The sequence below is a fragment of the Kribbella qitaiheensis genome, from assembly GCF_042657745.1.
Classification (GTDB): domain Bacteria; phylum Actinomycetota; class Actinomycetes; order Propionibacteriales; family Kribbellaceae; genus Kribbella; species Kribbella qitaiheensis.
This window is the reverse complement of record NZ_JBHSKE010000006.1, coordinates 556,508-610,051: the sequence shown is the minus strand read 5'-3', so window position 1 is coordinate 610,051 and position 53,544 is coordinate 556,508. Positions and strand designations below refer to the sequence as shown.

General features: G+C 68.5%; 59 protein-coding genes and 1 tRNA gene (2 of these 60 only partly in view). 32 read left to right on the top strand and 28 right to left on the bottom strand.

The features are described from left to right. The 4 genes from trpD to ACFPJ1_RS07420 all read left to right on the top strand — a co-directional run. Positions 1 to 536: the 3' portion of an anthranilate phosphoribosyltransferase gene (gene trpD / locus ACFPJ1_RS07435; RefSeq protein WP_380102313.1), read on the top strand. 508 nt of this gene lie to the left of the window's left edge; the window shows 536 of its 1,044 coding nt (coding positions 509–1,044); its start codon lies off the left edge, out of view; the stop codon is at positions 534 to 536. After that, on the top strand, positions 521 to 1,492 hold the full coding sequence (locus tag ACFPJ1_RS07430; RefSeq protein WP_380102312.1) for a sigma-70 family RNA polymerase sigma factor: 972 nt from the start codon (positions 521 to 523) through the stop codon (positions 1,490 to 1,492). The genes trpD and ACFPJ1_RS07430 overlap by 16 nt, the downstream gene beginning before the upstream one ends. An 82-nt stretch (positions 1,493 to 1,574) precedes the next feature. Next, the gene (locus ACFPJ1_RS07425) at positions 1,575 to 2,354 is read left to right on the top strand and encodes a YybH family protein (protein ID WP_380102310.1); all 780 of its coding nucleotides are present in this window, start codon (positions 1,575 to 1,577) and stop codon (positions 2,352 to 2,354) included. A 59-nt stretch (positions 2,355 to 2,413) separates the two neighbouring features. Beyond that, a complete protein-coding gene (locus ACFPJ1_RS07420; protein WP_380102309.1) occupies positions 2,414 to 3,547 on the top strand; it encodes a serine hydrolase domain-containing protein in 1,134 nt (377 codons plus the stop codon). On the opposite strand, the gene ACFPJ1_RS07415 is transcribed toward ACFPJ1_RS07420, so the two are convergent. The 3 genes from ACFPJ1_RS07415 to ACFPJ1_RS07405 all read right to left on the bottom strand — a co-directional run bounded on the left by ACFPJ1_RS07415 (position 3,533) and on the right by ACFPJ1_RS07405 (position 5,330). Beyond that, the gene (locus ACFPJ1_RS07415; protein WP_380102307.1) at positions 3,533 to 3,967 is read right to left on the bottom strand and encodes a (R)-mandelonitrile lyase; all 435 of its coding nucleotides are present in this window, start codon (positions 3,965 to 3,967) and stop codon (positions 3,533 to 3,535) included. The genes ACFPJ1_RS07420 and ACFPJ1_RS07415 overlap by 15 nt on opposite strands. Before the next feature lie 113 nt (positions 3,968 to 4,080). After that, positions 4,081 to 4,773 carry a DUF4386 domain-containing protein gene (locus tag ACFPJ1_RS07410; RefSeq protein ID WP_380102305.1) on the bottom strand — a complete coding sequence of 231 codons (693 nt, stop codon included), beginning with the start codon at positions 4,771 to 4,773 and terminating at the stop codon, positions 4,081 to 4,083. After that, positions 4,770 to 5,330, bottom strand: coding sequence for a hypothetical protein (locus ACFPJ1_RS07405; RefSeq protein ID WP_380102304.1), 561 nt, complete (start codon positions 5,328 to 5,330; stop codon positions 4,770 to 4,772). The genes ACFPJ1_RS07410 and ACFPJ1_RS07405 overlap by 4 nt, the downstream gene beginning before the upstream one ends. Before the next feature lie 58 nt (positions 5,331 to 5,388). Between ACFPJ1_RS07405 and ACFPJ1_RS07400 the strand changes: the two genes are divergently transcribed. Both ACFPJ1_RS07400 and ACFPJ1_RS07395 read left to right on the top strand, forming a co-directional pair. Further along, positions 5,389 to 6,069: a TetR/AcrR family transcriptional regulator gene (locus ACFPJ1_RS07400; protein WP_380102301.1), complete on the top strand. Its 681-nt coding sequence runs from the start codon at positions 5,389 to 5,391 to the stop codon at positions 6,067 to 6,069. 200 nt (positions 6,070 to 6,269) lie between these two features. Then, on the top strand, positions 6,270 to 6,656 hold the full coding sequence (locus tag ACFPJ1_RS07395; protein WP_380102299.1) for a hypothetical protein: 387 nt from the start codon (positions 6,270 to 6,272) through the stop codon (positions 6,654 to 6,656). A 24-nt stretch (positions 6,657 to 6,680) separates the two neighbouring features. On the opposite strand, the gene ACFPJ1_RS07390 is transcribed toward ACFPJ1_RS07395, so the two are convergent. Next, complete coding sequence (locus tag ACFPJ1_RS07390) at positions 6,681 to 7,388, bottom strand: neutral zinc metallopeptidase (RefSeq protein WP_380102298.1); 708 nt, start codon at positions 7,386 to 7,388, stop codon at positions 6,681 to 6,683. A 174-nt stretch (positions 7,389 to 7,562) separates the two neighbouring features. Between ACFPJ1_RS07390 and ACFPJ1_RS07385 the strand changes: the two genes are divergently transcribed. Beyond that, positions 7,563 to 8,819, top strand: a complete 1,257-nt coding sequence (locus tag ACFPJ1_RS07385) for a hypothetical protein (RefSeq protein ID WP_380102296.1) — start codon at positions 7,563 to 7,565, stop codon at positions 8,817 to 8,819. A gap of 98 nt (positions 8,820 to 8,917) precedes the next feature. Here ACFPJ1_RS07385 and ACFPJ1_RS07380 read toward each other — a convergent pair whose 3' ends face one another. Further along, the gene (locus ACFPJ1_RS07380) at positions 8,918 to 9,274 is read right to left on the bottom strand and encodes a YciI family protein (RefSeq protein ID WP_380102295.1); all 357 of its coding nucleotides are present in this window, start codon (positions 9,272 to 9,274) and stop codon (positions 8,918 to 8,920) included. 259 nt (positions 9,275 to 9,533) lie between these two features. Between ACFPJ1_RS07380 and ACFPJ1_RS07375 the strand changes: the two genes are divergently transcribed. Beyond that, positions 9,534 to 10,211, top strand: coding sequence for a cytidylate kinase family protein (locus ACFPJ1_RS07375; RefSeq protein ID WP_380102294.1), 678 nt, complete (start codon positions 9,534 to 9,536; stop codon positions 10,209 to 10,211). Positions 10,212 to 10,322: 111 nt separating this feature from the next. Here the strand turns inward: ACFPJ1_RS07375 and ACFPJ1_RS07370 are convergent. Continuing rightward, positions 10,323 to 10,411, bottom strand: a tRNA-Ser gene (locus ACFPJ1_RS07370). 335 nt (positions 10,412 to 10,746) lie between these two features. Here ACFPJ1_RS07370 and ACFPJ1_RS07365 point away from each other — a divergent pair. The 3 genes from ACFPJ1_RS07365 to ACFPJ1_RS07355 all read left to right on the top strand — a co-directional run bounded on the left by ACFPJ1_RS07365 (position 10,747) and on the right by ACFPJ1_RS07355 (position 14,193). Beyond that, positions 10,747 to 11,976 (top strand): MFS transporter, encoded by a 1,230-nt coding sequence (locus ACFPJ1_RS07365; RefSeq protein WP_380102292.1) that lies wholly within the window; start codon positions 10,747 to 10,749, stop codon positions 11,974 to 11,976. 79 nt (positions 11,977 to 12,055) lie between these two features. Then, the gene (locus ACFPJ1_RS07360; protein WP_380102290.1) at positions 12,056 to 13,282 is read left to right on the top strand and encodes an MFS transporter; all 1,227 of its coding nucleotides are present in this window, start codon (positions 12,056 to 12,058) and stop codon (positions 13,280 to 13,282) included. Positions 13,283 to 13,590: 308 nt separating this feature from the next. After that, complete coding sequence (locus tag ACFPJ1_RS07355; RefSeq protein ID WP_380102288.1) at positions 13,591 to 14,193, top strand: gamma carbonic anhydrase family protein; 603 nt, start codon at positions 13,591 to 13,593, stop codon at positions 14,191 to 14,193. 379 nt (positions 14,194 to 14,572) lie between these two features. Here the strand turns inward: ACFPJ1_RS07355 and ACFPJ1_RS07350 are convergent, their stop codons facing one another. The 5 genes from ACFPJ1_RS07350 to ACFPJ1_RS07330 all read right to left on the bottom strand — a co-directional run bounded on the left by ACFPJ1_RS07350 (position 14,573) and on the right by ACFPJ1_RS07330 (position 19,473). Beyond that, a complete protein-coding gene (locus ACFPJ1_RS07350; protein ID WP_380102286.1) occupies positions 14,573 to 15,463 on the bottom strand; it encodes a sucrase ferredoxin in 891 nt (296 codons plus the stop codon). 149 nt (positions 15,464 to 15,612) lie between these two features. After that, the gene (locus ACFPJ1_RS07345; RefSeq protein WP_380102285.1) at positions 15,613 to 16,905 is read right to left on the bottom strand and encodes a cupin domain-containing protein; all 1,293 of its coding nucleotides are present in this window, start codon (positions 16,903 to 16,905) and stop codon (positions 15,613 to 15,615) included. Next, positions 16,905 to 17,336 carry a BatC protein gene (locus ACFPJ1_RS07340; protein WP_380102284.1) on the bottom strand — a complete coding sequence of 144 codons (432 nt, stop codon included), beginning with the start codon at positions 17,334 to 17,336 and terminating at the stop codon, positions 16,905 to 16,907. The genes ACFPJ1_RS07345 and ACFPJ1_RS07340 overlap by 1 nt, the downstream gene beginning before the upstream one ends. Positions 17,337 to 17,457: 121 nt before the next feature. Beyond that, on the bottom strand, positions 17,458 to 18,561 hold the full coding sequence (gene cobC / locus ACFPJ1_RS07335; protein ID WP_380102376.1) for an Rv2231c family pyridoxal phosphate-dependent protein CobC: 1,104 nt from the start codon (positions 18,559 to 18,561) through the stop codon (positions 17,458 to 17,460). Positions 18,562 to 18,681: 120 nt separating this feature from the next. Beyond that, positions 18,682 to 19,473, bottom strand: coding sequence for a carbon-nitrogen hydrolase family protein (locus ACFPJ1_RS07330; protein ID WP_380102283.1), 792 nt, complete (start codon positions 19,471 to 19,473; stop codon positions 18,682 to 18,684). A gap of 65 nt (positions 19,474 to 19,538) precedes the next feature. On the opposite strand from ACFPJ1_RS07330, the gene ACFPJ1_RS07325 reads away from it, so the two are divergent. The 5 genes from ACFPJ1_RS07325 to ACFPJ1_RS07305 all read left to right on the top strand — a co-directional run bounded on the left by ACFPJ1_RS07325 (position 19,539) and on the right by ACFPJ1_RS07305 (position 22,727). Then, positions 19,539 to 20,141, top strand: coding sequence for a MerR family transcriptional regulator (locus ACFPJ1_RS07325; protein ID WP_380102282.1), 603 nt, complete (start codon positions 19,539 to 19,541; stop codon positions 20,139 to 20,141). Positions 20,142 to 20,208: 67 nt separating this feature from the next. Beyond that, complete coding sequence (mobA, locus tag ACFPJ1_RS07320; RefSeq protein WP_380102279.1) at positions 20,209 to 20,748, top strand: molybdenum cofactor guanylyltransferase; 540 nt, start codon at positions 20,209 to 20,211, stop codon at positions 20,746 to 20,748. Between the two features lie 51 nt (positions 20,749 to 20,799). Continuing rightward, positions 20,800 to 21,069: an aminoglycoside phosphotransferase family protein gene (locus ACFPJ1_RS07315; RefSeq protein ID WP_380102278.1), complete on the top strand. Its 270-nt coding sequence runs from the start codon at positions 20,800 to 20,802 to the stop codon at positions 21,067 to 21,069. A gap of 43 nt (positions 21,070 to 21,112) precedes the next feature. After that, positions 21,113 to 21,688: a phosphotransferase family protein gene (locus ACFPJ1_RS07310; protein ID WP_380102277.1), complete on the top strand. Its 576-nt coding sequence runs from the start codon at positions 21,113 to 21,115 to the stop codon at positions 21,686 to 21,688. Positions 21,689 to 21,749: 61 nt separating this feature from the next. Beyond that, positions 21,750 to 22,727 (top strand): NAD(P)H-quinone oxidoreductase, encoded by a 978-nt coding sequence (locus ACFPJ1_RS07305; RefSeq protein ID WP_380102276.1) that lies wholly within the window; start codon positions 21,750 to 21,752, stop codon positions 22,725 to 22,727. Positions 22,728 to 22,764: 37 nt separating this feature from the next. On the opposite strand, the gene ACFPJ1_RS07300 is transcribed toward ACFPJ1_RS07305, so the two are convergent. Beyond that, the gene (locus ACFPJ1_RS07300) at positions 22,765 to 23,184 is read right to left on the bottom strand and encodes a VOC family protein (RefSeq protein WP_380102274.1); all 420 of its coding nucleotides are present in this window, start codon (positions 23,182 to 23,184) and stop codon (positions 22,765 to 22,767) included. 73 nt (positions 23,185 to 23,257) lie between these two features. Between ACFPJ1_RS07300 and ACFPJ1_RS07295 the strand changes: the two genes are divergently transcribed. From ACFPJ1_RS07295 to ACFPJ1_RS07265, 7 genes are all read left to right on the top strand, one after another. Next, complete coding sequence (locus ACFPJ1_RS07295; RefSeq protein ID WP_380102273.1) at positions 23,258 to 23,830, top strand: TetR/AcrR family transcriptional regulator; 573 nt, start codon at positions 23,258 to 23,260, stop codon at positions 23,828 to 23,830. A gap of 97 nt (positions 23,831 to 23,927) precedes the next feature. Then, positions 23,928 to 24,113, top strand: coding sequence for a TetR family transcriptional regulator (locus tag ACFPJ1_RS07290; RefSeq protein ID WP_380102272.1), 186 nt, complete (start codon positions 23,928 to 23,930; stop codon positions 24,111 to 24,113). Between the two features lie 62 nt (positions 24,114 to 24,175). Next, positions 24,176 to 24,775 carry a PadR family transcriptional regulator gene (locus ACFPJ1_RS07285; RefSeq protein WP_380102271.1) on the top strand — a complete coding sequence of 200 codons (600 nt, stop codon included), beginning with the start codon at positions 24,176 to 24,178 and terminating at the stop codon, positions 24,773 to 24,775. Next, entirely contained in the window at positions 24,772 to 25,491 is a 720-nt protein-coding gene (locus tag ACFPJ1_RS07280; protein WP_380102270.1) for an ABC transporter ATP-binding protein, read from the top strand. Before ACFPJ1_RS07285 ends, ACFPJ1_RS07280 begins: the two co-directional genes overlap by 4 nt. Then, positions 25,491 to 28,136 carry an ABC transporter permease gene (locus ACFPJ1_RS07275; protein WP_380102269.1) on the top strand — a complete coding sequence of 882 codons (2,646 nt, stop codon included), beginning with the start codon at positions 25,491 to 25,493 and terminating at the stop codon, positions 28,134 to 28,136. Before ACFPJ1_RS07280 ends, ACFPJ1_RS07275 begins: the two co-directional genes overlap by 1 nt. 243 nt (positions 28,137 to 28,379) lie before the next feature. Further along, positions 28,380 to 28,910, top strand: coding sequence for a CGNR zinc finger domain-containing protein (locus ACFPJ1_RS07270; RefSeq protein WP_380102267.1), 531 nt, complete (start codon positions 28,380 to 28,382; stop codon positions 28,908 to 28,910). A gap of 19 nt (positions 28,911 to 28,929) precedes the next feature. Next, positions 28,930 to 29,544, top strand: coding sequence for a bacterial proteasome activator family protein (locus ACFPJ1_RS07265; RefSeq protein ID WP_380102266.1), 615 nt, complete (start codon positions 28,930 to 28,932; stop codon positions 29,542 to 29,544). Positions 29,545 to 29,611: 67 nt separating this feature from the next. Here ACFPJ1_RS07265 and ACFPJ1_RS07260 read toward each other — a convergent pair whose 3' ends face one another. Beyond that, on the bottom strand, positions 29,612 to 30,424 hold the full coding sequence (locus ACFPJ1_RS07260; protein WP_380102265.1) for an HAD family hydrolase: 813 nt from the start codon (positions 30,422 to 30,424) through the stop codon (positions 29,612 to 29,614). A 602-nt stretch (positions 30,425 to 31,026) separates the two neighbouring features. Between ACFPJ1_RS07260 and ACFPJ1_RS07255 the strand changes: the two genes are divergently transcribed. Then, positions 31,027 to 31,536 (top strand): WhiB family transcriptional regulator, encoded by a 510-nt coding sequence (locus ACFPJ1_RS07255; RefSeq protein WP_380102264.1) that lies wholly within the window; start codon positions 31,027 to 31,029, stop codon positions 31,534 to 31,536. A 182-nt stretch (positions 31,537 to 31,718) separates the two neighbouring features. Here the strand turns inward: ACFPJ1_RS07255 and ACFPJ1_RS07250 are convergent, their stop codons facing one another. Together ACFPJ1_RS07250 and serS are read right to left on the bottom strand one after the other, a co-directional pair. Beyond that, positions 31,719 to 32,513 carry an HAD family hydrolase gene (locus tag ACFPJ1_RS07250; protein WP_380102263.1) on the bottom strand — a complete coding sequence of 265 codons (795 nt, stop codon included), beginning with the start codon at positions 32,511 to 32,513 and terminating at the stop codon, positions 31,719 to 31,721. Next, a complete protein-coding gene (serS, locus tag ACFPJ1_RS07245; protein ID WP_380102262.1) occupies positions 32,510 to 33,787 on the bottom strand; it encodes a serine--tRNA ligase in 1,278 nt (425 codons plus the stop codon). The genes ACFPJ1_RS07250 and serS overlap by 4 nt, the downstream gene beginning before the upstream one ends. A gap of 106 nt (positions 33,788 to 33,893) precedes the next feature. Here serS and ACFPJ1_RS07240 point away from each other — a divergent pair, with 106 nt between their 5' ends. Further along, positions 33,894 to 35,486 (top strand): bifunctional phosphatase PAP2/diacylglycerol kinase family protein, encoded by a 1,593-nt coding sequence (locus ACFPJ1_RS07240; protein ID WP_380102261.1) that lies wholly within the window; start codon positions 33,894 to 33,896, stop codon positions 35,484 to 35,486. On the opposite strand, the gene ACFPJ1_RS07235 is transcribed toward ACFPJ1_RS07240, so the two are convergent. Further along, positions 35,454 to 35,966 (bottom strand): DUF4446 family protein, encoded by a 513-nt coding sequence (locus ACFPJ1_RS07235; protein ID WP_380102260.1) that lies wholly within the window; start codon positions 35,964 to 35,966, stop codon positions 35,454 to 35,456. The genes ACFPJ1_RS07240 and ACFPJ1_RS07235 overlap by 33 nt on opposite strands. A gap of 98 nt (positions 35,967 to 36,064) precedes the next feature. Here ACFPJ1_RS07235 and larB point away from each other — a divergent pair, with 98 nt between their 5' ends. Together larB and larC are read left to right on the top strand one after the other, a co-directional pair. Then, the gene (gene larB / locus ACFPJ1_RS07230) at positions 36,065 to 36,793 is read left to right on the top strand and encodes a nickel pincer cofactor biosynthesis protein LarB (RefSeq protein ID WP_380102259.1); all 729 of its coding nucleotides are present in this window, start codon (positions 36,065 to 36,067) and stop codon (positions 36,791 to 36,793) included. Next, the gene (gene larC, locus ACFPJ1_RS07225; RefSeq protein ID WP_380102258.1) at positions 36,790 to 38,142 is read left to right on the top strand and encodes a nickel pincer cofactor biosynthesis protein LarC; all 1,353 of its coding nucleotides are present in this window, start codon (positions 36,790 to 36,792) and stop codon (positions 38,140 to 38,142) included. The genes larB and larC overlap by 4 nt, the downstream gene beginning before the upstream one ends. 27 nt (positions 38,143 to 38,169) lie before the next feature. Here the strand turns inward: larC and ACFPJ1_RS07220 are convergent, their stop codons facing one another. The 4 genes from ACFPJ1_RS07220 to ACFPJ1_RS07205 all read right to left on the bottom strand — a co-directional run bounded on the left by ACFPJ1_RS07220 (position 38,170) and on the right by ACFPJ1_RS07205 (position 41,686). Next, on the bottom strand, positions 38,170 to 38,487 hold the full coding sequence (locus ACFPJ1_RS07220) for a cupin domain-containing protein (RefSeq protein ID WP_380102257.1): 318 nt from the start codon (positions 38,485 to 38,487) through the stop codon (positions 38,170 to 38,172). Positions 38,488 to 38,519: 32 nt separating this feature from the next. Beyond that, a complete protein-coding gene (locus tag ACFPJ1_RS07215; RefSeq protein ID WP_380102256.1) occupies positions 38,520 to 40,157 on the bottom strand; it encodes an MptA/MptB family glycosyltransferase in 1,638 nt (545 codons plus the stop codon). Continuing rightward, positions 40,154 to 40,912 (bottom strand): glycosyltransferase, encoded by a 759-nt coding sequence (locus ACFPJ1_RS07210; protein ID WP_380102255.1) that lies wholly within the window; start codon positions 40,910 to 40,912, stop codon positions 40,154 to 40,156. Before ACFPJ1_RS07210 ends, ACFPJ1_RS07215 begins: the two co-directional genes overlap by 4 nt. Before the next feature lie 171 nt (positions 40,913 to 41,083). Further along, entirely contained in the window at positions 41,084 to 41,686 is a 603-nt protein-coding gene (locus ACFPJ1_RS07205) for a dihydrofolate reductase family protein (protein ID WP_380102254.1), read from the bottom strand. 270 nt (positions 41,687 to 41,956) lie between these two features. On the opposite strand from ACFPJ1_RS07205, the gene ACFPJ1_RS07200 reads away from it, so the two are divergent. Continuing rightward, positions 41,957 to 43,156, top strand: coding sequence for an arginine deiminase (locus ACFPJ1_RS07200; protein ID WP_380102253.1), 1,200 nt, complete (start codon positions 41,957 to 41,959; stop codon positions 43,154 to 43,156). Positions 43,157 to 43,336: 180 nt separating this feature from the next. Here ACFPJ1_RS07200 and ACFPJ1_RS07195 read toward each other — a convergent pair whose 3' ends face one another. After that, the gene (locus ACFPJ1_RS07195) at positions 43,337 to 44,305 is read right to left on the bottom strand and encodes a DUF5926 family protein (RefSeq protein WP_380102252.1); all 969 of its coding nucleotides are present in this window, start codon (positions 44,303 to 44,305) and stop codon (positions 43,337 to 43,339) included. A gap of 98 nt (positions 44,306 to 44,403) precedes the next feature. Beyond that, positions 44,404 to 44,820, bottom strand: coding sequence for an ATP-binding protein (locus ACFPJ1_RS07190; RefSeq protein ID WP_380102251.1), 417 nt, complete (start codon positions 44,818 to 44,820; stop codon positions 44,404 to 44,406). Between the two features lie 756 nt (positions 44,821 to 45,576). Here ACFPJ1_RS07190 and ACFPJ1_RS07185 point away from each other — a divergent pair. Both ACFPJ1_RS07185 and ACFPJ1_RS07180 read left to right on the top strand, forming a co-directional pair. After that, complete coding sequence (locus ACFPJ1_RS07185; RefSeq protein ID WP_380102250.1) at positions 45,577 to 46,452, top strand: glycerophosphodiester phosphodiesterase; 876 nt, start codon at positions 45,577 to 45,579, stop codon at positions 46,450 to 46,452. 54 nt (positions 46,453 to 46,506) lie between these two features. After that, positions 46,507 to 47,490: a zinc-binding alcohol dehydrogenase family protein gene (locus ACFPJ1_RS07180; RefSeq protein ID WP_380102248.1), complete on the top strand. Its 984-nt coding sequence runs from the start codon at positions 46,507 to 46,509 to the stop codon at positions 47,488 to 47,490. A 152-nt stretch (positions 47,491 to 47,642) separates the two neighbouring features. Here the strand turns inward: ACFPJ1_RS07180 and ACFPJ1_RS07175 are convergent, their stop codons facing one another. From ACFPJ1_RS07175 to ACFPJ1_RS07150, 6 genes are all read right to left on the bottom strand, one after another. Next, positions 47,643 to 48,983, bottom strand: coding sequence for an LLM class flavin-dependent oxidoreductase (locus tag ACFPJ1_RS07175; RefSeq protein ID WP_380102246.1), 1,341 nt, complete (start codon positions 48,981 to 48,983; stop codon positions 47,643 to 47,645). Continuing rightward, complete coding sequence (locus tag ACFPJ1_RS07170; protein WP_380102244.1) at positions 48,980 to 49,705, bottom strand: ABC transporter ATP-binding protein; 726 nt, start codon at positions 49,703 to 49,705, stop codon at positions 48,980 to 48,982. The genes ACFPJ1_RS07175 and ACFPJ1_RS07170 overlap by 4 nt, the downstream gene beginning before the upstream one ends. Then, a complete protein-coding gene (locus ACFPJ1_RS07165; RefSeq protein WP_380102243.1) occupies positions 49,681 to 50,532 on the bottom strand; it encodes an ABC transporter permease in 852 nt (283 codons plus the stop codon). Before ACFPJ1_RS07165 ends, ACFPJ1_RS07170 begins: the two co-directional genes overlap by 25 nt. Further along, positions 50,529 to 51,584, bottom strand: a complete 1,056-nt coding sequence (locus tag ACFPJ1_RS07160) for an ABC transporter substrate-binding protein (RefSeq protein ID WP_380102242.1) — start codon at positions 51,582 to 51,584, stop codon at positions 50,529 to 50,531. The genes ACFPJ1_RS07165 and ACFPJ1_RS07160 overlap by 4 nt, the downstream gene beginning before the upstream one ends. A 21-nt stretch (positions 51,585 to 51,605) precedes the next feature. Next, the gene (locus ACFPJ1_RS07155; protein WP_380102241.1) at positions 51,606 to 52,166 is read right to left on the bottom strand and encodes a flavin reductase family protein; all 561 of its coding nucleotides are present in this window, start codon (positions 52,164 to 52,166) and stop codon (positions 51,606 to 51,608) included. A gap of 170 nt (positions 52,167 to 52,336) precedes the next feature. Next, the gene (locus ACFPJ1_RS07150) at positions 52,337 to 52,486 is read right to left on the bottom strand and encodes a hypothetical protein (RefSeq protein ID WP_380102240.1); all 150 of its coding nucleotides are present in this window, start codon (positions 52,484 to 52,486) and stop codon (positions 52,337 to 52,339) included. Between the two features lie 212 nt (positions 52,487 to 52,698). Here ACFPJ1_RS07150 and ACFPJ1_RS07145 point away from each other — a divergent pair, with 212 nt between their 5' ends. Next, positions 52,699 to 53,193, top strand: coding sequence for an RNA polymerase sigma factor (locus ACFPJ1_RS07145; protein ID WP_380102239.1), 495 nt, complete (start codon positions 52,699 to 52,701; stop codon positions 53,191 to 53,193). Then, positions 53,186 to 53,544, top strand: partial view of a methylated-DNA--[protein]-cysteine S-methyltransferase gene (locus ACFPJ1_RS07140; RefSeq protein WP_380102238.1) — the 5' portion only. It continues 208 nt past the right edge of the window; the window shows 359 of its 567 coding nt (coding positions 1–359); the start codon lies at positions 53,186 to 53,188; the stop codon falls past the right edge of the window. Before ACFPJ1_RS07145 ends, ACFPJ1_RS07140 begins: the two co-directional genes overlap by 8 nt.

The window sequence follows — 53,544 nt, the reverse complement described above, 5'->3', positions numbered from 1 at the left end:
GGCACGTGGCCGCAGTACGGCGTGAACTGGCCGTGCCGACGGCGTTCAACGTGCTCGGCCCGTTGATCAACCCGGCGGATCCGCGACACCAGTTGGTGGGAGTCGCCGACGCGCGGATGCAGCCGGTGATCGCGTCCGTCCTCGCCGCGCGAGGTGGTTCCGCCTTGGTTGTCCGGGGTGAGGACGGCCTCGACAAGCTGACCACTACTACATCTTCACGAGTGTGGGTGGTTCGCGGCGGCACTACCTCTGAGGTGCTGGTTGATCCGCGCGAGCTGGGGATCCCCCTGTGCTCGTCGTCCGACCTGCGGGGTGGTGATGCCGCGACCAATGCGAGGATCGCCCGGTCGGTGCTTGAAGGAGAGCCCGGGCCGGTGCGGGACGTAGTACTGCTTAATGCAGCTGCGGCTGTAGCAACCGTCGGACTGACTGGTGAGCCGCTGGTTGAGCAGTTGGCCGGTTGGCTGGAGCGATGTGTCCATGCGGTCGACAGTGGCCTGGCAGCCGCCACACTGGAGCGGTGGATCAAGGCGTAGAGCTGTTGGAGGCGGCGCGAGGTGGAGACGAGGCCGCCTTCGGGGAGCTGGTTGGACCGCTGCAGGGCGAGTTGCACGCGCACTGCTACCGGATGCTCGGGTCCGACCACGACGCCGAGGACTGTGTGCAGGAGACCTTGGTCCGCGCGTGGAGCAACCTCGCGAGATTCGAGGGGACTTCGCTGCGGCCGTGGCTCTACAAGATCGCCACGAACCGCTGCCTGACGCTGATCGAGCGCAAGGGTCACCGGGAGCTCCCGACCGACCTGAGTGCTCCCCAGACGGAGACAGTATGGCTGGAGCCGTACCCGGAGCAGCGGTTGGCCTGGACTGCGCAGTTGAGTCCGGAGGCTCGGGTGCTTGCGCTGGAGAGTGTCGAGCTCGCGTTCGTCGCCTCGCTGCAGCACTTGTCGGCGCTGCAGCGCGCAGTACTGCTACTACGCGACGTACTGGCGTTCGCGGCGGCTGAGGTAGCTGACCTGCTCGACACCACCGTGGCTGCGGTGAACAGTGCGCTGCAGCGTGCCCGCAAGGTCGTGTCCGGCGCACTGCCCGACTCCACTCAGCAGGTGACGTTGGAAAAGCTCGGTGAGGCGGAGCAGCGCGACCTGGCTCGGCGGTACATCACTGCCTGGGAGGCCGGGGACATCGAGGCGATCGTGGAACTGCTGACGGACGACGCGAAGTACTCGATGCCGCCGTTGCCGCTGTGGTTCGAGGGGCACGACGGGATCCGCGGGTTCCTGGTGGACGGGCCTCTGCAGGACCGCTGGCGGTTCTTGCCGGCGCGGGCGAACGGGCAGCTCGCGTTCGGCACCTACCTGTGGGCGGACGGGCGGTACGTGCCGGCCGGGCTCGACCTGATCAGGCTGCGCGGCTCGTCGATCGCCGAGGTGGTCTCGTTCCTGGAGGCGGACTTCCCTTCCTTCGGGCTGCCGTCGTCGCTGGCGGAATGAGTTTCGTGCGCGGCGATGAGTTTCGGCGCCGAGCCGGGTTCTAGTGGTGACAGAGCATTTCACCGCTGGAAGGAACTGGCTGATGAGCAACGACGAGCAGGAGATCCGGGCACTGATCGAGCGCTGGGCCGCTGCGGTCCACGAGGGCGATCTGGAGACCGTGCTGCAGGACCACTCCGGCGACATCGTGATGTTCGACGTACCACCGCCGTACGACGGGGTCCGGGGACTCGACGCGTACCGCGAGACCTGGCCCGGGTTCTTCGAGTGGCAGGCGTCAGGGGCGATCTTCGAGCTCGTCTCGCTGGACGTGACCGCCGGCGTGGACGTCGCCTTCGCCCACGCGTTGCTGAAGTGCGGTCTACGGGAGGAGTTCGAGGAGGGGTCGCCGAACCGGCTGCGGTTGACGCTCGGTCTGCGCAAGGAGGACGGCCGCTGGGTGGTGACCCACGAGCACCACTCGTTCCCCTCCGCCGAGACGCCGCCCGCGGTCGCGGAGTCCGAAGTACGGGACGTGCATGACCGGTGGTCGGAACAGACCGCTGCCAAGGATCTCGACGGACTGATGGACGCGATCGCGGACGACGTCGTGTCCTACGAATACGCCGGTCCGCTGCAGTACGAGGGGAAGGACGCGGTCCGGGAGATCTGCGCTGCCGGGCTCGAGACCGGCGGCAAGGTGGAGATGAGCGTTCCTGAGCTGACCGTCAAGGCCCGGGACGATCTCGCAGTGGCTTGGGGGCTGACGCGGATCGTGGTCGACGGCTCGGAGGAGAACTGGTCGCGGGCGACGCGGGTGTTCCAGCGAGAGCCCGACGGCTGGAAGATGATCCATCAGCACTTGTCCCTGCCTGCTTCCTGACCAACGCTGCCTCGTTCTGTCCGAGGCGTGGTGTTTGATGGGCCGCCAAGGAGGTCCTGATGGCATCCATATCCTCAGAGCGCTTGCTGGCCGCGGTCGGTGAGCAGCTCGGCCCCGGTACTGCGCCCGGCGCGGTGCTGGCCGTGAGCGACAACGGTGAGGTGCTGCTGGAGGCGGTCGGGGACGCGTCGCTCAAGGGCGAGCCGATGACCACCGACGCGGTGTTCCGGATCAGCTCGATGACCAAGCCGCTCGTGGCTGTGCTGACGCTGATGCTCGCGGACGAGGGCGTCCTTGCCTTGAACGATCCGGTCGACCGATGGCTGCCCGAGCTGGCCGACCGCCGGGTACTGCGCCGGCTCGATGGGCCGGTGGACGAGACGGTGCCGGCCGAGCGCGCGATCACCGTCGAGGACTTGCTGACGATACGGATGGGCTTCGGATTCGCGTTCGAGGTGGAGTCGTGCCCGGTCGCGGAAGCCGCCGATGCCCTTGGTCTCGGGATGGGGCCGCCCCTGCCGTCCGCTGTCGCCGTCGGACCCGACGAATGGATCGCGCGATTCGGTGAGCTCCCGTTGATGGAACACCCTGGGTCGGCTTGGCGCTACGACCTCGCGTACGCCGTACTCGGGGTGCTGCTGGCTCGGGTCGGGGAGCAGCCGCTGGGCGAACTCCTGGCGGACCGGGTGCTGTCGCCGCTGGGGATGGGCGAGACCGGGTTCGCAGTACCGGATCAGGCGCGGTTAGTGCCTTGTTATACGCAGGACGGGTCGGGCGGGCTGGCGGTGTTTGACCCTGCGAAGGGCAGCGACTGGTCCACGGCCCCTCTCTTCCCGCACGCCGGCGGCGGCCTGGTGTCGACGGCCTCGGATTACCTACGCTTCGCCGAGTTCATGCTGGCCGGCGGGGTGCACGAGGGGAACCGGCTGCTCTCCGCTCAGGCGTTCCAGGCGATGACCACGGATCAGCTCACACCTGCCCAGCACAGCGGAAGCTCAGCCGAAGTCTTCCTCGACGGCGCCGGCTGGGGCTACGGAGTACAGGTGTCCCCCACCCGCTACGGCTGGGGCGGCGGCCTCGGCACGACCTGGTTCAACTACCCCGACCGCCACACAGCCGCCATTCTCTTAACCCAGTGCCTCCCGCCACCTGAGCCCTTGCTCAACGCCTTCTGGACTTCACTCGACAGCTGAAACCCCGCGCTTGCCAGTGTCAGGCTCGGCCTGGTACTCCGTGTCGGTGACGTGGTCGCCCCAGTCGGACTCGGCGGCGCCGGCACCGGGTCCCTCCCACAACGCGATGTGCGTCATGAAGTGCTCAGGCGCTGCGCCGTGCCAGTGCCATTCACCCGGCGGGGTGTAGATGACGTCGCCCGGGCGGATCTCGATCAGCTTGCCCCCACGGGACTGCACGCGCCCGACTCCCTCGGTGACGTAGAGAGTCTGGCCCATCGTGTGACGGTGCCACGCAGTACGAGCTCCAGGGCTGAAGCGCACAGTGTTGGCCCGTAGCCGGGAAGGTTCTTCGCCCTTCGCGACGACGTCGAACCAGACATCTCCGGTGAACATCTCGGCCGGCCCTTTGGTGGTCGGTTGCTTGGCCAACAGCTCCACGTCTTGCCTTTCGGTAGGTCTTCAGCGGCACCTCGCCGCTCACACCCACCACGCTAGGCCGACTCTGGAACGTCAGGGAGTTCCTGCCGTTACCCCCTTACAGAGCACAGATTTCAGAGCAGCAGCGCGATGCCGGCGGCGATTAGCCACAAGGACCAGGCGATGTACACGATGGGCGTGAGGGTGCCTGCGAGCTTCCAGCCGGCCTGTTCGAACGGGCCGACGAACTCGAGCGAGCACAGAGCGAGAAGTACGCCGATGACGATGCCGGGGATCCCGAGCCAGCCGGGCGCGACCGTCGACTGGGTCAGCGCGACGCCGACAAGGACGGTCCAGGCGCCGGTCAACAGGTAGCCAAGGTGCTCCCCGACTGCGACGCCGAGGTAGCGGTTGAAGGACTGGAACACGATGTCGACCGCTTCGCGCCGAGCAGGATCGGCATCGGGCTCGGCAGAAACGCGTGCCAGGTAGGGGACGAGGAACGGCCAGCGAATCAGGCCGAGAAACTGCACGACCGCGGCCAGTACTCCGATGGTGGCGCCGACGGAGCGCAGGTTGTCGTTGGCGCCATCGAGTGTGCGGCCAAGAAGAACAGCAAGGGGTGCGAGGGCCACGGCGGTCATCGCGAAGGCCCACCACAGCAAGACCAGGGACGATCCGCCACTGCGGAAGCGGTCGAGGACCTCACGGGTCGGGCGGCGCAGTATGTCGGGGTACTCGAACTTCGCGGCCAGTGCAGCGAAGGCGGCGTTGAAGGCCAGCGGCAGGGCTACCAGCGTCACGCCGGTCACCGTGGCGCTGCTCATCGGTGGGCTTCAGCGACCGGCGACGTGGCGGGGACGACCTTCGCGGGAGTTTCGACAGCCAGGAACCACCGCATTCCCAGACCGGTCAGTACGGTCACCACGAGCGCGCCGCTCGAGCCGAAGATGATGAAGCCGCTCTCGGCGTCGACGATGACGTTGGCCGTAGTCAGCCAGCCCAGCCCCCAGGCGATGCTCACCAATGCACTCCACGCGATCCCGGCCCGAAGACTGCGTGCGAGCAGGGTGGCTTGGGCCACGCCCACTGCGGCTCCGGCGACGAGGCCGGTGAGTACGAGCGACTTCACGTCAGTGTCTGCGCCGGTCAGAACGGCGGCGGCCGCACCGCCGACCGTCATGCCGAGCGCCGTGTAGATCACCCAGCGGAGATCAGCCCCGCGCGAGCGCAGTACGAGCCACTGCGCGACACCGATGGCCAGGCCGGCGATCAAGCCGGCGAGCGCCGCGGTACCGGGGCCGCGGACGGATCCGACGGCCTGGGCAGCGAGCCAGCCGCCGACGGGGAAACCGAGGAAGGTGGGAAGCCAGCGAACGATCATCAGATGCTCCAAAAGTTTGTGTACTTTGTACGCTTGAGAGATAACGTACGCTGTACACATGGAGCCGTCAACCCCCCAGACCACGTCACTTGCGCCGCAGCAACGCCAGCGCAGGCCGCGCGGGTCCCTGACCCCCGACCGCATCGTCGAGGCTGCCGAGCGCGTAGCGACCACTGAAGGCTTCGAGGCGCTCACCGTCCGCGCCGTGGCCGCCGAGCTGGAGTCGTCCGCGATGGCGCTCTACCGGCACTTCGCCACCAAGGAACTGCTGGTCGACGCACTCCTGGACACAGTCCTCGGCCGCTTCGAATGCGCGCCGCCCACCGACGACTGGCTCGAGGACCTGCGAACCTTCGCCCGCTCACACCGCCGGCTCCTGGCGATGCACCCATGGGCCGTCGCACCTCTGTTCAGCCACCCTAGCCCGGGCTTGAACGCAGTACGGATCGGCGAAGAAGCGCTGCGCATCCTCGCCCGCGGAGGCATCACCGACGACGCCGCCGTCGCCACTTTCAGCGGCATCATCGCCCTGAACTACGGCTGGTCCGCCTTCACCGTCGCCCGCGACGACTCCGCCGAACCAACCCTCCCTGCCGCCTTGGCAGCCCTCCCCGCCGACCAGTTCCCCCTGACGATCAGCGTCGCCACCTCAATGGGCAACTACGGGAGCGACGCCCACTACAACCTCGTCCTCAAGCACCTGCTGACCGGCGTAAAGGCCACCGCCCCCCAGCTGTAGGGCTGTATCAGCGTGACGTGGTGACTACTCCGCCAGGTGAAGAGTCAGTGAGCTGGTGGGGAAGCAGGTAGATCGAGATGGTGGGGGATGGCTCGCGCCGGGTGGCCGAGCCCCAAACCCTGTTCTGGGGCATGGGAGCGGGGACGATCGCAGTTGGCCTGATCACGATCGTGCGGGGCGTTCGCCGCGTCCTCGACACCATGGAGCTGCCGAACCAGTTCGCCGGTAGCGCTCCGGAGGCCAGCGCCGACGCCACCAGCACTGTTGTCTGGGGAGCGGTCATCGTCACGGTAGGCGCGTATCTGTGGCGCGCGGGGAGGCGGCGTGGCTTCCACGATCGGGCTGGACGGGTTCTGATCATCGTCGGCTATGTGCTGATCGGCATCGCGCTGAACGAGTCGGCCCACCTCATGGCCGGGATCTGGACGGTCACGACCGAAGCAGAGAATCAGGCGCTGACTGCCAGTATCACCGCGACCTTCCTGGGCTGGGGCGTACCGGGCGCGGCGCTCGTCTTCGTCGGGTGTTCCCCCCGGCTGGCCGACGAGGAGATCCTGATGAAGGCCAACGTCAGCAGCAATTCATAGGGCGACAGAGGTCGCCGCAGGGGTTCAGATGCAGGCCGGGACTCCACCTCGTACGCCGGTGTTGAACGACGAGGTCCTCTCCTCGGCGCTGCCGTGGTCGCTCTCCTTGGTCCAGGGGTAGTCGTCCGCGACGGCGGCCAGCGTGTTGGCGAGTTCCTCGCTGTCGCCGGGCTCGAACGCGATCACCCCCTCATCAGCTGCCCCTTGCAGCGCGGCCCCTGCCAGGCAGTCTGCCTGGAGTTCTGCCGCGACCGAGACCAGGTCGTTGTCCAGCCTCGCCTGGATCGCATGGCCCCACTCGTGCGCGATGATCAGGTAGACCCACGCATCGCCGATCTGGCTGTAGCCGGCCGCCATCAGGTCCTCGTCCCACGCCAGGAAGTCGCCGGGCTGGCAGTAGAAGGCGTTGAACGGCACAGAGGGCTCGCCCCCACAGGACGGTCCGTTCGTGCCGATGTATGGCCCGGCGACGCGGGGACTTCGGTACGGCTCCCCGAACAGCTCGGCGAAGTGACGACGCCAGAACCCGTCCACCGCTTTGACGGCGGTCTGTTCGTCTTCCTCTATCGCCTCGCGATCGACCGCGGCCTCGGCCGTCTGTGTTGATTGCGCCGTTGGGGTGGTCTCGGCTGCCGACCCGTCAGGTGGAGCCGAGGACGTAGTACATCCGCCGGCGAAGACGGCCACGGCCATCGCGATCGCCGGCCACCCGAGCGCAGTTCGTTTGAGCACGATCTCAAGCTACGGACGAGTCCGTCGGTGCGCTTCACCCTGCGCGGACGAGAAGCTGCGCGAACCGAAACCCGGGCCGGCGCCAGTGGTCGCTCGGTGTATCAGCGGGCGCCCCGGACTTCTCCGCAAGATGAGCGGCCGCATGCGGCAAGCGCGGTGAGGGGGAGATCGAGGATGGGCAGCTACGGGCTCACCGAGGGCATCGAGCGCGTCGACGCCCTCACGGCACCTTCGATCGAGAACGTCAGGACGACTTTTGCTGCTCTGAACCGCACGGTCGACACGGTCAGTGCGGAGTGCCGGGCCGTCTCCGAGACCCTGGAGGCCGTCGGCGCAGCCCTCCAGGTGATCACGCAGGGCGGTGGAGGACTGGGGCAGCAGTGGGGCGGATTCGGCATGATCGGTTTGCCGATCATGGGCGCCATGCGCGCCGTTCAGGGCGTCACCAGCCAGTACGTCAAGCAGCAGACCGGGATCCCGCTCAGCACGTGGACGGATCTCGTCGCCAGTTCGTCGGCCCAGTTCGAGGCGTACCTATCCCAACTGGACACCGTTGCTGCGCTCGCCCAGCGGTACCACCCCCCGGCGGAGAGCGAGCTGGACCTGGAGGCGGCGCGGGAGGACCAGGAACTCCTCGTGGACATCCGCTGGCGAACTCAGGCCTGGAAGCAGATCTTGAGCCGTGTGGCGCAGTTGGGCCGGCTCGTGGACGCCATCCTGAAAGCGAACCTCGCTGGCGAGCCAGGACCGGCCGAGGCCGATGGTTCGGACCGGTCGTCTGGCCTCTCAGGTTCATTGCAGAAACGGTTCAAGGAGGTGCAGACCCGGACCGTTGAGAAGTCGGGTGACCTGCGCGCATGGGTGCTTCAGCCCTTTGTCGAGGTCCGGGACAGGGTCAAGCAGTTGCCTGGACTGACCGAGCAGTTGTCCCGGCAGGTCGCGTTGCTGGAGGTGCTGCTCGATCTCGAGGTCGCCGAGATCCGCGCCTGCCTGGGTGAGATCTCGCCCACCGAGGCCAGGATCGTCGGCATCAGGGTGGCGGCCGGCGTGGCCCTGCCCGAACTTGGGGAGCGGCTCGCAGCCGCTAGGCAGCACGCGCGGGACCACGAGGCCTACCTTGATCGACTCGACGGCGCTCGCAACGCCGGTGATGTGGATGCCCGGGTCTACTCGATCCTCTTCGAGGAGTACCGGAACGGCCTGGCGAGCAGCCGGTCCCGTCTTGCCGAGCTCGAGGCCGAAGCGGACGTGTGGCGGCGAGATGGCCAAGCAGTGCTCGACGCCTGCGCCGATTGGATGACGCTGGAGCTGGACGTCCTCGCTGCGCGGACACTGACTGAGCGGGCAGACGCAGCCACCGATCGTCGCGCTCTCCTGCAGCGCGAGCGGGACCGTTTGGACGAGGCCAGAAGCGTCCTGGCCTCCCTTTAGCGCCACCAGATCGGACCCGAACCAGCGGGTGACGGCGGCCACCACCCGGGCCCACTGGACCCGGGTGATCGGACAGCAGCTACCGCGTCAACGTGATCTCATTCGACCTCTGGGTCGTACATGAACTTGCGGACGTCTTGCGCACAGCGGCAGGCGGCCGCGTTCTTGGCGGCCCACTCCAGGGCGGCCTCCCGGGTGGGTACGTCGACGATCATCACGCCACCGATGAGCTCCTTGCTCTCCGGGTACGGGCCGTCGGTGACCACCCCGTCGACGGCCACCACGGCGGCCTCCACGTCGTCGTCCTCGTAGTCCAGCCCGCCAGCGAAGACGAACACGCCGGCGTCCTTGGCCTCCTGCTCCACCGCGTGGGAGGCCTTGCCCACCTCGGGCCAGTCCTCCTCGGCGAAGTGGTCCATCGCGCCCTTCTCGAACGAGATCAGGTACCGCGGCATCTCATCACTCCTTGTCCCGGCGGCCTTCCTCCGGCCGCCTCTCACCCCTGCTACGAACGCCTCGCTCCGGATCCGACAGGCTAGCGGCAGAAAGTGAGGATCGGTGCCCTTTGACGCCGAGCCTGGATCGATTGCCATGGATGTTGGACAACCACTACGTTCCTGCCACTGACGTTGGACCGAGAGGGCCGGAGACAAGGTTGGGGTACCGGCTCTTGCGCTCGACGCGACATTCACGACGCAGGGACGGCGGCAGAACATGGACAACGGCACCCGCGAAGAGCTGCTCAGTCGCCTGGCCGAGGCGGTCGGATCCGTCACGACGGCACACCCGACGCGGGTCGCCGTCGACGGACCGCCTGCCGCCGGCAAGACCACGCTGGCTGACGAGCTCGCCGTCGTACTGCGCGCGCAGGGCCGCCAAGTCATCCGCGCGACGATCGAAGACTTCCTCACCCCCCGGTCACAGCGCTATCGGCGCGGCGAGGACTCTGCCGAAGGCTGCTATCACGACAGCTTCGACTTCGACGCGCTGCACCGGGTCCTGCTCGATCCGCTGGGCCCGGGCGGAAACCGAAGGTTCCAGCAGGCGGTCTACGACAAAGTCACGGATACCGCACTGTCCCGGCCGGTCACGACGGCACCCACCGACGCCGTGCTGCTCTTCGACGGCGTGTTCCTCCTGCGCCCGGAACTGATCGACCGGTGGGACCTGCGCATCTTCGTGTCCACCGCGTTCGAGAGGACCCTGGATCGCGCCCGGACCCGAGACCAAAGCCCCGTCAGATCCGCCACCGAGGTCGAGCGACGCTACCGCAGCCGCTACATACCCTCCCAACAGTTCTACTTCGACACAGCCCGCCCGACCGACCACGCCGACATCATCGTGCACAACGACGACCCCCAACAGCCGACCTGGGAGGCCCGGACACCCTGATCGGATGACGAACGGTCCAGGTTCGTAGTCACGGGACCCCGCCGGACTAGCAGCAGGAAAGTAGCGTGGGCGCGCTCAGCAGGTCGGAGGCCATTTTCGGCACTGATTACGCGGAGGGTGTGGGATTCGAACCCACGATGACGGTCACCCGCCATACCGGTTTTCAAGACCAGCGCACTCGGCCACTATGCGAACCCTCCAGGCGGACCGTCGGGAAACCGAGCGGGCTGCCGATCGTCGAGGATAGCGCTCCTGGTCGGTGGGGGTGGACGCGACCTTGCTGCTGAGGGCAGAAATGGGTGCCGGCGGGGTGGTCGCGGCCGGTAAGGTCTGGGCCGAGATGGAGCGGAGCAACCGCCCGTCCCGCATCGAAGGCAGGAGGTGGGAGCGATGTCCAGGTCATCGGAGGACATGGCCCGCACCGTCCGGTCGGCGCACTGATCAGCATCCGCTGAGGCAGGGCTTCTGACCGGGCGACCCGGTGACGTCGAGTGGCGTCGCCTGTCCAGCCTGCCGTCAGTCCTCTGGAGCGTCGATGCGTCCTTCTCTTCTCCCACCCGAGCTCGGGCGGGACTTCCGCAAGATCTGGCCCGCCGCGGCCATCTCGAACCTCGGCGACGGCGCCATGCTCGCCGCCGGACCGCTGCTGGTCGCCTCCATCAGCGATGAACCCGCCGCCGTTGGTGCGGCCGCCTTCATCCAGCAACTCCCCTGGCTGCTGTTCGCGTTGTTCAGCGGCGCCCTCGCCGATCGGCTCGACCGCCGCCTGATGGTGGTTGCCGCCGACACCTTTCGCGCCTTGGTACTGGGCGCGCTCGGGTTCGCAGTACTGCTTGATGCTTCTCCGTTGTGGGCTGTGTATGCCGTCTTGTTCCTGATGGGCACCGCCGAGACGTTGGCCGACAATGCATCCGGCGCGTTGCTCGTCAGCGCTGTTCCCAAGGCGCACCTCGGGATGGCGAACGCCCGGCTCTACCTGACCGGCACCATCGGCAACCAGCTGGTCGGTCCGGCGATCGGAGCCCTGCTGTTCGCCGTGGCTGCCGGCGTCCCGTTCCTCCTCAACGCGGTCACCTTCGCGGCCGCCGCGGCGCTGATGTCCCGGGTCAGCGTCCGCCCGCCTGTCTCGGACGGAACAGCCCGTACTGCGCTGTGGCTCGACGTACGCGAGGGGGTTCACTGGCTGTGGAACCACGCGGGGGTGCGGACGTTGGCGCTGGCGATCCTCGTCATGAACATCACCTTCATGGCGGCCTTCGCGACGTGGGTGTTGTACGCCAAGCAACGGCTCGGGCTCAGCGACACGCAGTACGGGTTGCTGATCTCCGGGACCTCGATCGGCGCGCTCGCCGGGATGCCGGTGTACCACTTCCTCGAGCCGCGGGTGGGCAGCCTGACCCTGCTGCGCGCCGGGCTTGTCATCGAGACAACCGTTCACCTGATCCTCGCGCTGACCCGGAATCCGTGGGTGGCCGGCGTGACGATGACAGTATTCGGAGTACACGCCGTGGTGTGGGGGATCGTGTCGACGACTGCTCGGCAACTCGCGACTCCGGACGCGCTGATGGGCCGGGTGAACAGCGTGTACGCACTGGCGGCCGTGGGTGGTGCCGCGGTCGGGGCGCTGCTGGGCGGCGTGCTGGCTCAGAATTTCGGGTTGGTGGCGCCGTTCCTGGTCGCGTTCGTGGGGATGGTGGTGACGACCGCGGTCGCCTGGCGGCCGTTGCGGCACGTGTCGGTGCGGGAGGCGGCGCCGCAGGGGTGAAATAGAGTGGAGGCTTCCGGACGGCCCTTGTTACTCTCGTCGGCCGGAAGCCCCCAACTGTGAGCAGGTTGTCACTTCCATGCCTACAGCCACGTCTTTCGGACTGCCGAATGTCCGCGGTCGATCGCCACTGCTGTTCGGTCTGGCGATCGACTCCTTCGGCGGTGGTTGCGCCGGGCCGCTGCTGCTGCTCTTCTTCGTCCGGGTCGCGGAGATCCCGCTGGGTACGGCCGGGCTGATGCTGACGGTGGCGACCATGTTCTCGATCGCGGCACCGGCCGCTGTCGGGGTGGTGATCGACCGGGTCGGGCCGCGGAACCTGGTGATCGGTGCCCAGTTCGCGCAGGGTCTGGCCTTCGTCGGGTTCTTCTTCGGGCGGTCGTTGTGGCTGCTCTTCCTCTGCGCGCTGGTGACGACGACCGGGCAGCGGGTGTTCTGGTCGGCGATCTTCAGCCTGCTGTCGGACATCTCGGATCCCGGCGACCGGGATCGCTGGTTCGGCCTCGCCGGGATGATGCAGGCCGGTGGGTTCGGGCTCGGCGCGCTGACGGCCGGAATACTGCTCAGCATCGGCGGCGACGGGCCGTTCCTGGTCGCGATGGCGGTGAATGCCGTCACCTTCTTCGTTGCGGGCTTCCTACTGACGCGGCTGCACGCCTCGCACGAGGCCCGGGCGGCTGCGGCGGCCGACAGCGGGCCTGCGCCGTTGCTGCGGAAGGACAAAGCATTCCTGGTACTGATCGGCGCGAACACCGTGCTCGCGTTGTGCACGATGCTGATGGGCGTCGCGCTGCCGGTCTACGTGTCCGAGGCACTGCCTGCGCCTAAGTGGATCGTGGGCGTGCTGCTGGCGGCGGTGTCTGTGGTGCTAGCTACTGGGCAGACGTTGGTGGTGCGGCATACGGAGCGGCGGCGGCGTACGAAGGTGCTTGTACTGGCCGGGGTGCTGTGGGCGGTCTGGGGCTTGCTGATGGCCGGGTTGCTGCATGTTCCGACTGAGCTGGTGGTGCCTGGGTTGATTCTGGCGACGGTGGTCTTCGCTGCGGCGGATGTGTTGCATGCGGCGACGGGCAACGCGCTGGCTGCGGCGGTAGCTCCTAGCAACGGGCACGGGAAGTATCTGTCGTACTGGCAGTACTCGTTCACGTTCGCGAGCGTGCTGGTGCCGGCGTTCTTCGCGCAGTTGTTCGAGGTACAGCACGAGTTTCCGTGGCTGGCGATCTCGGTACTCGCCTTCCTGGCCGCTGCGACGATCGTCGGGTTGGAGCGGGTGCTTCCCAACGCTGCCGTGCGTCGTCCGGACTGACCTTGCTTGTCGCTGCAAGGCCTTATTTGTAAGGACTTTGGTGGGTTGACGTCGGCGGCTCGCTGACGTGTCAGCCATGCTTGCGCTGTTCGAACGGATGTTCTAATGTCCTCTTTGTAGCTCGCGGTTCTCCACCTGCCATGTCAGACCTTCGTTCGAACGGCCGAACCTCCCACCTTCGATGTGGACGGCCGGGATCGGGCGATGGCCGCCCGGGCAGTGAGGGCCCGGGCTGTGGAGAACCCGCCCGACGAAAAGCACAACTGAGACAGGATGGCTGAGGTGATGTCCGACGAGAGGATTTCCTGATGCTGCTCGAACACCGCGGCCGGCAACCGGTCGTCCCTGAGTCCGCGTACGTCGCGCCCTCGGCCGTGCTCTGCGGAGCCGTCGTGCTGGGCGAAGGCAGCCGGGTGCTGCACGGCGCAGTACTGACCGCGGAGAACGGCGAGGTCCGCCTCGGGGTCAACAGCGTCGTAATGGAGAACGCCCTGGTCCGCGGCCGGGCGGATCATCCCGCGCTGATCGGCGACTCGGTACTGGTCGGTCCGCACGCCCACGTGAATGGCGCCACGGTCGAAGATGAAGTCTTCATCGCCACGGGCGCCTCCCTCTTCCCGGGTTCAGTGGCCGGCGCAGGTGCCGAGCTCCGCATCAACAGCGTCCTCCACGTCAACTCCCACTTGGCTCCCGGCACGGTCCTGCCGATCGGCTGGATCGCCGCTGGCAACCCTGCCCAGCTCTTCTCGCCAGACCGCCACGACGACCTCTGGCAGGTTCAACGCGACCTGGACTTCCCCGGCACCGTCTACGGCGTCCCCCGAGGCACGCCCATGTCCGAAATCATGTCCCGCCAATCCGAGTACTACGGCGCCCACACGTCCGACCGCCAACTTCCCACCCCGGAGTAGGCGTACCTCGGCGCGGCGGACCGCCACCACTCAGCAGCCTCGCCGATAGTTCACCGGCCCGGCGTCGCCAGCGTCGCCAGGCGGCGCGCCGGGGAGTCGGACGTGGTTGGTGAGTGCTGGCGGTCCGGCCCGTCCACTCGCCAGCCCCGGTCCAGGTGTCTCCTCGACCGTGCGTCTGCGGCGGGTCCGAACCCTGCCGGGACCTCGGATAAGAAGTGGGGACCTTTAACTAGGAATAGCGTGTCCGCGGTCCCGCTTAGGTGTCCGCAGTCCCGGTTTGGAGTCCCGTGCGGGTCATCCCATCCCGGCGACAGCCTCATCCCTCGGTCAGGCGTGGGCCGGACTCTCCAGTCTTCGGCCGCCTGTCAGGGGTGGGTGGCTAGGGGAGTTTGATGGGGGTGGTGAGGGTGAAGATTCGGGCTTGGCCGGGGGCGGTGGCGGCGCAGGTCAAGGCGGCGTTGATGGTTGTTTGGTGGGAGGTGACTTCTACCTCGAGCGGGTGACCCTCGTTGTCCAGGTTGACCTGCCAGTGGGTTGGGGCCAGTTGGTGGACGGCTAGGGGGTGGAGGGCGTCTACGGAGAGGGAGAGGCCTGCTTCGCGGGCGAAGTGTTGGGCTGCTTGGACGGGTGGGGGTACTGCGGCCGAGCCTCGGTAGTAGGCGGGGACGATCAAGCCCTTGTTGTATTCGGCTGCCAAGGTGGCGGCATGGGTTGCAGGGACGTGGCCGTAGAACAGGCTGTGGGGGAGGAAGACCAGGTTGGCGGCGAAGCGGTCGCCGCCTACGTGACTGCACTCCCAGGTCTCGTCCGGGTAGGTGGCTGAGAGGGCTGCTGCCGCGGGGCGGCCGCGGATGGCGCAGCAGGCGTCGTGGCGGCCGTGGGTGCAGACGAGGTAAATGGGTTCGGTGCTGGGGGTTCCTGGGTCGGCGCCGGAGAGGACGTTCAGCAGGTGGTCGTCGTTGGGGAGGTCGCCCCAGCGGATCGACTCGTGGCCCGGACGGCTGTCGACCATCGCCCACCGGCGGGGAACTGTGCGGTCGGTGCGGCCGTAGCGCCGGATCAGAGCAGGTCGGCATCGCTGAGCAACACACAGGCGAGTGACCTCGGCGGCCAGGTCGAGGCCGGTGGTCGGGTCGGCGGGTCGGAGGGCGTTGAGGGCTTGGCGGGGCCAGGGGGTGCGGGACTCGATCAGGAGCCAGCGCTCCGCCGGCGGGGCTGAGGCGACCAGAGAGTCACCGCGGAGTTCGGCGGACGCGGCGCACCTCAGCACCTCGGACGGCGAAACCGATTCAGGCGAGCGCGGTCCAACTGGAGAAGGGTCGGATCGCGACTCCGAGGCCGGCGACTGCGGGTCGGGTGGAGAGGGCTCGGGCCGCGAGTCCGGGCTGGTGGGTCGCGGGTTGGGTGGGGAGGGGTGGGTCACGGAGTGCTCGCGACGAGCACTGCTTCGGTCATCAGGCGACGGACCACCACCAGCTGGTCGGCCTCGTCGAGCCCGGGCAACTCTCCGACCTTGAGCTCGTCCCCTGAGAGCAATCGCGTCAGCGCGTCATACGTTGCTGCAGGCAACGAGATCGTCCGGTCCGGGAGCTGCAGCCGGACCGGATCACCCGCGACCAGGCGATACCGAAGACCGGCGCGCAGGCGTACCGCAGTACCGGGAGCGAGGGCGGCGATCGCTGCGGCGTGGGCGAGCGGCGGCAGTGGTGCGGGTCGGTTGCCGGACCAGGTACGGCGGCGGAGCCGTGCGGCGAGTTCGTCCGCCGAAGCAGTCTGGATCTTCTCGGCGAAGAGCGACGACACCTTCCCCAGCACCTTGGCGACCTGCGCCGGATCGCCAGGGTCGAACCCGAGCGGCAAGGCAGTCCGCAGCTCGGCCTCCTCGGCGGCGAGGTTGGCCAGCTCCTGCACGAGGAGGTACCGCGTCATCGTGTGCAGGCCGACCGTCAGGTGTGCACTGACTCCACCCAGCGCCTTGGCCGAGTGCAGGAAGCCGCGCGGCACGTACAGCGCATCACCCGGGCGCAGTACGGCATCAATCACCGGCGCCTTGTCCCGAGCAGCTGCGGCAACAGCCGACGAGTGGTCCGCCCACGGCTGGTTGCGGAGCGGATCCACATGCACGGGTTCGTGCACCGTCCAGTGCTTCTCGCCCGCTACCTGCAGCACGAAGACGTCGTGTACGTCGTAGTGCGCGGAGAACCCCTGCGACTCCGCCGGCGTGATGTACGCGTTGACCTGCACCGGGTGCCCGGCCTCGGACGACAACTGCGTGGCGAAGTCGACCAGTGGCGGCCAGGTGCGGTGGAGCGCCTGCAGTACGACGGTGTGCCCGCCGGCGAACAGTGCAGCCACCTTGTCGTCTCGGACCTGGTCCGCGATCTCGGCGCCCACTCCGCCGGCCCCGGTGAACTGCCCGTCCCCGACGACCGCCCCGTTCTTGGCAATCCGCAGGAACGGCGTACGGAGTCCGCGCTGGGACAGCAACTCGTCAGCGGCCTGCAGACTGAATAGGTCGTCGAAGCGACCCGCTAGCTCCTCGGCAGGTGACAGCAGAGCCTGGGACCCCCAGTACGAGCTGCTGAACTCGCCGAGGTCAGCCGCGATGCAGCGCCGGAGCGCGGGGCGATCGGAAGCCGAGCGACCGGAGGTGGGGCGATCGGAAGCCGGGTGCCCGTCCGGCGGCGGCCCGGCTTCCGGCACGGGAATCATCAACTCCCGGAGGTTCCGCCGGCGCCACCGTCCGCCCCGCCGTCAGTGGCTCCCGGAGAAGCTCCACCGTCGGCAGGTCCTTCGGCACCGCTGTCGGCTCCTCCGTCGGCACCGCCATCGCTGACACCTGGCGAGGCGCCACCGTCCGCGGGTCCTTCGGCGCCACCGTCCGCGCCGCCGTCAGTCGCGCCGGGTGAGGCGCCACCATCCGCGGGACCCTCCGCACCACTGTCGGCGCCACCGTCCGCGCCGCCGTCGGCACCACCGTCGGTCGCACCGCTCACAGCGCCACCGTCCGCGGGTCCTTCACCGGCGCCGCCGTCCGCACCTCCATCGGCGCCCCCGTCGTGCGCACCGGGTGTCGCGCCACCGTCGGCAAGGCCTTCGCCTCCGCCGGACGAGGTTGTCATGTCGTCGTCGTTGATGCCCATGATGCTGCTCCCTTCGGGATTGCCTGGAGTACCTGAGTGGACTCCCTGTGCGCAAAGTAGATCTGGCTCAAACCTCTGCGCGGGTTACAGCGAGCCCTCGGTTCAGCAGCGATCGCCGACGTCAGCCGAGCAGGTCGCGCCAGACCTTGAGGAAGCCGTCCGTGACACTGTCCGGCCGCACAGCGATCCGCAGCCAGTCTGGCCCCAGCCCCGGGAATGTGTCACCCCTCCGAACGGCAAATCCCCGCTCTCGCAACACCTCCCGCAGCTCCGCTGCCCCCTCCACCCGCACCAGCACGAACGGCCCGCGCGCCACCCCGAACGTCTCCACCCGCCTGTACCCCGAGCCGCCGCCGATCCCGTACTGCGGACCCGCGTGCTCCGAGGCGCCGCCAGGGAGACCCGCAGAGCAGCCCAGGCCGTCGAGGAGATGGGCCCGGTGCCGGTCGATCTCCAGGGCCGCCTGAGCTGATTCGTCCAGCGCGCGTTTGTTGCTGCAAGCAATTGCCGCGGCAAGTGCAGGAGTGGACACCGGCCACTGCGGCTGGACCGCCGCCAGTTGCTCGATCAGCCCGGCGGCGGCGACGACGTACCCGACCCGCAGCCCGGCCAGACCCCAGGTCTTCGTCAGGCTGCGGATCACGATCAGTCCCGGGATCGAGGCGCCGACCAGTGACTCCGGCTCGCCCGGCACCGCGTCCATGAACGCTTCGTCGACGACCAGGATCCGGTCCGGCCGGGCCAGTTCCCGTAGGTCGTCCGCGCGGTGCAGTACCGAGGTCGGGTTGGTCGGATTGCCGATCACCACGAGATCAGCGTCGGCCGGTACCGCCCGCGGGTCGAGCACGAACCCGTCCTCGGGCCGCAGGATCACCCGGTCGACCAGATGCCCGGCCGACCGCAGGGCCGCCTCGGGTTCGGTGAACTGGGGATGAACGACGACCGGGTGCTTGGTCTTGAAGGCCCGCGCGATCAGCACGAACGCCTCGGCCGCGCCCGCGGTGAGGAGCACCTGCCCGGGCTCGCAGTGGTGCCGAGCGGCGACCGCGGCGAGGGCCGGCTCCTGCCTCGGGTACGACGCGAGGTCCGTCAGGCTTCCGGCGATCTCCTCGACCAGCCAGGCCGGCGGAGTACCGGTTCGGACGTTGACTGCGAGATCGACAAGTCCATGACCGACCTCCAGATCACCGTGGTGGTCGAGGTCGAACCCGTCCGGCCGCTGCATCACACCCAGGAGGCTAACCCGGACCCCACCTCGGCCGCCTCGAAATCTCACCAGCCAGCGCGGCGTCCCCTCGAACGGCCGATCACCGCGGGCGAAGAAGCTCGCGGACCCGGGGTGAACCTAGCGTGGCGCGACGGTGAAGCGACGGTTCTTGAGGGACGGGTTGCGGGTACGGGTGTCGGCCAGCCGCTCCGGAGAGATCTCGGCCTGGGCGAACCCGTCCGCCTCGCCGACCGCGGCGACCGCGACTCCCTGCGGGTCGATCACCTGGCTCAGCCCGCAGTACTTCTTCCCGTTCTGCGCAGCCGCTGCGACGTAGCAGGTGTTCTCGATGGCGCGCGCCGTCAGCAGTGTGGTCCAGTGGTGCTCCTTGAGCGGTCCCCGGACCCAGGCGGCCGGTACGACGAGCACCTCCGCCCCGGCATCCACCAGCGCCCGCGACAACTCGGGGAACCGCAGGTCGTAGCAGGTCATCAACCCGAGCTTCCGCCCGGCGATCCCCACCACCACAGGGGCAACATCGCCCGCAGTGAGCTGGTCGGACTCCCGGTACCCGAAGGCGTCATACAGGTGAATCTTCCGGTACGCCCCGAGCAGGTCGCCGTCGGCGCCGACCGCGAGCAGCGTGTTGTACGGCCGGGCCTCGTCGCAGCTCCGCTCGAACATGCCGGCCACGATCGCCGTGCCGTGCTCGAGCGCGACCTTGCGCAACGCGCTGACGAACTCCCCGTCGAGCGGCTCGGCGAGGTCGCCGACGGATCCGCCCTCGGTGGCGAAGTCGGCCATCATCGCCTCGGGCAGCACGACCAGGTCGGGCTTGCCCCGCACGGCCTCGGCGACGAGGGCCGCCACCTTCTCCCGGTTGGCGGCCTTGTCGTGCGAGCTGGCGGTCTGGACCACGGCGATCTTCACGCCTCCATGGTGCCGCAATCCTCCACACTTGAACCTCACCCCACGTGAGGTCCTAGCGTCGAAACATGAACACCGAGGACCTGAACACCGGGGAGAGGACCTGGCGGGTCGGCGAGCTCGCCACCGCGACCGGGGTGAGCGTCCGGGCTCTGCATCACTACGACGAGATCGGCCTGCTGCGCCCGTCCGAGCGAACCACCGCCGGCCACCGCCTGTACTCCGGGGCCGACGTCCGCAGGTTGCACCGGATAGTCGCGCTAAGGGGATTCGGCCTCTCGCTGGCCGAGGTCGGCCAGGTCCTCGACGGCGAGCTAGAAGATCCGCGGGAACTCGTCCGCAGGCAACTCGAGCAACTGGAGGAACAACTCCAAGTAGCGAACCGGCTGCGCACGCGACTGCTCGGTGTTCTGGACGGCCTCGACCAGGCGGTCGAGCCGTCCACAGACAAGTTGATCGATCTGATCGAAGGGATGACCGCGATGCGACGAGCACTGACGGTAGAAGAACTGGAAGAGATGTCCGAGCGGCGTCGCCAGGCGTGGGAGGCGATGACGCCGGAGGAGCGCGCGGCGGCCGACGAGGCCCGGCGACAGTGGCGCGACGGGATGTCCGCGGAGGAGCTGGCCGAGGTCGAGGAGCGACGACGGGCGATGCTTCCCCAGAAATGAGCCCCCATAGTCCGCAGCGCGGAGTGTGTCGAGTGCAGGGCGCTGTGGACTACGGGAGACTGCAGGGGTGGAGTTCGATGCGGTGGTACTGGCGGGCGGTGGGTCCACCCGATTCGGCGGGGTGGACAAGGCGCTGCTCGTACTGGAGGGGGTCTCGCTCCTCGATCGGGTGCTGACGGCAACGATCGGAGCGACGTCCACGGTGGTGGTCGGCCCGGTGCGGCAGACGAGCCGGGCCGTCGACTGGAACCTCGAGGATCCACCTTCGGGTGGCCCGGTGGCGGGCATCGCCGCGGGCGTCGCCAAAGGCAACTCCCCCATCGTCGTGGTGTTCTCATGTGACCTGCCGTGGATCACACAGGACGACGTGACCCGCCTGGTCGAGGGACTCGGCGAGCACGACGGGTTCGGGCTGCTCGACACCGATGGGCGGGAGCAACGCCTGGCCGCGGCGTACCGGCGTACGGCGTTGGTCGACGCGTTACGGCGGATCGGGGATCCGCGAGACCAGTCGGTACGACGGCTCTTCGTGGGGCTCGACCTGGCCTGGTCCGAGCCGACCCGAGCGGGCGACGACGTCGACACCTGGTCCGACTTCGACGACTGACCAGCGGTAATTCGGTCGCTGGCCAAGCACACCCGGCCTACGGTGGCGCGGGTGATCGAAAACGTCGCGGCCATGATCGTCAAGGCCAGTCCTGGCAGCGACATCGCGGAGATCGTGCCGCGATCCGGCGGCCAGCTGAGCACCGTCTTCGAAGTACGGCGAACCGCCGCCGATCCGCTGATCGTGAAGATCTACGGTCCGGAATGGGCGTGGAACCAGGCCAAGGAAGTCCACGTCCACGGCCTCCTCGCGGACCACCTCGGCACGAGCGTCCCCAAGTCGTGCACGCCGAGACAGGCGACCCCGCGTTCACCGTGCTGACGAAGATCGACGGCGTCCCGCTGTCCGAGGCCGAACCGCCCGAGTGGAAACCCGTCTACGAACAACTCGGCCAACTGCTGGCAAAGATCCACCGCATCCCGCAACCGGCGTACGGGTATCTCACCGACCAGGTGCTCGACCCGCTGCCGACGAACGACGCGTACATGCGGCACCAGTTCGCCAGGAACTCGAGGAATTCGACGAACTGCAAGGCGATCCCGTACTGCGCGAGGACATCACCCAGTACGTCGAACAGCACGCCGGGCTATTCGCAGCCGCGACAACGCCCACGCTCTGCCACAACGACTTCCACGAAGGCAACGTGCTCGTGGATCCCACGACCTGGCAGGTGAACGGCTTCATCGACGTGGAGAACGCGATCGCCGCCGATCCGCTGATGGACCTCGCGAAGACCGAGTGCTACTCGATCTGGTCGAACGCCGACAAGCTGGCCGGGCTCGTCGCCGGGTACGGCGAACTGCCGGCCGGCTGGCGCGAACGGTCCATGCTCTACCGGCTCTACCATTCGCTGGAACTATGGGACTGGTTCAAGTCGATAGGCACCGTCGATCCACTCGACAGCATCGCCGGCGACCTGGCCGCGATCGCCCGGAGCTGACCACCCGGACCGACACGGGCGAGCGATGGGGCAGCGCGGGCAACGCAGTACCGTGGCCATCATGCGAGCTGTCGTTTGTGAGGGTGCCGGTGGCGTCGAGGTCCTGAAGGTCGCCGAGGTCGAGGATCCCATCCCGGCACGGGACGAGGTCGTCATCGACGTGGTCGCCGCCGGCGTGAACCATGCGGACCTGTTGCAGCGGCAGGGCTACTATCCGCCGCCGCCCGGTGCGCCCGGCACGATCGGGCTCGAGGTCTCCGGCACGATCTCCGAGGTCGGCGCGGAGGTCGAGGACTGGTCCGTCGGCGACGAGGTGTGCGCGCTGCTCGCGGGCGGCGGGTACGCCGAGAAGGTGGTCGTCCCCGCGCCGCAGGTGATGCCGAAGCCGGACGGCCTGGACCTCGTCAGCGCGGCCGCGCTGCCCGAGGCGGTCGCGACGGTCTGGTCGAACGTGTTCATGGCCGCGCACCTCAAGGACGGCGAGACGCTGCTGGTGCACGGCGGCTCCTCCGGGATCGGTACGACGGCGATCCAGCTCGCCGTCGCGCACGGCGCGCGAGTGCTCTGCACGGTCGGCAGCGCGGAGAAGATGGAGTTCTGCACGCGGCTCGGCGCCGACGTGGCGATCAACTACAAGGAAGCCGAATGGGCCTCGGTGGTCAGCGAGGCGACCGGTAAGGCCGGCGCCGACGTGATCCTCGACATCATGGGCGCGAAGTACCTGCAGGACAACGTGAAGTCACTGGCGTTCGACGGCCGGCTGGTCGTGATCGGCATGCAGGGTGGCACCAAAGGCGAACTGGATCTCGGCCGGCTGATGAGCCGCCGCGGCGTGGTCACCGGGACGGGACTGCGGACCCGGTCGGTGGTGGACAAGGGCGGCATTCTCGCCGAGGTGGTCGCGCACGTCTGGCCGCTGGTCGAGGCGAAGAAGGTGCGGCCGATCGTCTACCGCACCTTCCCGCTCGAAGCCGTCGCCCAGGCCCACGAGACCCTCGAACAGTCGAGTCACATCGGCAAGGTCCTGCTCACCCTCTGACCTCCTCACCGCGGACGTCCTCACCGCGCCGCACCTGTTACTGCGCCGTGGGGACGTTGGCGGCGAGCCACTCCGGGTCCGGCGTGACCAGTTGGATCACGTCGAGCCAGGTGCCCTCGGGGTCGCGGACGTAGAAGTGCCGCTGGCCCCACGGCTCGGTGATCACCTCGCCCTCCAGTTCCAAGCCGGCCTCGGTGAGCGTCTGCGCGAGCTTGTCGGCATCCTCGACGACGAAGCCGAAGACGTTGGTGCTGTCCTTCGTGGCCGAGACCGCGGCCGGCACCGAGGGGTGGCCGCGCTCGGAGATCGCCAATTCCCAGTCCGCCTCGCCGCGGCGAAGGCAGATGAACCAGCCGAGATCGATGGTGATCTGCAGGTCGAAGTGCTGCTGGTAGAAGGCGGCGACCTCCGCCGGACGCGAGGTGACGACCGTCGCGCCGAATGCTGCGGGTAACATCCTGACTCCCGACTACTACATCTGTTGTGGTTGAGTACGACAGTTGTAGTGGATAGCTGCTAGCCTTGTCAACATGCCGAGAAACCCCGAACGCCGCACCCAACTGGCCGACGCGGGCCTGGCCGTCCTGGCCGAGTCGGGCGCCCGCGGGCTGACCCACCGCGCGGTCGACGCTGCCGCCGGACTCCCGGCCGGCACCGCCTCGAACTACTTCCGCACTCGCGACGCCCTGCTCGGCGCGCTCGGCGAGCGCATCTTCGAGCGGCTCGCACCGGACGACGCAGTACTGGCCCCGCTCGCCGAGCGCGAGCCGTCCGTGGAGCTCGTCGTCGATTACGTCCACTACATCGTCGAGCGGCTGTTGAAGCGACCCGAGTTGTCCCTCGCGCTGTTCGAGCTGCGCCTGGAGGCGGCCCGTCGCCCGGGGCTGAACGAGATCCTGTCCCGCACGCTGCAGCAGGGGTTCGACACCGACGTCTCGTTCCACGTCCAGGCCGGCCTGCCGGGCGACGCCGAGGAGGTCCGCCTGCTGCACTTCGCCATCGAAGGCCTCGTCCTCGACCAACTCACCCCCGGCACCGGCCGCCGCTACGACGTCGACGCCGTCACCGCCCGCCTCGTCCGCCGCCTGGTCCGCGAGGACTAGCTCAGTACTAGTTGCGCAAGGCATCAGTCGGTACTGCGCCTCGCCGCCCGCGCCGCGTTCGAAGTACCGGAGCGTGCGGGGCGCTACGGTCAGCAACATGACTGGGGCACAGCGGGGTCGGCGTGGCGTGCACGTGCTCGAAGCAGTGATCGACGTGATCGCCGAACGCGGACTCGAGGCCGCCACCATGCGCAGCGTCGCTGCGGCGGCAGGGATCTCCCTCGCCCAGGTCCAGTACTACTTCCACAGCAAGGACGACCTCACCCGCCTCTTCACTCCTTGACCTCTCAGCCCGGGAGCAAACCCCATTGACCGGTGAATACTGAGTATGCATACTCAGTATTCATGTCGATCAAGCACGGACTACTGGCGTTGCTCCGAGCGGAGCCGAAGTACGGCTATCAGCTGCGCGGCGAGTTCGAGGCAGCGACCGGGTCGACCTGGCCGCTGAACATCGGGCAGGTCTACACGACCCTTACCCGGCTGGAACGGGACGGCTTCGTCCAGCCCGCCAGTGGCGAGGGCGACGGCGACGGGCGGTCGCGGTACGAGATCACCGACGCCGGGCGGGCCGAGCTGGCGAGCTGGTTCCAGACGCCGGTGACGCGCGAGTCGCGGCCGCGGGACGAGCTGGCGATCAAGCTGGCCCTCGCGCTCGCAGTACCGGGGGTGGACGTGACCGCGGTGGTGCAGCGGCAGCGGGCTTCGACGATGGAGTCGCTGCAGGAGCTGACCCGGCTCAAGCGCGGCAGCCGGGACGGCGACATCTCCTGGCTGCTCGTGCTCGAGTCGATGATCTTCGTGGCCGAGGCCGAGATCCGCTGGCTGGACCACTGCGAGGCGATGCTCGCCCGCCGTCGGCGTACCACCGGCACCGAAGACCAACCAACCGGTACGCCGGAGGCGACCGGGCAGAACCATCACGAACTGGGGGCGCAACGATGAGCACGATCCTGGACATCCGCAATCTCACCCGGGTGCACGGCAGCGGCGAACAGGCCGTCCACGCACTCCGCGGCGTCGACCTGGCGGTGGCCTCCGGCGAACTCGTCGCCGTGATGGGCCCGTCCGGTTCCGGCAAATCCACGCTGCTCACCTGTGCGGGCGGACTCGACCAGCCGACCGCAGGCGAGATCCTGGTCGACGGCAACGACCTGACCACGCTGAGCCCGAACGCGGTGGCGGCCCTGCGCCGGCGGCGGATCGGGTACGTCTTCCAGGACTTCAACCTGATCCCCGCCCTCACCGCGGCCGAGAACGTCGCCCTGCCGCTCGAACTCGACGGCGCCCGCGCCCGCACAGCCCACAAGTACGCCGAGGCGGCCCTGCTGGAGGTGGCCATCCCGGAGTTGGCGGACCGATTTCCGGATGACATGTCAGGTGGTCAGCGTCAGCGGGTGGCGATCGCCCGGGCCATCGTCGGCGAGCGGCGGCTCCTTCTCGCGGACGAGCCCACCGGCGCGCTGGACTCGGACACCGGCGAGGCGGTTCTCCAGCTTCTCCGCGACCGGTGCGACCAGCACGGCATCGGCGGGGTTCTCGTCACCCACGACGCCCGGCACGCCGCTTGGGCCGACCGCGTCGTCTACCTGCGCGATGGCGTCCTGGTAGGCCAGTCCGGCCCGCTGCCCGAGGCCGAAATCCTGCTGGAGACCCACTGATGGCCAGTTGGGGCCCACCGCTGCGGATCGCCCGTCGAACGATCCGCCGCTCGCTGGGGAGAACTCTGCTCGTCGCGGCCCTGATCGGCGTACCGGTGCTCGCGGCGTCCTGGATCGGCCTGATCGACAAGGCCGCCAACCCGACTGGCGAACTGCTCGCGAAGACCACCATCGGCCAGGCGGACGCCCGGCTGACCGTGACGCCGTTCAGCAAGTCCAGCCCGCTATCGGAGCGGCCCTCACTCGACTGGGGGGAGCCAGGGCCGGCTCCGGGGATCGACGAGCCGGATCGCGACCCCACCAAGGTCGATCCGCTGACCTTGCTGCCGCCCGGCAGCAAGGTGGCCCGGCCGTTGATCCTGGGCAACACCGTCGACGTGCACGGGCCGGAGACGAACACCAGCGTCGCCCTCACTGCCGGCGACGGCCAGAATCCGCTGACCGACGAGACCTTCAAGCTCGACCAGGGACGGATGCCCGCCAAGGCAGACGAGGTCGCCATCTCGCCGAGCCTGGCGAAGTACCTCCACCTGCTCGACGGCGGCGAACTGCGGGCGGATGCGACCCTCACTACCGCGAAAGACCAGAAGTTCGCGGTCGTCGGGGTGACCAGGAGCCTGCAGGACCCCAACGCCGGAACGATGTTCGCCACTCCGGACACCCCGCTGATCCAGCCGGACCAGGCCACGAGCGTTCAGTACTTGGTCGACCTGCCGGACTCGACCGACGCCGATGCGTTGACCGACAAGCTGATCGGCCAAGGCGCCTTGCTGTTGCCAAGAGCAAACATCGTCGACCCGCCGCCCTCGATGTACAGCAACGGCCAGGACGCGGGCGCGACAGCGGTGATGGCGCTGGTGATCGGCTTCGGCATCCTCGAGATCGTCCTGCTCGCCGGTACTGCGTTCGCGGTCGGCGCCAGGCGGCAGACTCGCGAGCTCGGCCTGGTCACCGCGACTGGCGGCACCCCTCGCGACGTCCGGCGAATCGTCCTGGTGCAAGGGCTTTTCGCGGGCATCATCGGCGCGGGAAGTGGCGTCGTGCTGGCCCTGGTGGCCGTGTTCGCCGCCCGGCCGCTGTGGGAGCGGATGTTGTCGATGGTGTTCGTCGGCTGGCAGATCCCTTGGCCGAACCTCGTTGCGGTCGCGGTGCTCGGAGCGCTCGCGGGACTCGCGGCGGCGGTCGTTCCGGCAATCAGCGCCGGCCGGCAGACGCCGATGGCCGCCCTGGCCGGGCGGTTCGCCGTGGTCGCCGGTGCGGGCCGGCTCCGCAAGCCTGCCGTGATCCTGCTCGTGGCGGGCGTCGCGTCCACCCTTCTCGGCAACGTTTGGATGGCGGCAGCACTCGAGACCGCACGGAAGAACGCCGGCAACGTCGACGACCAGGTGACGATCACGCCGACCGGCCCGATCGCGATGGTTCTGGTGGGTATCACCGCCTCGATCATCGCGCTGGTCTGGATGCTGCCGAACCTGGTGGCCAAGACTGCCGGGCTGGCGAGGATCCTGCCGCTCAGCGGGAGGCTCGCCCTGCGGGATGCCGCTCGTCACCGGCACCGCACCGGCCCCGCCACCGCGGCGATCATGATGGCCGTCGCGGCCACGGCGGCAGTCGCCTTCGCCGCCTCGAACGCGATCGCCGCAGAGGCCAAGAACTACATTCCGACCGCGAGACACGGCGACGCCGTACTGCGTTTCGAGCACGGCTCGGACGGCTCGATGGCGTTCTCGCCGCCACTGGCCGAGAAGGTGGCCGGCTTGCTGCCGGTCAAGGCTCGCTACGACCTCGGCTCGGTGTCTCTGCCGGACGCCAAGGCGAATGGCGGCTACCTGCCCACCCTGATGGCCATCGGACCGCCCGGGATGGAGGGCACGGTGGGCTACCCCCTGCTCGTGGTCGATCCGGAGTACGTCGCTCGGTTCGACGACTACGGGCGGCAGGCCGCTGAGGCGCTCCGGGCGGGGAAGATCGTCGTCCAGCGAACCGAGATGCTGACCGGCGGGTCGGTCAAGGTGACCTCCGACGACGACTACGAAGGCAAGAAGTCCTTCGGCCATGCGGCGGTCGCGATCACGAGGCCACCGAAGATCAGCGCTTTGCAGCAGTCCTCACTGATCAGTCCCGACGCGGCCCGCAAGCTCGGCACCGTGCGGCTGTACGAGACGCAGTTCGAGCTGAAGCGCGAGCCGACCGACAGCGAACTGGCGGCCGTGGCGAAGGTGCTCGGACACGACGATCTGCTGACGATCGAGAAGGGCTATCAGAGTCCGGTGCGGCTCTGGTTCCTCGGTCTGATCGGTGCCGCGACGGTGGTCACTCTGCTCGGTGTCGCGATCTCGGTCTCGCTGTCCGCGGCGGAGGGCCGCGCGGACCTCGCGACCCTGGCCGCGGTCGGAGCGCCGCCGCGACGCCGCCGAAACCTGGCTGCCGCGCAGGCCTGGGTGCTCGGCCAGCTCGGTTGTGTGCTCGGGGTCGGCATCGGTGCGCTGTACGGCTACACCGCGCACGCGGCGTTCGGTTCGCCGCGCTTCATGGTGCCGTGGCAGGAGATCGGCGGCATCGTGATCGTCGTGCCGCTGTTCGCCGGACTCCTGGCCTGGTTGCTGACCAGGTCGCGACTGCCGATGGTCCGCAGGGTGGACTGACCTCAGCCCGTATTGCCTAGGGCAGCCAGTTGGTTGCCCTAGGCATCGAATTGCGCTGAGACCCTGGCCAACTCAGGGTGCGCGACGGGGTGCAGCGGAGTACTGGTCACTCGCCACTCGCCGCAGGCGCACTGCTGGTAGCTGATCAGTCCCTCGCTGACGGGGTGGGAGGACGCCACCCTCCAACTGTGCCGGTGAACTTCTTGTCTGGTGGTCATGCGCCCATCATGATGTAATGGCATTGTGCATCTCAACCCTTACGGCGCGGACGCGGTCCTGCTGGCCGTCAACCTGGTCACCAACCCCGCGACCACCGCCGACGAACTGGCCGATCGCTGCGAGGAGAGCGGCGTCGAGAGCCGCCTGGTCCGGGACCGGCGAGTCACCGCCGCCGACCTCGCCGCCGTACGGGTGGCACTAGACGAGTGGCTGCGGGTGGTGGATGCGCCGGACGAGCAGACCCGGGTGCGACTGGCGAACGAGATGCTCGCCAAGTACACCGAGCACCCGCGGCTCACGAACCACGCCGGCGACGGCTGGCACATGCACTACCGGCCCGACGACGTCGCGGTCGGTCGCCTGGTCGCCACCCTGATCAGCACCGGTACCGCGCTGCACCTGGCCGGCCGCGGCATCAGCCGCCTGGGCCGCTGCGCCACCGACGGCTGCGACAACGTGTACGCCGACCTGTCCCGGGGTGGTCGTCAGCGCTACTGCAGTCCGGCCTGCGCCAACCGCGACGCCGTCCGGAGGCACAGGTCGAAGGCGAACTGAAGACGCCTACGATGGGGAGATGAGCGAGAGCAGCAGCGAGAGCCAGGGCAGCCAGCGGGTTCCGATGACCGGCGCCCAGACCGAGGACGGCAAGGTCCTGATCGTCGGTCCCGACGGTATGGCCGTCGAGGGTCCGCCGCGTGCCGCCGAGGACGACGAGGACCAGCCGCGCTCGGTGACCGAGCTGGTCGAGCAGCCGGCCAAGGTGATGCGGATCGGCAACATGATCCGCCAGCTGCTCGAAGAGGTGAAGGCCGCGCCCCTGGACGAGGCGTCCCGGCAGCGCCTGAAGTCGATCCACGAGGCCTCGATCAAGGAGCTCGAGAGCGGCCTGGCGCCCGAGCTTGTGGAGGAGCTGGAGCGGCTCAGCCTCGACTTCACCGACGACAGCACGCCGACCGAGGCGGAACTGCGGATCGCACAGGCCCAGCTCGTCGGTTGGCTGGAGGGCTTGTTCCACGGCATCCAGACCGCTCTCTTCGCCCAGCAGATGGCGGCCCGCCAGCAGCTGGAGCAGATGCGACGCGCATTGCCCGGCAGCCAGCAGATGTCACCGGAGGAAGCTGCCGCCTTCCCGGGCGGACCGCAGGCCCGCGGTACCGACGGTCCCGGCAGCGGTGGGATGTACCTGTAATTCCGTGTAATTCCGAGGGTTTGCGTGACGGGCGGTGTGCTCGGAGTAGCCGATCCGCCTGTAGTGGCTAAAGATTGAAGAGTTCCTCGAGGACGGTGGCGACACCGTCCTCGTCGTTCGTGGGGCAGACGACATCCACCATCGCGAGCACGTCCGCATGCGCGTTCGCCACCCCGTACGACGTACCGGCCCAGGCCAGCATCGGGAGATCGTTCAGCGAGTCGCCGAACGCGATCGTCTGATCGGCCGAGATTCCTTGGCTGGCAGCGAAATCGGCGAGCATCGCGGCCTTGGACACCCCGCTGGCGGAGATCTCCACCAGGCTGTGGCCGCCGCTGTGGCTCGCTGCGACGCGTTGTCCGACCAACGGCACGACCCGCGCCAGCAGTTCGTCGGAGTGCCAGCTCGGATGCCGGACGAGCAACTTGGCCGCCGGCTCGGCCAGCAGTTCCTCGATCTCCGCGATCAAAGTGTCGTCCGGAGTCGGCCACCGGTTGAGGTACCGCGGCTCCTGTCCGTAACGGTTCGATCGCTCAATGGCGAACTCCACTTCGGGAATCTCCGCGCGGATCGCCTTCGCCACTTCGAGCGCGACCACCGGATCGATCATCGCGGTCCGGATCGCCTGCCGCTGAACGACGTCGTACAGAATGGCGCCGTTGGCAACAATCGCGACGCCGTGCGCGCCGACCAGGTCAGCGAGGGCGTGCAACCAGCGCGGTGGCCGCGCGGTGACCATCACGAAAACGGCGCCGGCTTCCTGCACGCCGAGCACGGCGGCCTTCGTCCGTGGCGTGACCGAACCATCGCTGTGTATCAAGGTTCCGTCAAGATCGGTGGCGACCAGACGGGGTGGGCGGACTGCATCTCGGGCTGACACCGCACTACCGTATCTTTCTGCGACAGAGTCGCCGCCCTACCCTGTCGAAGCCCTTCTGCGCAAGCGTTTGGACATCGCTTTCCTGGCAATCTGATTGACCATTGAACAACGTCACCAGACCGTTACGGCAGGATGCTGCAAAGGCAGCTAGTTCCCATGCACAGCAGGGTTTGTGCGTGATTTCATGCGGTGGCTAGCGGGGAACCGGGGGCGATTCAACCGCGTCGTACGTCCGTTCTGGATCACCTGATCCGGAACGGCCCCACCTCGACCAGCGCCGTCGAAGTAGCGATGCGGAATTGAGTGCAACCAAATCCACATCCACGACGTCAACAGTTATGCATCGGTGCGTCTCGCGCCGGGACGACAAGGGTGGGTCGGCAACAGATCGGTCCGTCAGCTAGTGGGCTCGGATGTTCGAACGTCATTCATCGTTCGTTCACACGGGCCCGGGAACTTGGGGAGCCACGATGATCGTCAACAGCGCCAAGATAGCGGGGCAAGGGAGCACCAGCTCTCGTGCGGCTGTCGACACATCTTCCATCATGGAAGGGGCCATGACCGGCTGTACTGCACGTACTGACATTTTCCAGCACCGCCTGATGGAAGAACCGCCGCCCGCATCGGCGACCCGGCGAACCCGGGAACGCTACGACCAGCTGGTCCGTGAGGCCAAGACGCTCTGCGCGTCCTGCCCGCTGTTCACCGACTGCCTGTTCAGCGCCGTCGCCGAGCACGATGTCAGCGGGTTCGTCGCCGGCACGACCGCCGCCCAGCGGCGCTCGATGCGCAACCTGCTGGACGTCGAGGTCCAGGCAGACGACTTCGACCAGCTGGCCGGCGCCCGCGGCACCCGCCGGCCCGTCAGCCACGAAGAGGTACTCCGGCTGCGGACGCAGTACCCGAACGACAGCCTGGAATCGCTGGCCATGCGGCTGGGTTGCTCGCTGTCGACGGTGAAGCGTCACCTGCGCAGGGCCCGGCGAGGCCAGAGCCCCGCCACCAAGACTCCGCGTCCCCGCCCGGAGCTGAGCGCCGTCCTGGACGCGTTCGACGCCGTGGTGGACCAGCCGTGCCAGTCGCCACGACCCGGCAGCACCCGCGTCGCCTGACGCTGATACTCGGCCCGCCAGCGGACTATCAGCACCGGACAGACCCGAAGGCCTGGAACCCCTGTCTCCACAGGGGTTCCAGGCCTTTTGGTTGCCCTTTAAACCTATTTGATTGCCCTTTGAACCGGTTCGGGACTGCGACCGGTTAGGACTGGGATCTGGTTCGTGTCGGGGCTCGCGATTCAGAACCAGCGGTTGAGCACGGCCGCGACCCCGTCGTCCTGGACCGACTTGGTCACCTCGTCCGCGGCGACCTTGACCTCGTCGGGCGCGGCGCCCATCGAGATCCCCAGACCGGCGTAGACGAGCATCTCGATGTCGTTGCGCCCGTCGCCCATCGCCAGCAGGTCCGCCGCCTCCAGGTCGTACTGCGCCAGCGCGACCTTCAGGCCGGTGCTCTTGTCCACGCCCTCGGGAGCGATGTCGAGCCACGCGGTCCAGCCGACGAAGTAGCTGACACCGTGCAGGCCGAGCCGTTCCGCCAGTTGGACGAAGTCGGCCTCGGACTGCTCCGGGTCGCGGATGATCAACCGGGTCACCGGTTCCGGCGCCAGCTCCTCGTCCGTCACCACCCGGATGCCCGCACCCGTGCCGAGATCGCCGTCCGGGAAGGGCGCGGTGACCAGGTAGCCACCATCGTGCTCCTCGACGGCCATCCGGGCGTTCGGCGCGTGCTTGCGGACCGACCTGATCACCGTCGACGGGTCGAAGGTGCGCTCGTCGACCACCTCACCGTCGGGGTACCGGAGCGTGCGTGCACCGTTGCTGCAGACAACCAACCCGCCGTCCGGCAGGCCGAGGAGTTCCGCGACCGGCCGGGTGGTCTGCCAGGACCTGCCGGTGGCCAGGATCACCGGCACCTGCGCCGCAGTACGGCGGACCGCGTCGACGACCGCCGGTGAGAGCGACTCGTCGTGGTCGATCAGGGTCCCGTCGATGTCAAGGGCAACGGCTTTCGGCTGCCAGCCCTTCGTCATCGGCCCACCGGTTCGAGGACCTCACGACCGCCGACGTACGGCCGGAGCGCGGCGGGCACCCGGACCGAACCGTCCGGCAGCTGGTGCGTCTCGAGGATCGCGACCAGCCAGCGCGTGGTGGCGAGCGTGCCGTTCAGCGTCGCGACCGGGCGGGTCTTGCCCTCCGCGTCGCGGTAGCGGATGTTCAGCCGGCGGGCCTGGAAGTCGGTGCAGTTCGAGGTGGAGGTGAGCTCGCGGTAGGCGCCCTGGGTAGGCACCCACGCCTCGCAGTCGAACTTCCGGTACGCCGAAGCGCCGAGGTCGCCCGTCGCCGTGTCGATCACCCGGTAGGCCAGTTCCATCTTGTCCAGCATCTCCTTCTCCCAGCCGAGTAGCCGCTGGTGCTCCGCTTCGGCATCCTCGATGCTGGTGTATGAGAACATCTCGACCTTGTCGAACTGGTGGACACGAATGATCCCGCGAGTGTCCTTCCCGTACGAACCGGCCTCGCGCCGGTAGCAGGACGACCAGCCGGCGTACCGGGCCGGACCGGCGGACAGGTCGAGGATCTCGTCCATGTGGTAGCCGGCCAGCGGGACCTCCGACGTACCGACGAGGTAGAGGTCATCCTCTTCCAGGTGGTAGACCTCGGACGAGTGGGCGCCCAGGTACCCGGTTCCGCCCATCACCTCGGGCTTGACCAGGGTCGGCGTGATCATCGGGGTGAAGCCGTTCTCGACCGCCTGCGCGATCGCGAGCTGGAGCATGCCGAGCTGAAGCTGCGCGGCGACGCCCTTGAGGAAGTAGAACCGGGCGCCGGACACCTTCGCGCCGCGCTCCATGTCGATCGCGCCGAGCAGCTCGCCGAGCTCCAGGTGGTCGCGCGGCTCGAAGCCCTCGGCGGCGAAGTCGCGCGGCTTGCCGACCTCCTCGATCACGACGAAGTCCTTCTCGCCGCCGACCGGCGACTGCTCGGACACCAGGTTCGGCAGTGCGCGGGACAGCTCAGTGAACCGGGTCTCCGCCTCGTTCGCGGCGGCTTCCTTGGCCTTGACCTCGGCGGACAGCGCCTTGGTCCGCTCGAGCAGCGCGGTCCGCTCGTCACCCTTGGCCTGCGCGACCTCCTTGCCGAGGCCCTTCTGCTCCGCCCGCAACGACTCGAACGCCGCGATGGACGATCGACGGTCCCCGTCGGCCGCCAGGATCTGGTCGACCAGATCAGTACTCTCGCCGCGCTTGGTCAGGGACTCGCGGACGGCATCGGGGTTCTCTCGGAGCAATTTGGCATCGATCACACCCTGAGGGTATCTGGGGCGTGTCAGGGGTGGCGAAGTGTATTCGGGATGATGGGCTGGGCACCAGCCGTACCGGGCGATGCCATCGAGGGGGAATCTGCGGGCCATGAACCACCATCCACCCAGTCACGTCGGCCGTGCGCTGACGGTCGTCCTGGGTGTGTTGCCGTTCACTGTGGTCACGCTGCTCGTCTTCAAGGACTGGCCGCCACTGCGCCGCTTGGACGAGTCCGTGGTCGACCGCGTTGCCGAATACGGGCAGGCGCACGACGGCTGGGTGGACCTCTGGCAGATGCTTGGCACGGTCATCCTCCCGTGGACAATGCGGGCGGTCGTGCTGGTGGTCGCGGTCTACCTCTGGCAGCGCCGGGCCCGCCTCCTGACGATCTGGCTGCTGGTCACCGTCGGGGCCGAGCTGGGCCTGGTCCAGGCCACCATGCACATCTTCGAACGGCCCGCGCCGGAGCAGGCGCTGGTCGAGGTCAACAGCTGGTCCTACGTCTCCGGACACGCGACCGCCGCCTTCGTGATGGCAGGAGCCCTCGGCGTGGTGCTGCCGTCCGTCCGCGGCTGGCGGCGCCGGTTCCGCCTGCTGGTGACGCTGCCGGCCGTCGCGGTGGTGCTGCTGGTCTCGTTCGACCGCATCGCGCTGAACGTGCGGTACGTGTCCGACGTGATCGGCGGCTGGGCCCTCGGCCTGGCGATCCTGACCGCCACCTCGATCGGATTCGGGCTCCGCCCGGGGCTGCGCCGACTCCGCCGGCGGCCGAAGACGGAGTTCGACGGTATGACGGTGCCGCCCCGGGCCGCGGTGATCGTCAACCCGATCAAGGTCGGTGACGGCGTGGCCTTCCGGCGCAAGGTGACCCGCGCCCTCGCCGTACGGGGGTATGACGATCCGTTGTGGCTGGAGACGCGGGAGGATGACGCGGGCAACGCGATGGCCAAGCAGGCGATCGAGAACGACTCGGACCTGGTTCTCGTCGCTGGTGGCGACGGCACGGTCCGGGTGGTCTGCGCGGCGCTCGCCACCACCGGGATCCCGGTCGGTGTGATCCCGGCGGGCACGGGCAACCTGCTCGCCCGGAACCTGCACATCCCGCTCGACCTGGACGACGCGCTGGAGCGGATCCTGGACGGCCGGGACCGGCGGATCGACCTGGTCAAGGTGCACGGCGACGGCCTGGACACCGACCACTTCGCCGTGATGGCCGGACTCGGGCTGGACGCCGCAATCATCACCGGCGCGCCGCCGATCCTGAAGGCGCAGATCGGCTGGACGGCGTACCTGGTGTCGGCGGCCAAGAACATCAACCACCCGTCGGTGAAGGTGCAGATCACGCTGGACGACGAGGAGCCGGTCGAGCGGCGGGTTCGTACCGTGGTGATCGGGAACGTCGGAATGCTGCAGGCGAACATCCCGCTGCTGCCGGACGCGCGGCCGGACGACGGCCTGATCGACGTGGTGGTGATCGCGCCTCGGCGGGTGACGCAGTGGCCGCTGGTGTTCTGGCGGGTGATGACGCGAACCAAGCGGACCGAGATGTACCTCGAGCGGTTCACCGGGCGGAAGGTGGAGGTCACCGCCGCGGTGGACGTCCAGCGTCAGCTCGATGGAGACGGGATCGGCCCGGGCCGCAGCCTCACCGCGGAGGTCGAGCCGGGGTCACTGGTGGTCCGGGTCCCCAAGCGTCGGTGACGCCTCCTTGCGGAGCGTCTCGATCGCCTCTTCCTCCTCGGGCGACAGTTTGGCGTCGCTCTCGAAGGCCTTGACCTCCTTGGCGTAGGAGCGGGCGTCGTTCCGGCTGTTGATCGAAGTCAGCACGACCCCGTCGCCGTTGTCGTCGAGCAGCGCCACCGACCAGGACAACCGGCCGCTCATCTCGCCGTAGGCGTCGTAGCGGACGACCGCCAGGTGCTGCAGCGTCTCCCGGAGCTCGGCGCGGGCCTCCTCGAGCTCCTTGCTTAGTCTGCGCAGCTCGGACTTCACTGTGCCGGGTCTGGCCTCGGGCTGGGCTTGGGCTTGCGCCTGGTGCTGGGGTTCTGGGGTGGCGGCAAGCTTCGTGACGGCCTTGGCCGTGCCGGACTGCGCCCTCAGCGCCTGGATGGCGAACACGAGGGCGAGCACCGCCACGAACAGAGCGGCGATCCCGAAAGCACCGGCTAACGTCGAAGACACGCACCGCAGCCTAATGGCTGCGTGCTCAGGTGGGCGCGCTGCGTATCAGCTACTGGGTCCGCGCCGCCGCTTCCGACCAGGCCACGTAGATTCACGGCGTGACCCATTTGCCTGACCAAACTCCCGCTAGCGGCCCGCTGCCCGGGGTCCACGACCTCGGCTACGCGCGGCTCGACACCGACCGGCTGGAGCGCACCGGCGACGCCGAGGTCGTCTACGGCGCCGGTAAGACGCCCTCACAGGTCGTCGAGCTGCTCCGTACGCTCCACGCGACCCACCCCGGCCATGCCGTCCTGGCGACCCGACTGGCGGTAGAGGCTCAGGAAGCCGTCTCCGCCGCTCTGCCTGAGGCTGTAGTAGACCCTGTCGGCCGTACTGCGGTGCTGGGCGAGGCGCCTGTACTGCGTGGGACGGTCGCCGTGGTCTCGGCTGGTACTTCGGACGCGCCGGTGGCTGCGGAAGCCGCGACTACTGCGCGTGTGTTCGGCGCTGGAGTCGACCTGATCACCGATGTCGGTGTGGCGGGGTTGCACCGGGTGATGGGTGTGCGGGAGCGGCTCGACGCTGCGGACTGCCTGATCGTGGTGGCCGGGATGGAGGGCGCGCTACCGAGTGTGGTCGGGGGGCTCGTGGGGGTTCCGCTGGTGGCTGTGCCGACATCCGTTGGCTATGGCGCCTCGTTCGGTGGGGTTGCGGCCCTGCTGGCGATGTTGAACTCGTGTGCGCCGGGCGTGACCGTGGTGAACATCGACAACGGGTTCGGGGCCGGGGTCTTCGCGGCCCGGGTCGCCCGGCGTGCGGCGCCGGCAGAGGTGAAGGAGCAGTGAGAGTCGCCTGGATCGACTGCGCGGCCGGTGCGTCCGGGGACATGCTCCTGGGAGCGTTCCTGGCGGCCGGTGCCGACCTGGAGGTGGTCAACGCGGCGGTGGCCGCTGTGGACCCGTCGTTGTCGGTGACGGTCGAGCCGACCTCCCGACACCAGATCGCCGCCACCAAGGCCTCGGTCCGAGTCTCGGGCGAACTACACCCGGAGAACTTCCCGGACAGCCTCGGTCCTTCCGCTGAGCCCGAAGCCGGGTCCGCCGCTGGGCACGGTCATGAGCATGACGACGGCGCCGGGCATGGTCATCGGCACGACGACGACGCTGGGCACGGGCACGGCGACGGCGCTGGGCATGGCCACGGGGCTTCTGGTGGGGGCGGGCATACGCGGAGCTGGGCTGAGGTGCGGCGGCTGGTCGAGGCCGCCGGGCTCGCCGATGCTGTGCGGGACCTGGCGCTCGACACCTTCGCGCGGCTGGCTCGGGCCGAGGGGGCCGCGCACGGGGTTGCCCCGGACGACGTGCACTTCCACGAGGTCGGCGCGCTCGACGCAATCGCGGACATCGTCGGGGTCGCCGCCGCGTCAGTGTCTCTCGAACTCGACCGCGTAATCGTGTCCACCATCGCCCTTGGCGGCGGACGCCAGGTTCGCGGCCAGCACGGCGGCATCCCCGTACCCGGCCCCGCAGTACTGGCTCTGCTCTCCGAAGCGGAAGCACCTGTCACCGGCGGCAGCGCGCCGTACGAAATGACGACGCCGACCGGGGCCGCGCTGCTGGCCGCGCTGGCCGACGAGTTCGGCTCGCTGCCGCCGATGCGGATCCAGCAGACCGGGGTCGGCGCGGGTGGTCGTGACCCGGTCGAGGTACCGAACATCGTGCGCGTCGTGATCGGCGACGCCGTCGACCGGCCGTCCACCGAACTCCTCTACGAGACCAACGTCGACGACCTGGACCCGCGGATCTGGCCGCAGGTGCTCGCCCGGCTGATGGAGGCCGGCGCGGCCGACGCCTGGCTCACCCCGATCCTGATGAAGAAGGGCCGCCCGGCGCACACACTGTCGGTCCTGGTCGGCAGCGCGAGCGCGGAGGTGGTCCGCTCGGTGATCCTGGCCGAGACGTCCGCGATCGGCCTGCGCGAGTTCAGCGTCCGCAAGCACGCGGCGGACCGCGAGTTCGCCAGCGTCGAGGTCGAAGGCCGGCTCATCCACGTCAAGATCGCCCGGTACGGCGGTCAGGTGGTCAACGTGCAACCCGAGTACGACGATGTCGCGGCCGCCGCCGCCGACCTCAAGAAGCCGGTGAAGACGATCCTCGCCAAGGCGATCGCCGCCGGCCACGACCTCTGGAGCTGACGGGGCCCCGGAGTTGACGGGGCTACGTCAGCGGCCGGAGTACGGCGGCGCGAAGAAGACGAGCAGGGCCAGGTCCTCGGTGATGTCGGTGAAGCGGTGTTCCTCCTCGGCGGGGACGAACAGGACATCACCGGGGCCGACCTGCTCGGTGCCGCTCGGGGTGACAATGGTCGCGCGCCCGGCGGTCACGACGTAGATCTCGTCCTCATGGTGCGGCGCCTGGTCGTCGACACCGCCTGCCGGGATCGAGTAGGTCCCCACCGACAACGAGTCGGTCCTCAACTGCTCGGCAAAGTGATTCGGCTCGACCCGCTCGAACACGCCCGCCCCAGACAACTTCCGCATCCGCCAGACCTTAACGGCCAACCGGTCCGCGCTCAGCTTCCGGCGCGGGCTTTCTCGGTCACGGCTTTGGACTTCCGCTTGGGCCAGTCGTACGGCCACCACTGCGCCCCGCCACGTCGGGCCCAGACGATCAGCCCGATCAGCACGCCCAGCTCGACCACCGGGCAGATCGTGTCCCGCAGCCGGGTGCTGAACCACTCCAGCGAGTCGGACAGGCTCACCGCGACCTGCCGGGCGTTCGGATCCCGCCCGGGCACATAGGCGATCGCAAGCATGGTGGTCCGGATGACCATCAGCTTGTCCACCTTCGACGCCGCCACCGCGGCCAGCGCGACCCAGGCGATGATGTCGTACCAGGGCAGCGAGTACATCGCGGTGACCAGCCAGGCGATCGCGTAGATCGCGGTGTAGCGGATCGCGTCGGGCGTTCTGTCCTCGGGATGCGCCTGCGGCACCAGCGACTTCGGGAACACCTGCGAGAGCAGGATCGCGACCACGATCAGACCGACCCAGGCGGCGATCGCGAGCACGGTCCGGACCAGTGCCCCCGGCAGGAACAGGTCGAAGAAGCTGAGCAGGACCTTGTGTGGCGTCCCTGTCGAGATGAACGAACTGTTCGACCGGGCCTGCTGGAGCGCCTCGAGCCCGACCACCGCGTACAGGCCGACCATCGAGATGGCGGCGCCGAGGCAGAGCATGATCATCCGGCGGCGGTCCGCGCGCAGCGACCAGAGCATCGCGACGCCGACCAGACCGATCGAGAGCTTCGTGCACCCGGCGACGCCGAGCATGATGCCGGCCCAGAAGATGTGCCGCCGGAACAGTACGAGCGCGATCACCGCGAACATCACCGCGATGGCGTCGTTGTGCGCGCCGGCGAGCACCGTCCACAGGAGCAACGGATTCGCCAGGCCGAGCATCACCACGCGCCGGCGGGACACCAGGTTCGGCCCGACCAGCTTCATCAGCAGCACGCCGGTCACAACCAGGCTGATCGCGACGGACAGCTGCAGCATCCACACGGTGAGCTGCATCGAGTCGCCGCCGACCCAGGAGGAGAACCACTGGATCCAGGTGGCGATCGGCCCGTACACGCTCTTCGCTCCCTGCCACGGGCGCTCGGTCGCCGCGATCACCGGGTCGTAGCCGAGCCGGATGGTGTCGGCCGGGGCCGTCGTGTACGGATTGCCGCCGAGCGACATGATCCGCCCGTACGCCGCATAGATCAGCACGTCGCCCGAGGCCATCGGCGGGACCAGCGTGATCGCGGCCGTGGTACCGATGCCTAGAGCAACCAATCGCTGGACGCGTGGCGCCCAGCCGTTCTTGAGCGCGCGGGTGGCGAGGTAGACGCCGTACCCACCGAGCAGGATCGCGACGTACACCATCAGCGTGACGAGCCAGTCGTTCGGCTTCGTGTTGAACCAGTACGACGGGAGCCAGGTGTGGCGGTTCGTCAGGGTCAGCACGACGACGGACGGCCCTAGCAGTCCGGCAGCCACGATCAGGATCGTCGAGATCAGGTAGAGCCCGACCGCTCTTCGGCCGTCCCTGTCCCCGGACTTGCGATCGACGACGTCCTCGGGCTTCTGCTCGACGGCGTCGGCCACGCTCTCGTCGTTGCTCGCCTGACCTGTCTCGCCGGTGCTCATCGGCCCTTCGGCACTCATCGGCCGGGCTTTCGGGACGGGAGAGCGCTCCGGGCGGCGAGGGCGCGGCGTACGTGCAGGAACTGACGACCGCGGTGCAGCTGACCGCGCAGGTCCGTGCCGGTCGCGCGGTGCCGGACGTCGATCGGCACCTCGATGATCCGGAAACCCTTCCGGCCGAGGTCGATGCTCAGGGCGGTCTCGACGCCGAATCCGCTCGCGAGCGGAACAGCGGCGTCGAACGCGACCCGGGTCACGCAACGCTGGCCGGACAGTGGCTGCTCGGGCGCCCAGCCGGTCGCCTGCTCGATCCCCTCCCGGGCCAGCCGGACCACGAATCCGTGGCCGCCGGCCTTGCTGCCGTCCGCGCGCACCTGGGCCGGGAGCGTGCCGATGGTCATGTCGGCCCGGCCGGACATCACCGGCTCGATCAGCGGCTCGGCACCGGTCGCCGAGTCGGTCAGGTCGGCATCCAGGAACAGCAGGTGACGCGCGCGGGCGCCGTCGCGCTCGGCAACAGCCGCCGCCCCGCTCTCCATCGCCGCCGCCTTTCCCCTGTTCCGCTCGTGCCGGACGACGACTGCCCCGGCCCGCTCGGCGGCTGCCGCCGTCCCGTCCGTGGAGCCGTCGTCCACGACGACGACCAGGTCGACCCCGGCGATCTTGTGTACGGCGTCCACCGTCGCGGCGATCCGCTCGACCTCGTCCTTCGCCGGGATCACGCACGCAACGGATCCCTCGAAGGGCTCGACGGGGGGCAGATCTGAACCGGACACAGCACCGCAGCCTAGTTGTTCCCCAGCCGAATCCACCCCTCAGCACCCGTCACCTGGGGATATCTCGTTCTTTCGAACGATCGGGTGGGTGGCCTGTGGACAACTCCGGTCCTGCCAGGGCCGATCAGGGCATCTTCTCTGGCAGGACCGAAAGGAGGTGTCGTGAGCGCATCAGGAGCGGACGCGGTCGTAGAGCAGGCACAGGGCGCCGGATTCGGTGGGAGCCGAGGAGACGAGCTTCCAGGACGTGGCGGGGATGCCGTCCTCGAAGAGGCGTTCGCCGCCACCGACCAGTTCAGGCGCCAGGGTGATGCTGAGGCGGTCGAGCTCGTCGGCCGCGAGCAGCGCCTTGATCACGCTGCTACTGGCGAGCACGACGATGTCGCCACCTTCCTCGGCGCGCAACTGCTTCACCGCGGCCGCCGGGTCGCCGTCGACGATCCGGGAGTTCTGCCACGGCGCGTCCTTCAGCGTCGAGGAGAAGACCACCTTCTCCGTGGAGTTCAGCCACTGCGAGAAGGCCCGGTCCTGCGGCGCCGCGTTCTCGTCGTCCGCGACCGCCGGCCAGAAGCCGCCGAAGCCCTCGTAGTTCTTGCGTCCGAGCAGCGCCGTGGTGGCGGGGCTCGTCACCCGGGTCATGTGGTCCCGGGCCCCCTCGGTGATCGCGTGCGGCACGATCCAGCTCATGTCGAAGTCACCGCCGGGGCCATTGGTGCGACCGTCGAGGGAAAGCATGATGTTGCCGGTCACCGTGCGGGCGTTTCCGTTGGTCATTTCTGTTCCTCCTGGTCGAAACGCCCTTTCCGGCGTCCTCTTGACCACAATCCTGTCGGAGTGCCCGCCGCGGAACATCGGCCACGTGGCCGATCTGTGCCCGCCCCCGGCCGATCCCGTACCGCGACCCGGGGCGGCCGCCGGTGCTCGAGTTGGAACTGGCGCGAAATTGTCGGACAATCAGACAGAATCAGGTGCAGTTCCCCGCCTCGGCGGCGGTGCTGCCGTAGCTTGGGTGGGACGACCGGATCAGGACGAGAGGGCAGGCGCATGACTGAGGCGTATGGCGTCGACAGCGAGGTCGGGCCGCTGCGGACGGTGATGCTGCACCGTCCCGGCAACGAACTGCGGCGACTGACTCCGCGGAACAACGACAAACTGCTGTTCGACGGCATTCCCTGGGTCGGGCGGGCACAGGACGAGCACGACGCCTTCGCGCAGGCTCTCCGCGACCGGGATGTCGAGGTGCTCTACCTCGGACAACTCCTCAGCGAGGCTCTGGGCGATCCCGCCGCGCGGGCTTCGGCCGTCTCGGGCACCACCGAGGACCTGCGCCTCGGCGACAGCCTCCGCGACTACCTGCGCACCGCGTTGACCGCGCTCGACCCGGAGCAGCTCGCGGAGGCGTTGATGGCCGGCGTGCGGAACGACGAAGTACGGGCCGGTGGTCTGGTGACGTCGCTGCTCGCCCACGAGGACTTCCTGATCGACCCGCTGCCGAACCTGCTCTTCACGCGAGACTCGAGCGTGTGGATCCGGGACTCGGTCGCGGTCACCTCACTGGCGATGCCGGCGCGCTCCCGGGAGACGCAGCTGACCGAGCTGATCTACAAGTTCCACCCGCGCTTCGCTGGTGCGGACAAGGTGTACGACCACACGCTGGAGCACGTCGAGGGTGGCGATGTGCTCGCGCTCGGCCCCGGAGTACTGGCTGTCGGCGTGGGTGAGCGGACCACTCCTGCTGGTGTCGAGCGGTTGGCGCGACGTGTATTCGCGAAGGACCTGGCGCACACCGTTCTCGCAGTACCGATCGCCCAGCAACGGGCGACCATGCACCTCGACACCGTGTGCACGATGGTCGACGTCGACGCCGTACTGATGTACCCGAACATGGCCGAGGAGATGCGGGCGCTCGCGGTCACCACAGATGGCGAAGAACTGCACGTGGCGGAGTCCGAGCCGTTCCTGGTCGCAGCCGCGAAGGCGCTGGGTATCGACACCCTGCGCAGGATCGACACGGGCCTCGACCCGGTCACCGCCGAACGCGAACAATGGGACGACGGCAACAACACGTTGGCAGTGGCACCCCGGGTCTGCATCGCGTACGAGCGGACCGTCGAGACCAATGCGCGGCTGGAGGAGTCCGGGATCGAGGTCATCCGGATCTCCGGTTCGGAGCTGGGTTCGGGCCGCGGCGGACCTCGCTGCATGTCCTGCCCGGTACTGCGCGAACCGATCACGATCGGGTAGCTGACAAGGCAGGTAAACCCGGCGACACGCGGAGTGAAATCGGGGGTTGTTGTCCTGGCCGGTTGTGAGTACTCTTCATGGCTAGGCCCAGGCCCTGTTGCTCCCCCGTCAGCAGGACTTGGGCCGTCCACGTGGAAGGGCCCGCGCTCATCGAGCGCGGGCCCTTCGTCATGTCAGGTCCTAGCGGATCGTCAACTGCCGGCTGGCCAGCCCCGCACGGGCGGCCCGCTCCTCGGTGGTCAGCGCGTCCTCGGTCGCGAGCGCCTTGTCGAGCGCCGCGGCGAAATCGGCGGCCGGCTTCTCCAGGTCGGCGGCCTCGGCATCGGCCGGCAACTCCCAGACCGGAGCCAGCACACCCAGCGCACGGAACGACCCGATCAGGCGGCTCCCGTCGGTGAGCGCGGACGAGCCGGCCGCGTGAAGGCGGGCCAGCGCGTCGAGCAGAGTGTCCTCGGAGTGCGGCATCACCCAACGCAGGTACCGGCGGTCACCGATCTGCGTCCAGTACGCCGCCTCGACCGACTCCAGGCGAACCGTCGGGGCAGCGGCGGCGTTCGCCCGCTCGAGCCCGGCGGCGACCTCACCGGTCGGGTCCTCGACGTTCTCGCCGACCCAGTAGTCGAAGCCCTCGTGCACCTTCACAGTGATCGGCTTGGAGGTGTCGATCAGGTCCTGCAGCCGCGGACCGCCCTTGAGCAGGTCGCCCAGCTGGATCGGGTTGCCCGGCTCGGTGTTCAGCGCGGCGGTGATGGCGTGGGCGACGTCGCGGCTCGGGTCACCCGACGACGCGTGCGTCTGCAGGCCGATCCAGATCGTCTCGTCGTCGCGGACCAGACCCGGCATCGCCATCGGCAGCAACGTGACCAGGTTGACCGTCTTGCCCTTGTGCTCGCCGGTCAGCGTCACCTCGGCGGTACCGGCCGGGACGATCTCGCGGAAGGCGATCAGGTCGCACTCGGCCGGCAGCCCCTCGAACGGCCGGACCACGAAAGCGTCGGCTGCCTGCGCCTGCTCACGGCCGTGGCACTGCTTGAACCGCTTCCCGGAGCCGCAGGGGCAGGGCTCGCGCGGGCTGACGTCGACCAGGTCGGCCGGGTCCAGCGTGACGGTCGTGGTGTTCTTGGCGCGGTTGCGCGACTTCTTTCCCATGCCCGCAGTCTTGCAGCACCCCGCCGCCACACCCAACCCACGCACATCCCGCGCCGGGCCACGGTGCGGGAGGTCAGCCCGGACGACGGTGTGGGAGGTCAGCGGGGGACGATGGCGTGGACGGTGCGGCGCTTGTCGGCGGTGCGCACGGTCCACTCGACGGTGAGCATGTCCACGATCGCCAGCCCGCGGCCGCCGATCGACTCGGGATGCGCGTCGTTGATCCGCTGCGGCTCGGTGTCCCCGCAGCCGTCGGTCACCTGGATGTGGATGCCGGCCTTGTCGATCCACCAGGCCGCGTGTACATCACCGTCGGGGAGCGGCGGTGCGTACCGGATCGCGTTGGAGAGCAGTTCCGAGAGCACCAATTGCGCGTCATCGCGCGCATTTTCGGCGACCCGATGCCGCTTCAGATAGCCGGCCAGACGGCGGCGGGCATCCGCTACCGCGGACACTTCGTGCGGCAGTACGACGTCCATCACACTCACGTCGGCAGGCAAGGTCGCAGAGGACAAGCAGGGTCTCCTCAGTCATCGGAACAGCACTAGCAGTTCTGCCCAGCATCAACCCATTGAAAACACTCTCAGCAATTCCGTTACATCACACCGCGGTAGATCACACGTTTAGCAAAGAAACCGAGACAAAAGCGACGGAATTGAACGTGCAAATAACCCCTCGCATTCACCCAACTACACAGAACAACCCCCCAACCCCGACCTCAAAACCCTCTGCAACCACTCACACCACCCCCCAAACACCCCTCCCAGCCTTCCCACTCACCGCCCCCGTCAACCACCCACCACCCACCCCACCCAGCCCTAAAACCGTCTCCACCTGCCCACCGCCTCCCCGTCAACCGCGACCCGACTCAAGCAGTCCCCCCTGTACGCCCGTACAGAGCCCACCACCCCGCCAGACCGCCACAGCGAGCTCGAGCCACCGAGGCCGCCAGATTGTGACCGCTCCGCTGCCACCACCTTCAACCTGTGGGCCTCAGCCAACCTGTCGTGCCAGCGAGCCCGCTCAGCGGGGCTTGGCTGACCGACCTGGTCGGCGCGCTCATCCGGCTCACGCGCGGGTCGGCTCGGCCCGCTGTCGGCGGAGGTCCGGGCCAAGCCTGGTTGCTTTGCCTTGCCCTGGGGCTGGGGAGGCATGTCCAGTTCGACCCGGGCCCGGCGTACCGGAGTACAGGGGAGTTGGTAGCAATCGCTTTCCCGGGGGCGGCGTGGCTGGGTTAGGGGTTCGGTGGAGGGCGTGCCAGAGTTGGGTTTATGGGGAAACGCCCGAGCGTGGTGGCCCACCGTGGCGCTAGTGAGGTCAGTCCGGAGCACACGCTGGCGGCGTACCGCCGGGCGGTCGAGGCCGGGGCGGACGGGCTCGAGTGCGACGTCCGGCTGACGGCTGACGGTCATCTGGTCTGCGTACACGACCGGCGGATCGACCGAACCTCGAACGGCCGCGGGGTGCTGTCGACCATGCGGCTGGAGGAGCTCGACAGCTTCGACTGGGGTTCGTGGAAGACGCCGTGGGCCGACCTCGACGACGAGGCCGATCTGCCGGATCCGGACCTCTTGAAGGTGCTCACGCTGGAGAGGCTGCTGGAGACGGTTCGCGATGCGGGCCGGCCGTTGGAGCTGGCGATCGAGACGAAGCACCCGACGCGGTACGCCGGGCTGGTCGAGCGGCGGTTGATCGAGATGCTGGACAGGTTCGGCTGGGCGCATCCGAAGATCGGGTCGGAGTCGCCGGTGCGGGTGATGAGCTTCTCCTGGTTGTCGCTGCGGCGGATGCGGGCGCTGGCGCCGGGTCTGCGGACGGTGCTGCTGATGGACCGGGTTCCCCTGCGATTCCGCGACGGGTCATTGCCGACGGGTGTCTCGTACGCCGGGCCGAGCCTGGAGATCGTCACGGCCCACCCGGAGTTCGTCGATCGCGCCCACAAGCACGGCCACCAGGTGCACGTCTGGACCGTGAACACCGAGCAGGACGTCCTCGATTGCGCCGACATCGGCGTCGACGCGATCATCAGCGACCGCCCCGAACTCGCCCTCAAAACCCTCGCCGCCCCGCGCCCGGCAGCCTCTCTCCCGACCTCACCCTCCAAACCCACCCGCTCCCCCCTCCGCCGGCCTCGCCGCCCCGCCTGATCATCGGGTCGTGGCTGGCGGACGGGCGGGGGCTGGGTGGCGGAGACTTGAGGGGTGACTTTGACTATGCGGGCTGTGGTGTTGGAGGGGCCGGGTGGGCCGGAGGTGCTTCGGATCCGGGAGGTGGCCGTGCCTGGGGTCGAGGCCGGGTGGGTCCGGATTCGGGTTGAGGCGTTCGGGCTGAATCGATCGGAGTATCACTTGCGGGCCGGGCTGGCGACCCATGCCCGGTTTCCGATCGTGCCGGGGATCGAGGCGGTGGGCACGGTGGATCTGGCGCCGGGCGGGGAGTTCGCGGTCGGGCAGCAGGTGGTCGCGATGATGGGTGGGATGGGGCGGGAGTTCGACGGCGGGTACGCGGAGTACACGGTGGTGCCGGTGAGTTCCGTGCTGCCGGTGGAGACGGATCTGGACTGGGCGATGCTCGGGGCGTTGCCGGAGATGCTGCAGACCGCGCACGGGTCGCTGCACACCGGGCTGGGGATCCAGCCGGGACAGACGTTGCTCGTGCGAGGCGGTACGTCGTCCGTCGGGGTGGCGGCTGCTGTGCTGGCCAAGGAGTTCGGGCTGACGGTGTTCTCGACCACGCGGAATCCGGGGCGGGTTGAGATGTTGCGGGAGCTCGGGGTGGATCATCCGTTGGTTGATGACGGCAACATTGCGGAGAAGGTGCGGGAGATCGTGCCGGAAGGGGTTGATGCGGCGCTCGAGTTGGTCGGGACGAACGTGCTGCCGGACACCCTCAAGAGCACCAAGGTGCACGGAACCGTTTGTTTTACGGGGATGTTGAGTGACGAGTGGACGATCCCGGACTTCTATCCGATCGGGTATCTGCCGAACGGGGTGCGGTTGACGGGGTACGGCGGGGAGAGCAGCGATCTGCCGGCAGCGAACTTCCAGCGGTATGTGAATCTGGTTGCTGAGGGCAAGCTTCCGATCCGGGTTGAGCGGGTGTTCGCGTTCGAGGAGATCGTGGAGGCTCATCGGGTGATGGAGGCTGGTGGGGCGGTTGGGAAGCTGGTGGTGCGGGTTCGGTAGGTCGGCGTCCCCGAGTGCCTTGTACAGGTTCCGTCCATTCGGTCCTTTTCACCCTGGTGCGGGCCGGCGGTCCGGGCGACCGTTGTTTCACGGATGAGAAGAACCGAATGAACGGGGTTGTGGGTTTAGATGGTCTGCTCCCTCACGTGGGTTCAGACCGTGGCTAACCGCTGGACCTGTTCGTACTGCGAGGCCGGGCGGGCGAGGCCGTAGTGGTCTCGCAGCGTCGTGCCTGTGTAGTCCGTGCGGAACAGGCCCCGCTGTTGAAGGATCGGTACCACGTGGTCTGCGAACGCCTCCAGGCCGGACGGCAAGACAGCGGGCATGATGTTGAAGCCGTCGGCGGCGCCCGCGGTGAACCATTCGACGATTGCGTCGGCCACCTGTTCCGGCGTACCGCTGAAGGTTCGGTGTCCGCGGCCGCCACCCAGTCGGCCGATCAGTTGGCGCACGGTCAGCTTCTCCCGTCGGGCCAGGGTGACGATCAGTGTGTAGCGGCTCTTCGCGCTTTCGATCTCGTCCTCGTCGGGTAGGTCCGCCGGCAACTGCTGGTCGAACGGCAGATCCTCCGGCCGTACCCGCAGCGTCTTCGCCAGTTGTTGCCGCGCGTACTCGGGCCTGATCAGCTCATCCAACTCCCGCTCCAACCGCAACGCCTCCTCCGCCGTCCCACCGATCACCGGCACGATGCCCGGAAGGACCTTCAAGGACGCCGGATCCCGACCAAGCGCGGCGGTCCGTGCCTTCAGGTCGGCGTAGAACGCCTGCGCGTCCTCAAGCGTCTGCTGCGCGGTGAACACGGCCTCGGCGTAGCGAGCTGCCAGGCCCTTGCCGTCCTCCGACGAGCCGGCCTGGACGATCAGCGGGTGCCCCTGCGGTGAGCGCGGCAGGTTCAGCGGCCCGCGGACCTGGAAGTGCCGCCCGACGTGATCGATCGGGTGGACCTTGGCGTTGTCGCCCCAGACCCCGGACTCCTTGTCGGCCAGCGTCGCGTCGTCCTCCCATGAGTCCCACAGCCGGTAGGCGACCTCGAGGAACTCGGCCGCCCGGTCGTACCGCTCCGCATGGGCGGGCTGGTCGGCGAGGTTGAAGTTCAACGCCGCCTCCGGCCCGGCCGTGGTGACGACATTCCAGCCGGCACGTCCACCGCTGACGTGATCCACGCTCGCGAACCGCCGCGCCAGGTTGAACGGATCGTTGTACGTCGTGGAGGCCGTCGCGATCAACCCGATCTTCGATGTGGCGGCCGCGATCGCGGTCAGCAGCACGGTCGGCTCGAGCGATCCGGCCGGGCGCCGGCCGACGTCGCCGATGAGCACGGGCGAGTCCGCGAAGAAGACCGAGTCGAACTTGCCGCGCTCCGCGATCCGGGCCAGGTTCTGGTAGTGCGCGACGTCCGTGTTCGCCACCGGGTTGCTCTCCGGCAGCCGCCACGATGCCTCGTGGTGCCCGGTGCTCATCAGGAACGCGTTCAGATGCAGGTGACGGCTCACAGCGACACTCCCAAAGCGTCTAGAAGTCTGGAACGGACGGCGGCGAACCCGGGATCGGCGGGGCTGCGTGGTTCGGCGAGGTCGATCGACTCCTCGGCCACGATCCGCCCCTCGTCGAGGACGATCACCCGGTCGGCCAGCACGATCGACTCGTCGACGTCGTGCGTGACCAGCAGTACCGCGGGTTGGTGCGCGGCGCAGAGTTTGCGCAGCAGGACGTGCATCTTCAGCCGGGTCAACGCATCGAGCGCCCCGAACGGCTCGTCAGCCAGCAGCAACGCCGGTTCCCGCACGAGCGACCGCGCCAACGCGACCCGCTGCTGCTCACCGCCGGACAACTCATTCGGCCAGGCCTTCTCGCGTCCAGCGAGTCCCACCTCCGCGAGGCTCTCCCGCCCACGCTCGTCAGCTGCACGCAGGCCCAGTACGACGTTGTCGAGTACCCGCGCCCAGGGCAACAACCTGGAGTCCTGGAAGACCACCGACACGTTCGCCGGTACTGCGAGCTCGCCGCTGCCGTCCACGTCGTAGTCGAGCCCGGCCAAGGCCCGCAACAGCGTGCTCTTGCCGGAACCGCTCTTTCCCAGCAGGGCAACGAACTCCCCGGGCTGGATGGTCAGGTCGACTCCGTCGAGCACCGCGCGTTCGCCGTACTTCCGCACCAGGCCGCGAACCTCGACGGCGGTTTTCTCTAGTGTCAGTCCGCCAGCGTGCGTCGCCATGACAAGGCCTTCCTCTGGATCAGTCGGACGGCTCCGTCGGACAGCAGGCCGAGCACGCCGTAGAGGACCAGGCCGACGATGATGATGTCGATCTGTCCGTAGGTGCGTGCCAGCTCCATCATGTAGCCGATCCCACTGGTGGAATTGATCTGCTCGACCACCACGAGGGCCAGCCACGCGCCGGTGACCGCGAACCGCAGACCGAGCAGGAACCCGGGCAGCGCGCCCGGCAGGACCACCCGGCGGATGAACTCCCAGCGCGACAACCCGACGGTCTCGGCGAGCTCGACGTACCGGCTGTCGATGGTGCGCAGACCGTTGTGGGTGTGAATGTAGATCGGCACGAAGACGCCGAGCGTGATGGTGGTGATCTTCATCGATTCGCCGATGCCGAGCCAGAGGATCAGCAGCGGCAGCAGCGCGAGCGACGGGATCGCCCGCTTGATCTGGATCGGGCCGTCCAGGACCGCCTCGCCGAACCGGCTCAGGCCGGACAGCAGCGCCAGGACGGTTCCGAGCGCGATGCCGAGGCCGAGCCCGACGAAGGCTCGCTGGGCCGACGTCAGCAGGTTCGACTGGAGCCGGCCGTCGGCGATCAGGTCGCCGGTCGTGGTGACCACGGTCCAGGGCGCCGAGAGCACTCGCGGGTCGAGCCAGCCGGTCGCGGAGCCGATGCTCCACCCGACCAGCAGTAGGACCGGGCCGATCGCGGCGCCGAACCTGATCGGCTTGCCCGGCCCGAGCCGGCGCCGGCGCCGTACGGGAGCAGCAACGGCGGTCTGGTCCCGCTCGGCGCGAACCCCTGGGAGGGTTGCCAGTTGAGTCATTTCGCTGCCGCCTTGATCGCGTCGGAGGCCACGGTCTGGAAACGCAGGTCGTAGAGGTCCGCGGCCTGGATCACCTTGTTGCCGGTCTCCTTGGCGAGCAACTCGATCGTCTCCTGCTGCCGCTTGATCGCGTCGCTCCAGTCAGCGCTGATCTCCGGATGCCCGGCGTTCTCGACCAACCACTCGCCGTCGGCAGTGGTGAGGCCCTGGTCCTTGACGTAGTAGCCCTCGATCCACTCCTTCGGGTGCTTGTCGATCCACTCCTGGGCGACACCCCAGGCGGCGACGTACGCCCGGATCGCGGCGGCCTTGCCGCTGTCCTCGAGCGACTCGGTCGGCCCGTAGAGGTGGCCGGCGTCGTCCCTGATCCCGTGCTGGATGGTGGTGGCGCCGTCCTTGCCGTACTTCGTCAGGTACCGCTTGATCTGCACACCGCCGATCGGCGCGACATCGACCTGCTTGGCGGCCAGCGCGTTCGAGTAGACGTCGCCGGTGCTCGGTAGCTCGACGAACTTGACGTCGTCCTTGGTCAGCCCGGCCTTCTTCAGCACCTTGAGCACGAGGGCGCCCTGCGCCTGGCCCGGGCTGTAGGCGATCTTCTTGCCCCGCAGGTCTCCCAGCGACTTCACCTGTACGCCGGGCGCGACGCCGAGCTGGTAGATCGGGTGGTTGATCGCGTCCTGGCGGAACTTGGAGGCCACGATCTTCACGTGCAGGTCGGTCCAGGTGGCGTGGATCGGCGGGATCTCCGCGACTGAGCCGAGGTCCAGCGCCTTCGCCCGGAACGCCTCGGTGGTCTGTGGTCCACCGCTGAGGTTCGCGAACTGGACGAACTTGGAGACCTTGTCGAGCTGGCCCGACAGCTCCAGGGCCTTCTGGGTGGCCGGATCGCCGACCACGATCTTGACGCCGTCCGGTACTTCGGTCGGTAGCGCCGCGTCGAGGGCGAGCTTCGGGCCGCCACCGGCCTCGGCGTCACCGCCGCATCCGGACAGGACGGTCAGTGCGGACAGGGCCGCGGCTAGTACGAGAAAGGACTTCTTCTTGGGCATGAGCTTCTTCCAGACAGGGGTTCAGGCGGGCCGGTGCGTGGTCGCGTAGCGGCCGTCGTGGTACAGCAACGGCTCGTGCTCGCGGCGCTCGGCGTGGGTGGCAAGCCGGGCCACGACAATGTGGTGATCGGCGACTGCGAAGCGGTGCTCGACCAGAGCCCGCAGGTAGCTCGGGGCGTCGTCCAGCGCGGGTTCACCGGTGCGCAGGCGGGACCAGCGGGTCGGTTCGGCAAACCGGTCGACGCCACTGGTGGCGAACACCCCGGCGATCGCGTGCTGGTCCGCGGCGAGGAAGTTGATCACCAGGCTGTCGGCCCGGTGCACGGTCGGCCAACTGGACGCGGTGGTAGCGATCGAGAACGACACCAGCGGCGGCAGGAGGCTGACCGACACCAGCGAGGTGGCGGTGAAGCCGACCGGGCCGTGGCCGGCGTCCGCGGTGATCACCACGACACCGGCCGCGTGCCGGCGGAAGACGGTACGGAAGATGTCGGCATCGACCGCCCGCTCCTCGACGTGGTCCGGTACGACGGTCAGGCCGGGGCGGCTCGTTCGGGCAGGGTTGAACGCGTGGACGGACATGTCTCTCCCTCGGGACGGGGCAGGGACGACCGGCAGCGGACAGGCGAAGACACCGCGACCGGGCGGGTGGGATTGGCAGCCGGACCGCTAGGGCGTCGGCTTGTCAGGGGGTGATGGCGGCGGCTCGGGGCCAGGTGGCGCCTGACGGGGCCCGCCGAGACAGCGGGTGATCAGCGACAGGTCGCGCTGGCCGTGCGCATCTGGTCGATCACGCGGCGGCGGGTCAGCAGACGGCTGATCAGCACCGGCAGGTCACCGGGCAGCACGCGGTGGTGGCTCGGGGCCACCGGTCCGCTCGCAAGCTGCCAGGTCTTCGTCATGTCAACGACTCTCTCATCAAAGTCGACTGAAGAACTAGACAATCTCGTCATTCGGAACATCCGTCCGAAACTGACCGGCTGCTGGAACGACACGCGCCCGGGTTGCCGACGTCTTCACGGTCGGGGTGTCGGTGACTTCGGGGTCTGGGCGTCGACGTCGCGGTCGGGTGTCGCCCTCACATCTCGCTTGCGGCGTGCGTTCTACTGGCGTGATGGTTTCGGAGAGGGTCTCGCTGCCGCCGTTCCAGGCGCTCGTCGACGAGCACTGGCGCGACGTGGCGAGGCTGGCGCGCGCGCTGGCCGGACCGGTCGACGGCGACGACGTCGCCCAACGCGCCTGGGAGAAGGCCTTCGCCGCCTACCCGAACCTCACCTCGGCAAAGAACCTCCGCAGTTGGCTGCTGACCATCACCTCCCGCTGCGCGACGGATCTGCACCGCGCCCGCAAACCACAGAGCCCGCTGGACGAGAGCCTGCCTCTCGCAGTGGACGGCCCGGAATCCGCCGAGTGGCCGGATCCGGATCTCTGGCAGGCGGTCAACGAACTCCCCGAACGGCAGCGCTTTGCCGTCACGCTGAAATATGTCGGCGACCTGGACCACCATGGCGTGGCCGCCGCTCTGGACACCACGCCCGCCGCATCCCGCCGACTCGTCAGCGATGCGCTCGCGACCTTGCGCAACAAACTCGGAGTAGACCATGAATGACCTCGAGAGCCGGCTCAGTCGACTCACCTCCGCAACCGGCGGGCCGCCGGTACTGCCCGCCGCAGACGTCTCCTATGCCCTGCACGACACCCAGATCGGCACCCTGCTGCTCGCTACTGCCGCCGGTCGCGTCGTGGCCAGTTCCTTCGGCGACGAGGAGACCATGACGAACCGGCTCGCTCGCGCGATCTCCCCCCGAGTACTGCGCCAGCCCGCCGCGCTGGACGACGTACGCCGGCAACTGGACGAGTTCCTCGACGGACGACGGCATGAGTTCGACCTGGAGGTGGACCTCGCGCTGGCTACGCCCTTCCAACGGCTCGTGCTCAGCGATCTGCCGAGCCACACCAG

What these genes read in the sequence shown, in the direction of transcription:
- ACFPJ1_RS07425 (WP_380102310.1), top strand. Translation starts at nt 1,575, where the DNA reads ATGAGCAACGACGAGCAGGAGATCCGGGCACTGATCGAGCGCTGGGCC.
- ACFPJ1_RS07420 (WP_380102309.1), top strand. Translation starts at nt 2,414, where the DNA reads ATGGCATCCATATCCTCAGAGCGCTTGCTGGCCGCGGTCGGTGAGCAG.
- ACFPJ1_RS07410 (WP_380102305.1), bottom strand. Translation starts at nt 4,773, where the DNA reads ATGAGCAGCGCCACGGTGACCGGCGTGACGCTGGTAGCCCTGCCGCTG.
- ACFPJ1_RS07405 (WP_380102304.1), bottom strand. Translation starts at nt 5,330, where the DNA reads ATGATCGTTCGCTGGCTTCCCACCTTCCTCGGTTTCCCCGTCGGCGGC.
- ACFPJ1_RS07400 (WP_380102301.1), top strand. Translation starts at nt 5,389, where the DNA reads ATGGAGCCGTCAACCCCCCAGACCACGTCACTTGCGCCGCAGCAACGC.
- ACFPJ1_RS07395 (WP_380102299.1), top strand. Translation starts at nt 6,270, where the DNA reads ATGGAGCTGCCGAACCAGTTCGCCGGTAGCGCTCCGGAGGCCAGCGCC.
- ACFPJ1_RS07385 (WP_380102296.1), top strand. Translation starts at nt 7,563, where the DNA reads ATGGGCAGCTACGGGCTCACCGAGGGCATCGAGCGCGTCGACGCCCTC.
- ACFPJ1_RS07380 (WP_380102295.1), bottom strand. Translation starts at nt 9,274, where the DNA reads ATGCCGCGGTACCTGATCTCGTTCGAGAAGGGCGCGATGGACCACTTC.
- ACFPJ1_RS07375 (WP_380102294.1), top strand. Translation starts at nt 9,534, where the DNA reads ATGGACAACGGCACCCGCGAAGAGCTGCTCAGTCGCCTGGCCGAGGCG.
- ACFPJ1_RS07365 (WP_380102292.1), top strand. Translation starts at nt 10,747, where the DNA reads ATGCGTCCTTCTCTTCTCCCACCCGAGCTCGGGCGGGACTTCCGCAAG.
- ACFPJ1_RS07360 (WP_380102290.1), top strand. Translation starts at nt 12,056, where the DNA reads ATGCCTACAGCCACGTCTTTCGGACTGCCGAATGTCCGCGGTCGATCG.
- ACFPJ1_RS07355 (WP_380102288.1), top strand. Translation starts at nt 13,591, where the DNA reads ATGCTGCTCGAACACCGCGGCCGGCAACCGGTCGTCCCTGAGTCCGCG.
- ACFPJ1_RS07345 (WP_380102285.1), bottom strand. Translation starts at nt 16,905, where the DNA reads ATGATTCCCGTGCCGGAAGCCGGGCCGCCGCCGGACGGGCACCCGGCT.
- ACFPJ1_RS07340 (WP_380102284.1), bottom strand. Translation starts at nt 17,336, where the DNA reads ATGGGCATCAACGACGACGACATGACAACCTCGTCCGGCGGAGGCGAA.
- cobC (WP_380102376.1), bottom strand. Translation starts at nt 18,561, where the DNA reads ATGCAGCGGCCGGACGGGTTCGACCTCGACCACCACGGTGATCTGGAG.
- ACFPJ1_RS07325 (WP_380102282.1), top strand. Translation starts at nt 19,539, where the DNA reads ATGAACACCGAGGACCTGAACACCGGGGAGAGGACCTGGCGGGTCGGC.
- ACFPJ1_RS07305 (WP_380102276.1), top strand. Translation starts at nt 21,750, where the DNA reads ATGCGAGCTGTCGTTTGTGAGGGTGCCGGTGGCGTCGAGGTCCTGAAG.
- ACFPJ1_RS07300 (WP_380102274.1), bottom strand. Translation starts at nt 23,184, where the DNA reads ATGTTACCCGCAGCATTCGGCGCGACGGTCGTCACCTCGCGTCCGGCG.
- ACFPJ1_RS07295 (WP_380102273.1), top strand. Translation starts at nt 23,258, where the DNA reads ATGCCGAGAAACCCCGAACGCCGCACCCAACTGGCCGACGCGGGCCTG.
- ACFPJ1_RS07290 (WP_380102272.1), top strand. Translation starts at nt 23,928, where the DNA reads ATGACTGGGGCACAGCGGGGTCGGCGTGGCGTGCACGTGCTCGAAGCA.
- ACFPJ1_RS07285 (WP_380102271.1), top strand. Translation starts at nt 24,176, where the DNA reads ATGTCGATCAAGCACGGACTACTGGCGTTGCTCCGAGCGGAGCCGAAG.
- ACFPJ1_RS07280 (WP_380102270.1), top strand. Translation starts at nt 24,772, where the DNA reads ATGAGCACGATCCTGGACATCCGCAATCTCACCCGGGTGCACGGCAGC.
- ACFPJ1_RS07275 (WP_380102269.1), top strand. Translation starts at nt 25,491, where the DNA reads ATGGCCAGTTGGGGCCCACCGCTGCGGATCGCCCGTCGAACGATCCGC.
- ACFPJ1_RS07265 (WP_380102266.1), top strand. Translation starts at nt 28,930, where the DNA reads ATGAGCGAGAGCAGCAGCGAGAGCCAGGGCAGCCAGCGGGTTCCGATG.
- ACFPJ1_RS07255 (WP_380102264.1), top strand. Translation starts at nt 31,027, where the DNA reads ATGGAAGAACCGCCGCCCGCATCGGCGACCCGGCGAACCCGGGAACGC.
- ACFPJ1_RS07250 (WP_380102263.1), bottom strand. Translation starts at nt 32,513, where the DNA reads ATGACGAAGGGCTGGCAGCCGAAAGCCGTTGCCCTTGACATCGACGGG.
- ACFPJ1_RS07240 (WP_380102261.1), top strand. Translation starts at nt 33,894, where the DNA reads ATGAACCACCATCCACCCAGTCACGTCGGCCGTGCGCTGACGGTCGTC.
- ACFPJ1_RS07220 (WP_380102257.1), bottom strand. Translation starts at nt 38,487, where the DNA reads ATGCGGAAGTTGTCTGGGGCGGGCGTGTTCGAGCGGGTCGAGCCGAAT.
- ACFPJ1_RS07215 (WP_380102256.1), bottom strand. Translation starts at nt 40,157, where the DNA reads ATGAGTGCCGAAGGGCCGATGAGCACCGGCGAGACAGGTCAGGCGAGC.
- ACFPJ1_RS07205 (WP_380102254.1), bottom strand. Translation starts at nt 41,686, where the DNA reads ATGACCAACGGAAACGCCCGCACGGTGACCGGCAACATCATGCTTTCC.
- ACFPJ1_RS07200 (WP_380102253.1), top strand. Translation starts at nt 41,957, where the DNA reads ATGACTGAGGCGTATGGCGTCGACAGCGAGGTCGGGCCGCTGCGGACG.
- ACFPJ1_RS07195 (WP_380102252.1), bottom strand. Translation starts at nt 44,305, where the DNA reads ATGGGAAAGAAGTCGCGCAACCGCGCCAAGAACACCACGACCGTCACG.
- ACFPJ1_RS07185 (WP_380102250.1), top strand. Translation starts at nt 45,577, where the DNA reads ATGGGGAAACGCCCGAGCGTGGTGGCCCACCGTGGCGCTAGTGAGGTC.
- ACFPJ1_RS07170 (WP_380102244.1), bottom strand. Translation starts at nt 49,705, where the DNA reads ATGGCGACGCACGCTGGCGGACTGACACTAGAGAAAACCGCCGTCGAG.
- ACFPJ1_RS07165 (WP_380102243.1), bottom strand. Translation starts at nt 50,532, where the DNA reads ATGACTCAACTGGCAACCCTCCCAGGGGTTCGCGCCGAGCGGGACCAG.
- ACFPJ1_RS07160 (WP_380102242.1), bottom strand. Translation starts at nt 51,584, where the DNA reads ATGCCCAAGAAGAAGTCCTTTCTCGTACTAGCCGCGGCCCTGTCCGCA.
- ACFPJ1_RS07155 (WP_380102241.1), bottom strand. Translation starts at nt 52,166, where the DNA reads ATGTCCGTCCACGCGTTCAACCCTGCCCGAACGAGCCGCCCCGGCCTG.
- ACFPJ1_RS07150 (WP_380102240.1), bottom strand. Translation starts at nt 52,486, where the DNA reads ATGACGAAGACCTGGCAGCTTGCGAGCGGACCGGTGGCCCCGAGCCAC.
- ACFPJ1_RS07145 (WP_380102239.1), top strand. Translation starts at nt 52,699, where the DNA reads ATGGTTTCGGAGAGGGTCTCGCTGCCGCCGTTCCAGGCGCTCGTCGAC.